57 protein-coding genes, 7 tRNA genes and 1 pseudogene (2 of these 65 cut by a window edge) are annotated in these 57,671 nt (G+C 53.4%); 48 read left to right on the forward strand and 17 right to left on the reverse strand.

What is annotated here, in order from left to right; all coding sequences use genetic code 11:
* From nagC to HU143_RS15755, 10 genes are all read left to right on the forward strand, one after another.
* On the forward strand, positions 1–396 hold the end of the coding sequence (gene nagC / locus HU143_RS15710) for a DNA-binding transcriptional regulator NagC (protein ID WP_000187578.1). It extends 825 nt beyond the left edge of the window; 396 of the gene's 1,221 nt are visible here — the last part of the coding sequence; its start codon lies off the left edge, out of view; its stop codon occupies positions 394–396.
* 46 nt (positions 397–442) lie between these two features.
* Entirely contained in the window at positions 443–1,195 is a 753-nt protein-coding gene (nagD, locus tag HU143_RS15715) for a ribonucleotide monophosphatase NagD (RefSeq protein WP_000153143.1), read from the forward strand.
* 289 nt (positions 1,196–1,484) lie between these two features.
* Complete coding sequence (gene asnB / locus HU143_RS15720; protein WP_000337034.1) at positions 1,485–3,149, forward strand: asparagine synthase B; 1,665 nt, start codon at positions 1,485–1,487, stop codon at positions 3,147–3,149.
* A gap of 221 nt (positions 3,150–3,370) precedes the next feature.
* Positions 3,371–3,447 (forward strand) — tRNA-Met (locus tag HU143_RS15725).
* A gap of 8 nt (positions 3,448–3,455) precedes the next feature.
* A tRNA-Leu gene (locus HU143_RS15730) sits at positions 3,456–3,540 on the forward strand.
* Positions 3,541–3,563: 23 nt separating this feature from the next.
* Positions 3,564–3,638: transfer RNA gene (locus HU143_RS15735), tRNA-Gln, on the forward strand.
* Between the two features lie 35 nt (positions 3,639–3,673).
* Positions 3,674–3,748: transfer RNA gene (locus HU143_RS15740), tRNA-Gln, on the forward strand.
* A gap of 15 nt (positions 3,749–3,763) precedes the next feature.
* A tRNA-Met gene (locus HU143_RS15745) sits at positions 3,764–3,840 on the forward strand.
* A 46-nt stretch (positions 3,841–3,886) separates the two neighbouring features.
* Positions 3,887–3,961, forward strand: a tRNA-Gln gene (locus tag HU143_RS15750).
* Positions 3,962–4,004: 43 nt separating this feature from the next.
* A tRNA-Gln gene (locus HU143_RS15755) sits at positions 4,005–4,079 on the forward strand.
* A 130-nt stretch (positions 4,080–4,209) separates the two neighbouring features.
* Here the strand turns inward: HU143_RS15755 and ubiF are convergent.
* Positions 4,210–5,385 carry a 3-demethoxyubiquinol 3-hydroxylase gene (gene ubiF, locus HU143_RS15760; RefSeq protein ID WP_023227402.1) on the reverse strand — a complete coding sequence of 392 codons (1,176 nt, stop codon included), beginning with the start codon at positions 5,383–5,385 and terminating at the stop codon, positions 4,210–4,212.
* A 143-nt stretch (positions 5,386–5,528) separates the two neighbouring features.
* Here ubiF and miaB point away from each other — a divergent pair, with 143 nt between their 5' ends.
* The 11 genes and pseudogenes from miaB to HU143_RS15815 all read left to right on the forward strand — a co-directional run.
* Positions 5,529–6,953 (forward strand): tRNA (N6-isopentenyl adenosine(37)-C2)-methylthiotransferase MiaB, encoded by a 1,425-nt coding sequence (miaB, locus tag HU143_RS15765; protein ID WP_001519200.1) that lies wholly within the window; start codon positions 5,529–5,531, stop codon positions 6,951–6,953.
* Between the two features lie 204 nt (positions 6,954–7,157).
* Positions 7,158–8,204: a PhoH family protein gene (locus tag HU143_RS15770; RefSeq protein WP_001018045.1), complete on the forward strand. Its 1,047-nt coding sequence runs from the start codon at positions 7,158–7,160 to the stop codon at positions 8,202–8,204.
* Positions 8,201–8,674 carry an rRNA maturation RNase YbeY gene (gene ybeY / locus HU143_RS15775; RefSeq protein ID WP_000084477.1) on the forward strand — a complete coding sequence of 158 codons (474 nt, stop codon included), beginning with the start codon at positions 8,201–8,203 and terminating at the stop codon, positions 8,672–8,674. Before HU143_RS15770 ends, ybeY begins: the two co-directional genes overlap by 4 nt.
* Before the next feature lie 157 nt (positions 8,675–8,831).
* Positions 8,832–9,710 (forward strand): CNNM family magnesium/cobalt transport protein CorC, encoded by an 879-nt coding sequence (gene corC, locus HU143_RS15780; protein WP_001278615.1) that lies wholly within the window; start codon positions 8,832–8,834, stop codon positions 9,708–9,710.
* A 19-nt stretch (positions 9,711–9,729) separates the two neighbouring features.
* Entirely contained in the window at positions 9,730–11,268 is a 1,539-nt protein-coding gene (gene lnt, locus HU143_RS15785; RefSeq protein WP_001623116.1) for an apolipoprotein N-acyltransferase, read from the forward strand.
* A gap of 354 nt (positions 11,269–11,622) precedes the next feature.
* Positions 11,623–12,531, forward strand: coding sequence for an amino acid ABC transporter substrate-binding protein (locus HU143_RS15790; protein WP_001518176.1), 909 nt, complete (start codon positions 11,623–11,625; stop codon positions 12,529–12,531).
* A gap of 159 nt (positions 12,532–12,690) precedes the next feature.
* Positions 12,691–13,431, forward strand: a complete 741-nt coding sequence (gltJ, locus tag HU143_RS15795; protein WP_000020930.1) for a glutamate/aspartate ABC transporter permease GltJ — start codon at positions 12,691–12,693, stop codon at positions 13,429–13,431.
* Positions 13,431–14,105 (forward strand): glutamate/aspartate ABC transporter permease GltK, encoded by a 675-nt coding sequence (gene gltK, locus HU143_RS15800; RefSeq protein ID WP_000272799.1) that lies wholly within the window; start codon positions 13,431–13,433, stop codon positions 14,103–14,105. The genes gltJ and gltK overlap by 1 nt, the downstream gene beginning before the upstream one ends.
* Positions 14,105–14,830 (forward strand): glutamate/aspartate ABC transporter ATP-binding protein GltL, encoded by a 726-nt coding sequence (gltL, locus tag HU143_RS15805; RefSeq protein WP_023227401.1) that lies wholly within the window; start codon positions 14,105–14,107, stop codon positions 14,828–14,830. The genes gltK and gltL overlap by 1 nt, the downstream gene beginning before the upstream one ends.
* Positions 14,831–14,946: 116 nt before the next feature.
* The gene (rihA, locus tag HU143_RS15810) at positions 14,947–15,882 is read left to right on the forward strand and encodes a pyrimidine-specific ribonucleoside hydrolase RihA (protein WP_023227400.1); all 936 of its coding nucleotides are present in this window, start codon (positions 14,947–14,949) and stop codon (positions 15,880–15,882) included.
* Between the two features lie 31 nt (positions 15,883–15,913).
* Positions 15,914–16,276 (forward strand): annotated as a pseudogene (locus tag HU143_RS15815) (hypothetical protein); the annotation flags it as partial.
* A gap of 56 nt (positions 16,277–16,332) precedes the next feature.
* Here HU143_RS15815 and HU143_RS15820 read toward each other — a convergent pair.
* The 5 genes from HU143_RS15820 to HU143_RS15840 form a co-directional block, all read right to left on the reverse strand.
* Positions 16,333–16,806 (reverse strand): zinc ribbon-containing protein, encoded by a 474-nt coding sequence (locus tag HU143_RS15820; RefSeq protein ID WP_001044884.1) that lies wholly within the window; start codon positions 16,804–16,806, stop codon positions 16,333–16,335.
* Positions 16,807–16,898: 92 nt separating this feature from the next.
* Complete coding sequence (locus HU143_RS15825) at positions 16,899–18,827, reverse strand: sigma-54 interaction domain-containing protein (protein WP_023227398.1); 1,929 nt, start codon at positions 18,825–18,827, stop codon at positions 16,899–16,901.
* Between the two features lie 67 nt (positions 18,828–18,894).
* Entirely contained in the window at positions 18,895–19,848 is a 954-nt protein-coding gene (locus HU143_RS15830) for a 2-keto-3-deoxygluconate permease (RefSeq protein WP_000694477.1), read from the reverse strand.
* Between the two features lie 49 nt (positions 19,849–19,897).
* Positions 19,898–21,070, reverse strand: a complete 1,173-nt coding sequence (locus HU143_RS15835; RefSeq protein ID WP_077944223.1) for a UxaA family hydrolase — start codon at positions 21,068–21,070, stop codon at positions 19,898–19,900.
* A 16-nt stretch (positions 21,071–21,086) separates the two neighbouring features.
* A complete protein-coding gene (locus tag HU143_RS15840) occupies positions 21,087–21,428 on the reverse strand; it encodes a UxaA family hydrolase (RefSeq protein WP_001574029.1) in 342 nt (113 codons plus the stop codon).
* 236 nt (positions 21,429–21,664) lie between these two features.
* On the opposite strand from HU143_RS15840, the gene leuS reads away from it, so the two are divergent.
* From leuS to nadD, 4 genes are read left to right on the forward strand one after another with little or no spacing between them, the layout of a single operon-like run.
* The gene (gene leuS / locus HU143_RS15845) at positions 21,665–24,247 is read left to right on the forward strand and encodes a leucine--tRNA ligase (protein ID WP_001157916.1); all 2,583 of its coding nucleotides are present in this window, start codon (positions 21,665–21,667) and stop codon (positions 24,245–24,247) included.
* A 14-nt stretch (positions 24,248–24,261) separates the two neighbouring features.
* Positions 24,262–24,852, forward strand: a complete 591-nt coding sequence (lptE, locus tag HU143_RS15850; protein WP_001269950.1) for an LPS assembly lipoprotein LptE — start codon at positions 24,262–24,264, stop codon at positions 24,850–24,852.
* Positions 24,852–25,883 carry a DNA polymerase III subunit delta gene (gene holA / locus HU143_RS15855; protein WP_000620491.1) on the forward strand — a complete coding sequence of 344 codons (1,032 nt, stop codon included), beginning with the start codon at positions 24,852–24,854 and terminating at the stop codon, positions 25,881–25,883. The genes lptE and holA overlap by 1 nt, the downstream gene beginning before the upstream one ends.
* Position 25,884: 1 nt before the next feature.
* Positions 25,885–26,526, forward strand: coding sequence for a nicotinate-nucleotide adenylyltransferase (gene nadD, locus HU143_RS15860; protein WP_001518902.1), 642 nt, complete (start codon positions 25,885–25,887; stop codon positions 26,524–26,526).
* On the opposite strand, the gene cobD is transcribed toward nadD, so the two are convergent.
* Complete coding sequence (gene cobD, locus HU143_RS15865; protein WP_023227397.1) at positions 26,501–27,595, reverse strand: threonine-phosphate decarboxylase CobD; 1,095 nt, start codon at positions 27,593–27,595, stop codon at positions 26,501–26,503. The two genes, nadD and cobD, sit on opposite strands and share 26 nt — an antisense overlap.
* Positions 27,596–27,691: 96 nt before the next feature.
* On the opposite strand from cobD, the gene HU143_RS15870 reads away from it, so the two are divergent.
* The 11 genes from HU143_RS15870 (at position 27,692) to lipA (ending at position 38,498) form a co-directional block, all read left to right on the forward strand.
* On the forward strand, positions 27,692–28,300 hold the full coding sequence (locus HU143_RS15870; protein WP_001241926.1) for an adenosylcobalamin/alpha-ribazole phosphatase: 609 nt from the start codon (positions 27,692–27,694) through the stop codon (positions 28,298–28,300).
* Between the two features lie 328 nt (positions 28,301–28,628).
* Positions 28,629–28,946, forward strand: coding sequence for a ribosome silencing factor (gene rsfS, locus HU143_RS15875; RefSeq protein ID WP_001161670.1), 318 nt, complete (start codon positions 28,629–28,631; stop codon positions 28,944–28,946).
* A 3-nt stretch (positions 28,947–28,949) separates the two neighbouring features.
* On the forward strand, positions 28,950–29,417 hold the full coding sequence (gene rlmH, locus HU143_RS15880; RefSeq protein WP_000776107.1) for a 23S rRNA (pseudouridine(1915)-N(3))-methyltransferase RlmH: 468 nt from the start codon (positions 28,950–28,952) through the stop codon (positions 29,415–29,417).
* 30 nt (positions 29,418–29,447) lie between these two features.
* Complete coding sequence (mrdA, locus tag HU143_RS15885; protein WP_000828700.1) at positions 29,448–31,349, forward strand: peptidoglycan DD-transpeptidase MrdA; 1,902 nt, start codon at positions 29,448–29,450, stop codon at positions 31,347–31,349.
* Positions 31,350–31,351: 2 nt separating this feature from the next.
* Complete coding sequence (gene mrdB / locus HU143_RS15890) at positions 31,352–32,464, forward strand: peptidoglycan glycosyltransferase MrdB (RefSeq protein WP_000131713.1); 1,113 nt, start codon at positions 31,352–31,354, stop codon at positions 32,462–32,464.
* A gap of 10 nt (positions 32,465–32,474) precedes the next feature.
* Positions 32,475–33,608, forward strand: coding sequence for an endolytic peptidoglycan transglycosylase RlpA (gene rlpA, locus HU143_RS15895; protein WP_023227396.1), 1,134 nt, complete (start codon positions 32,475–32,477; stop codon positions 33,606–33,608).
* Between the two features lie 139 nt (positions 33,609–33,747).
* Complete coding sequence (gene dacA, locus HU143_RS15900; RefSeq protein ID WP_000858711.1) at positions 33,748–34,959, forward strand: D-alanyl-D-alanine carboxypeptidase DacA; 1,212 nt, start codon at positions 33,748–33,750, stop codon at positions 34,957–34,959.
* 108 nt (positions 34,960–35,067) lie between these two features.
* Positions 35,068–35,331, forward strand: a complete 264-nt coding sequence (gene ybeD, locus HU143_RS15905; RefSeq protein ID WP_000850547.1) for a DUF493 family protein YbeD — start codon at positions 35,068–35,070, stop codon at positions 35,329–35,331.
* Between the two features lie 99 nt (positions 35,332–35,430).
* Entirely contained in the window at positions 35,431–36,072 is a 642-nt protein-coding gene (lipB, locus tag HU143_RS15910; RefSeq protein ID WP_000284016.1) for a lipoyl(octanoyl) transferase LipB, read from the forward strand.
* A 301-nt stretch (positions 36,073–36,373) separates the two neighbouring features.
* Positions 36,374–37,327: a YbeF family transcriptional regulator gene (locus HU143_RS15915; protein WP_001282817.1), complete on the forward strand. Its 954-nt coding sequence runs from the start codon at positions 36,374–36,376 to the stop codon at positions 37,325–37,327.
* A 205-nt stretch (positions 37,328–37,532) separates the two neighbouring features.
* Positions 37,533–38,498, forward strand: coding sequence for a lipoyl synthase (gene lipA / locus HU143_RS15920; protein WP_000042640.1), 966 nt, complete (start codon positions 37,533–37,535; stop codon positions 38,496–38,498).
* Positions 38,499–38,583: 85 nt separating this feature from the next.
* Here the strand turns inward: lipA and tatE are convergent, their stop codons facing one another.
* Both tatE and HU143_RS15930 read right to left on the reverse strand, forming a co-directional pair.
* A complete protein-coding gene (gene tatE, locus HU143_RS15925) occupies positions 38,584–38,787 on the reverse strand; it encodes a twin-arginine translocase subunit TatE (RefSeq protein ID WP_000503938.1) in 204 nt (67 codons plus the stop codon).
* A gap of 128 nt (positions 38,788–38,915) precedes the next feature.
* Positions 38,916–39,704 carry a deaminated glutathione amidase gene (locus HU143_RS15930; RefSeq protein ID WP_023227395.1) on the reverse strand — a complete coding sequence of 263 codons (789 nt, stop codon included), beginning with the start codon at positions 39,702–39,704 and terminating at the stop codon, positions 38,916–38,918.
* 90 nt (positions 39,705–39,794) lie between these two features.
* On the opposite strand from HU143_RS15930, the gene crcB reads away from it, so the two are divergent.
* Positions 39,795–40,178, forward strand: a complete 384-nt coding sequence (gene crcB / locus HU143_RS15935) for a fluoride efflux transporter CrcB (protein ID WP_000939753.1) — start codon at positions 39,795–39,797, stop codon at positions 40,176–40,178.
* 57 nt (positions 40,179–40,235) lie between these two features.
* Here crcB and cspE read toward each other — a convergent pair whose 3' ends face one another.
* Positions 40,236–40,445, reverse strand: a complete 210-nt coding sequence (gene cspE, locus HU143_RS15940) for a transcription antiterminator/RNA stability regulator CspE (protein ID WP_000034826.1) — start codon at positions 40,443–40,445, stop codon at positions 40,236–40,238.
* Between the two features lie 187 nt (positions 40,446–40,632).
* Entirely contained in the window at positions 40,633–41,205 is a 573-nt protein-coding gene (gene pagP, locus HU143_RS15945) for a lipid IV(A) palmitoyltransferase PagP (RefSeq protein WP_001623090.1), read from the reverse strand.
* A 378-nt stretch (positions 41,206–41,583) separates the two neighbouring features.
* On the opposite strand from pagP, the gene dcuC reads away from it, so the two are divergent.
* On the forward strand, positions 41,584–42,969 hold the full coding sequence (gene dcuC / locus HU143_RS15950) for an anaerobic C4-dicarboxylate transporter DcuC (protein WP_023227394.1): 1,386 nt from the start codon (positions 41,584–41,586) through the stop codon (positions 42,967–42,969).
* A gap of 53 nt (positions 42,970–43,022) precedes the next feature.
* Here dcuC and dpiA read toward each other — a convergent pair whose 3' ends face one another.
* Positions 43,023–43,703 (reverse strand): two-component response regulator DpiA, encoded by a 681-nt coding sequence (gene dpiA / locus HU143_RS15955; protein WP_000138779.1) that lies wholly within the window; start codon positions 43,701–43,703, stop codon positions 43,023–43,025.
* Entirely contained in the window at positions 43,672–45,333 is a 1,662-nt protein-coding gene (gene dpiB / locus HU143_RS15960; protein WP_023227393.1) for a sensor histidine kinase DpiB, read from the reverse strand. The genes dpiA and dpiB overlap by 32 nt, the downstream gene beginning before the upstream one ends.
* Before the next feature lie 384 nt (positions 45,334–45,717).
* On the opposite strand from dpiB, the gene citC reads away from it, so the two are divergent.
* From citC to rnk, 9 genes are all read left to right on the forward strand, one after another.
* Complete coding sequence (gene citC / locus HU143_RS15965) at positions 45,718–46,794, forward strand: [citrate (pro-3S)-lyase] ligase (protein ID WP_000467872.1); 1,077 nt, start codon at positions 45,718–45,720, stop codon at positions 46,792–46,794.
* Positions 46,791–47,087: a citrate lyase acyl carrier protein gene (citD, locus tag HU143_RS15970; RefSeq protein WP_000700679.1), complete on the forward strand. Its 297-nt coding sequence runs from the start codon at positions 46,791–46,793 to the stop codon at positions 47,085–47,087. The genes citC and citD overlap by 4 nt, the downstream gene beginning before the upstream one ends.
* Positions 47,084–47,992: a citrate (pro-3S)-lyase subunit beta gene (citE, locus tag HU143_RS15975; RefSeq protein WP_000622342.1), complete on the forward strand. Its 909-nt coding sequence runs from the start codon at positions 47,084–47,086 to the stop codon at positions 47,990–47,992. The genes citD and citE overlap by 4 nt, the downstream gene beginning before the upstream one ends.
* A gap of 9 nt (positions 47,993–48,001) precedes the next feature.
* A complete protein-coding gene (citF, locus tag HU143_RS15980) occupies positions 48,002–49,531 on the forward strand; it encodes a citrate lyase subunit alpha (RefSeq protein WP_023227392.1) in 1,530 nt (509 codons plus the stop codon).
* Between the two features lie 3 nt (positions 49,532–49,534).
* A complete protein-coding gene (gene citX / locus HU143_RS15985; RefSeq protein ID WP_001236076.1) occupies positions 49,535–50,086 on the forward strand; it encodes a citrate lyase holo-[acyl-carrier protein] synthase in 552 nt (183 codons plus the stop codon).
* Entirely contained in the window at positions 50,058–50,954 is an 897-nt protein-coding gene (gene citG / locus HU143_RS15990) for a triphosphoribosyl-dephospho-CoA synthase CitG (RefSeq protein WP_051129100.1), read from the forward strand. Before citX ends, citG begins: the two co-directional genes overlap by 29 nt.
* A gap of 37 nt (positions 50,955–50,991) precedes the next feature.
* Entirely contained in the window at positions 50,992–52,455 is a 1,464-nt protein-coding gene (gene citT / locus HU143_RS15995; RefSeq protein WP_000059029.1) for a citrate/succinate antiporter CitT, read from the forward strand.
* 109 nt (positions 52,456–52,564) lie between these two features.
* Complete coding sequence (gene rna / locus HU143_RS16000; protein WP_023227390.1) at positions 52,565–53,371, forward strand: ribonuclease I; 807 nt, start codon at positions 52,565–52,567, stop codon at positions 53,369–53,371.
* Between the two features lie 234 nt (positions 53,372–53,605).
* Positions 53,606–54,016 (forward strand): nucleoside diphosphate kinase regulator, encoded by a 411-nt coding sequence (rnk, locus tag HU143_RS16005; protein WP_000089748.1) that lies wholly within the window; start codon positions 53,606–53,608, stop codon positions 54,014–54,016.
* 80 nt (positions 54,017–54,096) lie between these two features.
* On the opposite strand, the gene HU143_RS16010 is transcribed toward rnk, so the two are convergent.
* On the reverse strand, positions 54,097–55,335 hold the full coding sequence (locus HU143_RS16010) for a zinc-dependent alcohol dehydrogenase (protein WP_023227389.1): 1,239 nt from the start codon (positions 55,333–55,335) through the stop codon (positions 54,097–54,099).
* Positions 55,336–55,557: 222 nt separating this feature from the next.
* Between HU143_RS16010 and uspG the strand changes: the two genes are divergently transcribed.
* Positions 55,558–55,986 carry a universal stress protein UspG gene (gene uspG / locus HU143_RS16015; RefSeq protein WP_000278499.1) on the forward strand — a complete coding sequence of 143 codons (429 nt, stop codon included), beginning with the start codon at positions 55,558–55,560 and terminating at the stop codon, positions 55,984–55,986.
* A 67-nt stretch (positions 55,987–56,053) separates the two neighbouring features.
* Here uspG and HU143_RS16020 read toward each other — a convergent pair whose 3' ends face one another.
* The 3 genes in view from HU143_RS16020 to HU143_RS16030 are tightly spaced (each overlapping or abutting the next) and all read right to left on the reverse strand, a layout consistent with a single transcriptional unit that may run on beyond the window.
* Positions 56,054–56,821 carry a dimethyl sulfoxide reductase anchor subunit family protein gene (locus HU143_RS16020; protein WP_000417096.1) on the reverse strand — a complete coding sequence of 256 codons (768 nt, stop codon included), beginning with the start codon at positions 56,819–56,821 and terminating at the stop codon, positions 56,054–56,056.
* Positions 56,821–57,378: a 4Fe-4S dicluster domain-containing protein gene (locus HU143_RS16025; protein ID WP_001250381.1), complete on the reverse strand. Its 558-nt coding sequence runs from the start codon at positions 57,376–57,378 to the stop codon at positions 56,821–56,823. The genes HU143_RS16020 and HU143_RS16025 overlap by 1 nt, the downstream gene beginning before the upstream one ends.
* Positions 57,375–57,671: the end of a molybdopterin-dependent oxidoreductase gene (locus tag HU143_RS16030; RefSeq protein ID WP_023227388.1), read on the reverse strand. 1,983 nt of this gene lie beyond the right edge of the window; only the last 297 of its 2,280 coding nucleotides appear in the window; the start codon falls outside the window, past its right edge — the gene reads right to left on this strand; the stop codon is at positions 57,375–57,377. The genes HU143_RS16025 and HU143_RS16030 overlap by 4 nt, the downstream gene beginning before the upstream one ends.

Genomic DNA, 57,671 nt, shown 5'->3' on the forward strand with positions numbered 1-57,671 from the left:
CAACGGGTGCTGAATTTGCTTAAACAAGGGTATCAAAGCCGTGTTCCGCTTGACGACTGCACGATTAAAACCATCTGTAAGGCGGCAAACCGGGGCGACAGCCTGGCCTCGGAAGTCATTGAGCATGTTGGCCGCCATTTGGGCAAAACGATCGCCATTGCTATCAACCTGTTTAATCCGCAAAAAATCGTCATTGCCGGCGAGATCATTGAAGCCGATAAAGTCCTGTTGCCCGCTATCGAAAGCTGTATCAATACGCAGGCGTTAAAGGCATTTCGCAAAAATTTGCCGGTGGTACGCTCCACGCTGGATCACCGTTCTGCTATCGGCGCATTTGCCTTAGTTAAACGCGCCATGCTCAACGGAACATTGCTGCAACGTTTGCTGGAAAGTTGATGCGCTCTTATAGTATCGGATTATTCACAAATTCCCTGGGTAGTTCATGACCATCAAGAATGTAATCTGCGATATCGACGGCGTGCTGATGCACGACAACGTAGCCGTACCCGGTGCGGCGGAATTTCTGACGGGGATTCTGGAAAAAGGTCTGCCGCTGGTGCTGCTGACCAATTACCCGTCGCAAACCGGCCAGGATCTGGCGAACCGTTTTGCTACCGCTGGCGTTAACGTGCCGGACAGCGTGTTTTATACGTCAGCAATGGCGACAGCCGATTTTCTGCGCCGTCAGGAAGGTAAGAAAGCGTATGTCGTGGGCGAAGGCGCGCTTATTCACGAGCTCTATAAAGCGGGTTTTACCATTACCGATGTGAACCCTGATTTTGTCATCGTTGGAGAGACCCGCTCCTACAACTGGGACATGATGCATAAAGCGGCATTTTTCGTCGCCAATGGCGCGCGCTTTATCGCCACCAACCCGGATACCCACGGTCGCGGCTTTTATCCGGCCTGCGGCGCGCTGTGCGCAGGCATTGAAAAAATTTCCGGCCGGAAGCCGTTTTATGTCGGCAAACCCAGCCCGTGGATCATCCGCGCGGCGTTAAACAAAATGCAGGCGCACTCGGAAGAGACCGTTATCGTCGGCGACAACCTGCGCACCGACATTCTGGCGGGGTTCCAGGCCGGTCTGGAGACCATTCTGGTGCTTTCAGGCGTATCAACAATCAATGATATTGACAGTATGCCGTTCCGCCCAAGCTGGATTTACCCTTCCGTCGCTGAGATCGACGTTATCTAAACCTGTCCCCTGCCTGATGACGCATAGCTTTCAGGCCTACGGTTCGAACAACATTGTAGGTCTGATAAGCGAAACGCCATCAGGAAAAACATAATTCAATTAATCCACGATAAAACTGAAGATCCATCAATAAATCCGCGCAATATGTAATCATTTTTCACTAATCAACAATGACGATTGCATTTTTCATTTTTCAGACCGTAATCCCCTTGCGCCTTCCACGCCTTTGCGGCATTTTTTAGTCAAGCAAACACAAAAAGTACGACGCAACAGATTAACGGAGAAGGCTATGTGTTCTATTTTCGGCGTATTCGATATCAAAACAGATGCAGCGGAACTGCGTAAAAAAGCCCTTGAGCTGTCACGCCTGATGCGCCATCGCGGCCCGGACTGGTCCGGCATCTATGCTTGCGATAACGCGATTCTCGCACATGAACGCTTGTCGATTGTTGATGTTAACGCCGGCGCCCAGCCCCTGTATAACGCCAGGAAAACCCACGTGCTGGCGGTGAACGGTGAAATTTATAACCATCAGACGTTACGCGCGGAGTATGGCGATCGTTACGCGTTCCAGACAGGCTCCGACTGCGAAGTTATCCTCGCGCTGTATCAGGAAAAAGGGCCGGATTTCCTTGACGATTTACAGGGGATGTTCGCCTTCGCCCTGTATGACAGCGAAAAAGACGCTTATCTGATTGGTCGTGACCATATCGGTATTATTCCGCTCTATATGGGCTATGACGAATTCGGCAACTTCTACGTAGCGTCAGAAATGAAAGCGCTGACCCCGGTCTGCCGCACCATTAAAGAATTTCCGGCGGGCAGCTACCTGTGGAGCAAAGACGGCGAAATTCGTCAGTACTATCAGCGCGACTGGTTCGATTACGATGCGGTAAAAGACAACGTCACCGACAAAAACGCGCTGCGCCAGGCGCTGGAAGAATCCGTGAAAAGCCACCTGATGTCCGACGTGCCCTATGGCGTGCTGCTCTCCGGCGGTCTGGACTCGTCGGTTATTTCGGCAATCACCAAAAAATTCGCCGCCCGTCGCGTCGAAGATCAGGAGCGCTCCGAAGCCTGGTGGCCACAGTTGCACTCTTTTGCGGTCGGTCTGGAAGGTTCGCCTGACCTGAAGGCGGCCCAGGAAGTGGCTAACCACCTCGGCACCGTGCACCATGAAATTCACTTCACCGTGCAGGAAGGCCTTGATGCCATTCGTGATGTTATCTATCACATTGAAACCTATGACGTGACCACTATCCGCGCCTCAACGCCGATGTATCTGATGTCGCGTAAGATCAAAGCGATGGGCATCAAAATGGTGCTCTCCGGCGAAGGTTCCGATGAGGTGTTTGGCGGCTACCTGTACTTCCATAAAGCGCCGAACGCCAAAGAGTTACATGAAGAGACGGTCCGTAAGCTACAGGCGCTGCATATGTATGACTGCGCCCGCGCCAACAAAGCGATGTCCGCCTGGGGCGTGGAAGCGCGCGTACCGTTCCTGGATAAAAAATTCCTCGACGTGGCGATGCGTATCAACCCACAGGATAAAATGTGCGGTAACGGCAAGATGGAAAAACACGTGCTGCGCGAGTGCTTCGAGTCTTATCTGCCAGCAAGCGTCGCGTGGCGTCAGAAAGAGCAATTCTCTGACGGCGTAGGTTACAGCTGGATTGATACGCTGAAAGAGGTGGCGGCGAAACAGATTTCCGATCAACAACTGGAAACCGCCCGCTTCCGCTTTCCATACAACACGCCATCGTCTAAAGAGGCGTACTTGTACCGGGAAATTTTTGAAGAATTGTTCCCGGTGCCGAGCGCGGCGGAATGCGTACCCGGCGGCCCGTCCGTGGCCTGTTCTTCCGCCAAAGCCATTGAGTGGGATGAAGCATTCAAAACGATGGATGACCCGTCAGGCCGCGCGGTCGGCGTGCATCAGTCGGCGTACCAGTAAATTAACGATGACGAAAGAGCCCCTAGGGGCTCTTTTTTTATAGCAACCCACTTTCGGAAAAACGATTAATAACCAATAATTGCCGAATATTGCGCCACGCTGTTCGCAACCTAACCAAACAGACACTTTCCGACGTTTTTCGATGAAAAAGAGGTTGACGCTTCAAGGCTCAATACGCATAATGCGCCCCGCAACGCCGATAAGGTAACGCGAAAAAAGATGGCTACGTAGCTCAGTTGGTTAGAGCACATCACTCATAATGATGGGGTCACAGGTTCGAATCCCGTCGTAGCCACCATCTTTTTTGCGGGAGTGGCGAAATTGGTAGACGCACCAGATTTAGGTTCTGGCGCCGCAAGGTGTGCGAGTTCAAGTCTCGCCTCCCGCACCATTCACCGATAAGCGTTGTACGGATGGGGTATCGCCAAGCGGTAAGGCACCGGTTTTTGATACCGGCATTCCCTGGTTCGAATCCAGGTACCCCAGCCATATTTCTTCGAGTTTGCGGTTCACCGCGACGGTATTGGGGTATCGCCAAGCGGTAAGGCACCGGTTTTTGATACCGGCATTCCCTGGTTCGAATCCAGGTACCCCAGCCATCGAAGAAATCATCTGGCTACGTAGCTCAGTTGGTTAGAGCACATCACTCATAATGATGGGGTCACAGGTTCGAATCCCGTCGTAGCCACCATATTCAGAACACGTCGAGGTATTCGACCGGTTCGAAAATAATTTGTTGGGGTATCGCCAAGCGGTAAGGCACCGGATTCTGATTCCGGCATTCCGAGGTTCGAATCCTCGTACCCCAGCCAGTTTTAAAGACGCTCTGCTAATGAGCGCAAGAAGTACGACAATTGGGGTATCGCCAAGCGGTAAGGCACCGGATTCTGATTCCGGCATTCCGAGGTTCGAATCCTCGTACCCCAGCCACCTTTAAAAAGCTCGCTTCGGCGAGCTTTTTGCTTTTCTGGCAATTCGGACTGCCTGATGGCGCTACGCTTATCAGGCCTACGGGCGAATACAGGCCGGGTAAGGTATCCGCCACCCGGCATAACACAAACTACAACCCCAACGCATACTTCAGCGCCTGACGTTTTAGCACGCCTGCGCGCTGCGCCGCCATCAGCCCCATATTGCGTAAAATACGCAGCGGCGGCAGTTCATTGCTGAACCCGGCATAGAACAGATCCATTCCACTTTGCATCATAAAATTATCTGCCATGCGCCGCGTCTGATAGCGTTTCAACACCGAATGGCTGGCCCAGGACTCGCCATAGCTACGGGCACTCGCCAGCACATCAATCAACGCATCAACATCCCGATACCCCAGGTTGACGCCCTGCCCGGCCAGCGGATGAATGGTATGCGCCGCGTCGCCTACCAGCGCCAGCCCCGGTTGTACATACTGCAACGCGTGACGACGGGTTAGCGGAAACGCGCCCGCCGCGACAGGCATCACCGCCCCCAGACGCGCCGGAAAGTGCTGGTTAATTTCCACCTGCAATTGCGTCATCGATAAACTTTGTAGCTGGCGAATACGTGCCGGAGCGTCATACCACACCAGCGACGCCCAATCGTCGAACAGCGGCAAAAAGGCGCGCGGCCCCGTTGGCGTAAACTGCTGCCAGGTGCTGTCGCCTGGCGCATTTTCACACTTGACGGTGATAAGCATACACGACTGCGCATATTGCCAGGCATGAATGCCAATTCCCGCCATTTGCCGAACCTGCGAATTCGCGCCGTCGGCGCCAATCACTAACTTCGGCGTTACCCATTCGCCGTCGGCCAGTTCCAGCGCATAACCATCGCGGCGGCGGTGCAATGCCGCCAGTGAAGCCGGAACGCGCAGCGTCACGCCGGGGTGCGCTTCCAGCGCCTGCCACAGCGCCTGTTGCAGGACGTTGTTCTCTACCATATAGCCTAACAGCGGCAGCTTGAGTTCAGCGGCGTCGAACACCACATGGGCGTTTTCCCACTCCCAGGTCTCCAGTCGCCGATAAGGATGGCTACGCATCCCCTGCACCGCCTCCCAAACGCCCAGCCCCTTGAGCAGCGCCACGGATGCCGCGCTAATGGCCGAAATCCGCACGTCAGGCTGGCTGTCAGCCACAAACGGCGCAGGCGCGGCATGTTCTATTACCATCACCGTAAACCCTTGCTGCGCCAGACCCAGCGCCAGCGCGCCGCCGACCATTCCCCCGCCGACAATGGCAATTTCCGTTGGTTGATTTGTCATGGTCATTCATCCTGTTACGTTTTAGACAAGTTTACAGGATTTTTTACCCATTAGGGCTGACGTCAGTCATACTGGTCACAACCGCGCCAAAGCATTACACTATGCGCCCTGCTTTTCAGCCACTATTTCGCAAGAGCAAGTCGATGACTAAAAAACTCCATATTAAAACCTGGGGCTGTCAGATGAACGAGTACGATTCATCGAAGATGGCCGATCTGCTGGACGCCACCCACGGCTATCAACTGACCGACGTGGCGGAAGAGGCGGATGTGCTGCTGTTGAATACCTGCTCAATCCGCGAGAAGGCTCAGGAAAAAGTCTTCCATCAATTAGGTCGCTGGAGACTGTTAAAAGAGAAAAATCCCGATCTGATTATCGGCGTCGGCGGCTGCGTGGCTTCCCAGGAAGGCGAGCACATTCGTCAACGCGCCCATTACGTCGACATTATTTTTGGCCCGCAAACCTTACACCGCCTGCCGGAGATGATTAACTCCGTGCGTGGCGACCGCAGCCCGGTGGTCGATATCAGCTTCCCGGAAATCGAGAAGTTCGACCGTTTGCCGGAACCGCGCGCAGAAGGCCCGACCGCGTTTGTTTCTATCATGGAAGGCTGCAATAAATATTGTACTTACTGCGTGGTACCGTATACCCGCGGTGAAGAAGTCAGCCGTCCCTCAGACGATATCCTGTTCGAAATCGCCCAGTTAGCGGCGCAGGGCGTGCGTGAGGTCAACCTGCTGGGCCAGAACGTTAACGCCTGGCGCGGAGAAAACTACGACGGCACCACCGGCACCTTTGCCGATCTGCTGCGTCTGGTTGCCGCCATCGACGGCATTGACCGTATTCGCTTTACCACCAGCCATCCGATTGAGTTCACCGACGATATTATCGAGGTGTACCGCGATACGCCGGAGCTGGTCAGTTTCCTGCATCTGCCGGTACAGAGCGGTTCCGATCGCGTGTTGAATCTGATGGGGCGCACCCACACTGCGCTGGAATATAAAGCAATCATCCGTAAACTGCGCGCGGCGCGGCCGGACATTCAGATAAGCTCTGACTTTATCGTCGGTTTCCCAGGCGAAACTACCGATGATTTCGAAAAAACCATGAAGCTTATCGCTGACGTCAACTTTGATATGAGCTACAGCTTTATCTTCTCTGCGCGTCCGGGAACGCCGGCTGCCGATATGGTTGATGACGTACCGGAAGAAGAGAAAAAGCAGCGTCTGTATATTCTGCAAGAGCGTATCAATCAGCAGGCGATGGCATGGAGCCGCCGTATGCTCGGCACGACACAGCGCATTCTGGTGGAAGGCACGTCACGTAAAAACATTATGGAACTGTCTGGCCGTACCGAAAACAATCGGGTGGTGAACTTTGAAGGCACGCCGGAGATGATTGGTAAGTTTGTCGATGTGGAAATTACTGACGTCTATCCGAACTCCCTGCGCGGAAAAGTGGTGCGTACCGAAGATGAAATGGGGCTGCGCGTCGCCGAAACGCCGGAGTCCGTCATTGCCCGTACCCGCAAAGAAAATGAGCTGGGCGTAGGATTCTACCAGCCTTAATCCTGCAGGAAAGGCAATAATGCCCGATGGTGCTACACCTGTCGGGCTTCCTGGTCATGGCCTGTCGCCCGACGGGCCTTGCAATTTTCTCTCTTCATCCCCATCTTCATTGCAATGCTTGCGCCTTTTCCCTATGGCGTGAATAATTTCCTTAGATGCCGGTAAATGTTCAGCGTCCGGCGATACAGACACAAGAGGAACAGTTTGAATATAGACACTCGCGAAATTACCCTTGAGCCTGCAGACAACGCCCGTCTGTTGAGCCTTTGCGGGCCGTTTGATGACAATATTAAACAGCTCGAACGTCGTCTCGGTATTGAAATCAACCGCCGTGACAATCACTTTAAACTGACCGGTCGTCCGATTTGCGTGACCGCGGCGACAGATATTTTGCGAAGTCTGTATGTCGATACCGCACCGATGCGCGGCCAGACTCAGGATATCGAACCGGAACAAATTCATCTGGCGATCAAAGAAGCGCGGGTGCTGGAACAGAGCGCGGAAAGCGTGCCTGACTATGGCAAAGCGATCAATATCAAAACCAAGCGCGGCGTGATTAAACCGCGTACCCCGAACCAGGCGCAGTACATCGCCAATATTCTCGATCATGATATTACCTTTGGCGTCGGCCCGGCGGGTACCGGTAAAACGTATCTTGCGGTCGCCGCTGCGGTAGACGCCCTGGAGCGCCAGGAGATTCGCCGTATTCTGCTGACCCGTCCGGCGGTGGAAGCGGGCGAAAAACTCGGCTTTCTGCCAGGCGATTTAAGTCAGAAGGTGGACCCGTACCTGCGTCCGCTGTATGACGCGCTGTTCGAAATGCTCGGCTTTGAAAAAGTCGAGAAGCTGATTGAGCGCAATGTGATTGAAGTCGCGCCGCTGGCCTATATGCGCGGACGCACATTAAACGACGCCTTTATCATTCTGGATGAAAGCCAGAACACCACTATCGAACAGATGAAGATGTTCCTGACGCGTATCGGCTTTAACTCGAAAGCGGTGATCACCGGCGACGTGACGCAGATTGACCTGCCACGCAACACCAAATCCGGCTTGCGTCATGCCATTGAAGTGCTGGCGGAAGTCGATGAAATCAGCTTTAACTTCTTCCACAGCGAAGACGTGGTGCGCCATCCGGTCGTTGCCCGCATTGTGAACGCCTATGAAGCCTGGGAAGAGGCAGAACAAAAACGCAAAGCGGCGTTGGCGGCGGAGCGTAAGCGTGAAGCCCAGGAGCAGGAACAGAAATGAGCCAGGTGATCCTCGATTTACAGTTGGCCTGTGAAAACCACGCGGGCCTGCCGGATGAAGCTCAGTTTCAACGCTGGCTGGACGGCGTTATTCCGCAGTTTCAGGAAGAGGCGGAAGTCACAATCCGTCTGGTGGATGAGGCCGAAAGCCACGACCTTAATTTGACGTACCGCGGGAAAGATAAACCCACTAATGTTCTCTCCTTCCCGTTTGAAGCGCCCCCCGGCATTGAAATGCCGCTACTGGGCGATCTGATTATTTGCCGTCAGGTCGTGGAGCAGGAAGCGCAGGAACAGAGCAAGCCGCTGGAGGCGCACTGGGCGCACATGGTCGTGCACGGTAGCCTGCATTTGCTGGGTTACGATCATATCGACGATGACGAAGCGGAAGAGATGGAGTCTCTCGAAACGGAGATTATGCTTGCTATGGGCTATGAGGATCCGTACATTGCCGAGAAGATTGCAGAATAGTAGCTTGCCGGATGGCGGCGCTTGCGCCTTATCCGGCCTACATTCATGCCTTTTGTAGTCCTGATAAGCGTAGCGTCATCAGGCAAAACATGCCGTCACAGCTGAGTATACGCATGACGAGCTTTGTATTAACTAACATGAGAACCCATACGACGCCATGAGCGACGACAATTCACACAGTAGTGACACAGTAAACAGTAAAAAGGGATTTTTTTCCCTGCTACTCAGCCAGCTTTTCCACGGTGAACCTAAAAACCGTGATGAGTTGCTGGCGCTGATCCGTGATTCCGGGCAGAACGAGCTTATCGATGAAGATACGCGCGATATGCTCGAAGGCGTAATGGACATCGCCGACCAGCGCGTTCGCGATATTATGATCCCGCGCTCCCAGATGATTACCCTGAAACGCAACCAGACGCTGGACGAATGTCTCGATGTTATCATCGAGTCCGCCCACTCGCGTTTTCCGGTGATCAGCGAAGATAAAGATCACATTGAAGGGATTCTGATGGCCAAAGATTTGCTGCCGTTTATGCGCAGCGATGCCGAAGCCTTCAGCATGGACAAAGTGTTACGCACCGCGGTTGTCGTACCGGAAAGCAAACGGGTTGACCGTATGCTCAAGGAATTCCGCTCCCAGCGCTACCATATGGCCATCGTTATCGATGAGTTTGGCGGCGTTTCCGGCCTTGTGACTATCGAAGACATCCTCGAACTGATTGTCGGTGAAATTGAAGATGAGTATGACGAAGAAGACGATATCGACTTCCGTCAGCTTAGCCGCCATACCTGGACGATTCGCGCGCTGGCGTCGATTGAAGACTTCAATGACGCTTTCGGCACCCACTTCAGCGATGAAGAGGTCGATACCATCGGCGGGCTGGTGATGCAGGCGTTCGGCCATTTACCGGCCCGCGGCGAAACCATTGACATTGATGGTTACCAGTTCAAAGTGGCGATGGCCGATAGTCGTCGTATTATTCAGGTGCATGTCAGGATCCCGGATGACTCGCCCCAGCCAAAACTGGACGAATAACAGCAATAGTGGACTAAAAATGGCATTTGCCTCGTTAATTGAACGCCAGCGTATTCGCCTGCTGCTGGCGTTATTATTCGGCGCCTGCGGAACACTGGCTTTCTCTCCGTATGACGTCTGGCCCGCAGCGATAGTGTCGCTTATCGGGCTGCAGGCCTTAACGTTTAATCGCCGCCCGCTCCAGTCTGCCGCCATCGGCTATTGCTGGGGACTCGGACTTTTCGGTAGCGGGATTAACTGGGTTTATGTCAGTATCGCGCAGTTTGGCGGCATGCCGGGCCCGGTTAACGTTTTTCTGGTGGTGCTGCTTGCAGCTTATCTCTCGCTGTATACCGGACTGTTTGCCGGGATTTTGTCGCGCCTGTGGCCAAAAACCAACTGGCTGCGCGTCGCTATCGCCGCGCCTGCAATATGGCAAATCACCGAATTTTTACGCGGCTGGGTGCTGACCGGCTTCCCCTGGCTGCAATTTGGCTATAGTCAGGTCGATGGCCCGCTAAAAGGCCTGGCGCCGGTAATGGGCGTCGAAGCGATCAACTTCCTGCTGATGATGGTCAGCGGCCTGTTAGCGCTGGCACTGGCGACGCGGAACTGGCGTCCGCTGGCTGTCGCCGTGATTCTGTTTGCTTTGCCCTTTCCGCTACGTTATATCCAGTGGTTTACGCTGGAACCTACCAAAGCGACCCAGGTATCGCTGGTGCAGGGCGATATTCCGCAGTCGCTGAAGTGGGACGAAAACCAGCTACTGAATACGCTAAAAATTTATCTCAACGAAACTCGCCCAGAGTTAGGCAAATCACAGATTATTATCTGGCCTGAGTCGGCGATTCCGGATCTCGAAATCAATCAGCAGCCTTTCCTTCGTTCGCTGGACGAGATGTTACGCGAAAAAAATAGCACGCTGATCACCGGTATTGTCGATGCGCGTCTCAATAAACAGAATCGATACGACACCTACAATACGATTATTACGTTGGGCAAGGATAATCCATACAGTTATGACTCGCCCAATCGCTACAATAAAAATCACCTTGTGCCCTTTGGCGAGTTCGTTCCGCTGGAGTCTATCCTGCGTCCGCTGGCGCCGTTCTTCGATCTGCCCATGTCCTCCTTTAGCCGCGGCCCTTATATCCAGCCGCAGTTACATGCGCACGACTATAAGCTGACGGCGGCAATCTGTTATGAAATTATTCTTGGCGAGCAGGTGCGAGATAACTTCCGCCCGGACACCGACTACCTGCTGACGATTTCTAACGACGCCTGGTTTGGTAAGTCCATTGGCCCGTGGCAACATTTCCAGATGGCGCGGATGCGTTCGCTGGAGCTGGCGCGTCCGTTACTGCGCAGTACTAATAACGGTATTACGGCGGTGATTGGCCCGCAGGGCGAAATTCAGGCGATGATCCCGCAGTTCACACGCCAGGTACTGACCACCAATGTCACGCCAACCACGGGTTTAACTCCCTATGCCCGTACCGGCAACTGGCCGCTATGGGTACTGACCGCGCTGTTTGCTTTTGGCGCGGTAGTGATGAGTCTGCGACAACGACGGAAATAATCTCTCCCCAGGCCGGATAGCGCTTCATTTATCCGGCCTGAAAATCCTCCTTTTTCCCTCATTCTGGCACGTCTATTGCTTTGTTAAACATGGCAAACCTGTTCTGGCTGCTTGTGCAACCTGGTCGCACCAAAATCGATCATCGGTAGCACCTGAACGGTGCAATGTAGGATTTTTGCCTCTGAACGGTGCGGCGCACTTCGCAAAAATAAACAATATCGCAGCAAAATATTTACAACAAGCCACACTAAATGTTAACAAACACACATAACACTGCACGCGCAAGTTGCAGGCAATAACAACATCACAATAGCTATCAATGCGTCGACGGCGCAGATGATAAAGGAGTTGGATATGCAATTACGTAAGCTAACCACAGCAATGCTGGTCATGGGACTGTCTGCGGGCCTTGCGCACGCAGAAGATGGCGCGCCTGCCGCTGGTAGCACCCTGGACAAGATCGCTAAAAATGGCGTGATCGTCGTCGGGCATCGCGAATCTTCTGTGCCCTTTTCTTATTACGACAACCAGCAGAAAGTGGTCGGCTATTCCCAGGACTACTCCAACGCCATTGTGGAAGCGGTAAAAAAGAAACTTAACAAGCCCGATCTGCAGGTGAAGCTGATCCCGATCACCTCGCAAAACCGTATTCCGCTGTTGCAAAACGGAACCTTCGATTTTGAATGTGGTTCAACGACTAACAACCTTGAGCGCCAGAAACAGGCCGCCTTCTCCGATACGATTTTCGTCGTCGGGACGCGACTGCTGACTAAAAAAGGCGGCGATATTAAAGATTTCCCGGATCTGAAAGGCAAAGCGGTCGTCGTCACCTCCGGGACGACCTCTGAAATTCTGCTGCATAAGCTTAACGAAGAGCAAAAGATGGGGATGCGTATTATTAGCGCGAAAGACCACGGTGACTCGTTCCGCACCCTGGAAAGCGGTCGCGCCGTCGCCTTTATGATGGATGACGCGCTGCTGGCCGGCGAGCGCGCCAAAGCCAAGAAACCGGATAACTGGGAGATTGTCGGTAAACCGCAGTCCCAGGAAGCCTACGGCTGTATGCTGCGTAAAAACGACCCTGAGTTTAAAAAGCTGATGGACGATACCATCGCCCAGGCGCAAACCTCCGGCGAAGCGGAAAAGTGGTTTGATAAGTGGTTTAAAAATCCGATCCCACCGAAAAACCTGAACATGAATTTCGAGTTGTCTGACGAGATGAAAGCCCTGTTCAAAGCACCGAATGATAAAGCGCTTAACTAACTAAAACTAAATGGGACGGGACTCCTGTCCTCTCGATTGTCGCTCAGCACGGACAGACTATAAGCCTGATGGTCGTTCCCCATCGGGCCTGAAACCGCAGATCGCCGGGCAACAATCTTCGAGGGTAGCGCTGCTACCCTTTTTTTTCGGAGTAGATGTATGTCAATAGACTGGAACTGGGGTATTTTTTTACAGGAAGCCCCCTTCGGCAATACCACCTATCTCGGCTGGCTATGGAGTGGTTTTCAGGTCACCGTAGCCCTTTCGATTACCGCCTGGATTATCGCTTTCCTGGTAGGATCTATTTTCGGCATTTTACGTACCGTTCCCAACCGTTTCCTCTCCGGACTGGGCACATTGTACGTAGAACTGTTCCGCAACGTGCCGCTGATCGTGCAATTCTTCACCTGGTACCTGGTGGTGCCTGAACTGTTGCCGGAAGATCTTGGCATGTGGTTTAAGGCGGAACTCGATCCCAATATTCAGTTTTTCCTCTCCTCAATGATCTGTCTGGGACTGTTTACCGCCGCCCGCGTTTGCGAACAGGTGCGCGCCGCGATTCAGTCTCTGCCTCGCGGGCAGAAGAACGCGGCGTTGGCGATGGGGCTAACGCTGCCGCAGGCTTATCGCTATGTCCTGCTGCCGAATGCCTATCGCGTTATCGTGCCGCCAATGACGTCAGAGATGATGAACCTGGTGAAAAACTCGGCTATTGCCTCAACCATCGGCCTGGTGGATATGGCGGCGCAGGCAGGCAAACTGTTGGATTACTCGGCGCACGCCTGGGAATCCTTCACCGCCATTACGCTGGCCTATGTGCTGATTAACGCCGTTATCATGCTGGTCATGAGCCTGGTTGAACGCAAAGTCCGCCTGCCGGGCAACGTGGGGAGCAAATAATGTACGAATTTGACTGGAGTTCGATTATCCCCTCACTGCCTTACCTGCTGGCCGGGTTGGTCATCACGCTGAAGATCACCGTCACCGCCGTTGTCGTGGGGATAGTCTGGGGAACCATTCTGGCCGTCATGCGCCTCTCAAGCTTTGCCCCTATCGCCTGGTTTGCTAAAGCGTATGTTAACGTTTTCCGTTCCATCCCGTTGGTGATGGTGCTGCTGTGGTTCTATCTGATTGTACCCGGCTTTCTGCAAAACGTGCTGGGACTATCGCCGAAAACCGATATCCGCCTGATCTCCGCGATGGTGGCATTCTCCATGTTTGAAGCGGCCTACTATTCCGAGATTATTCGCGCCGGTATTCAAAGTATTTCCCGCGGGCAGTCCAGCGCCGCGCTGGCGTTGGGGATGACCCACTGGCAGTCGATGAAGCTCATTATTCTGCCGCAGGCGTTTCGGGCGATGGTGCCGCTGTTGCTTACGCAGGGCATCGTGCTATTTCAGGACACCTCTTTAGTTTATGTACTCAGCCTGGCGGACTTCTTCCGCACCGCGTCGACTATCGGCGAGCGTGACGGTACTCAGGTCGAAATGATTCTGTTCGCCGGCGCCGTTTATTTTGTTATCAGCCTGAGCGCGTCGTTGCTGGTCAGCTATTTGAAGAAAAGGACAGTTTAATGATTACCCTGAAAAATGTTTCAAAATGGTATGGTCACTTTCAGGTGCTGACCGATTGTTCAACAGAAGTGAAAAAAGGTGAAGTGGTGGTAGTCTGCGGGCCATCGGGTTCCGGTAAATCCACGCTGATTAAGACCGTCAACGGTCTGGAACCGGTGCAAAAAGGCGAAATTACCGTTAACGGCATTATTGTGAACGACAAAAAAACCGATCTGGCGAAACTGCGTTCCCGCGTGGGCATGGTATTCCAGCACTTCGAGCTGTTTCCCCACCTGTCGATCATCGAAAACCTGACGCTGGCGCAGGTGAAAGTGCTGAAACGCGATAAGGCCGCCGCCCGCGATAAAGGCCAGAAGCTGCTGGAGCGCGTTGGCCTGTCTGCGCATGCCAACAAGTTCCCGGCGCAGCTTTCCGGCGGTCAGCAGCAGCGTGTCGCCATCGCCCGTGCGCTGTGCATGGACCCCATTGCCATGTTATTCGATGAACCGACTTCCGCGCTCGATCCGGAAATGATCAACGAGGTACTGGACGTGATGGTCGAGCTGGCGAACGAAGGGATGACCATGATGGTGGTGACGCACGAAATGGGCTTTGCCCGTAAAGTGGCTAACCGGGTGATCTTTATGGATGAAGGTAAAATCGTCGAAGATTCGCCAAAAGAAGAGTTCTTCGCTAACCCCAGTTCCGATCGCGCAAAAGACTTCCTTGCGAAAATCCTGCACTAATCTTCCCAGCGCGCACGTCAGAGTGCGCGCTATCTCACGCTTTACTTCTTCGCTTCTCGAAACGTATCCAGCCGGGCGTTAACCTTGTCACAAAGTACCGCTTACAAGGAGCCACAATGGCACTGCCCATTATTATTGATTGCGATCCGGGTCATGATGACGCGATCGCCCTCGTTCTCGCCCTCGCCTCCCCTGAACTGGAAGTGAAAGCGATCACCTCTTCCGCCGGCAACCAGACGCCGGATAAGACGCTGCGCAACGTGCTGCGGATGCTGACACTGCTCAAACGCCCGGATATTCCGGTGGCGGGCGGCGCGGTGAAACCGCTCATGCGCGAACTGATTATCGCCGATAACGTTCACGGCGAAAGCGGCCTCGACGGCCCGGCGCTGCCCGAGCCGTCATTCGCCCCGCAAAGCGGCACTGCCGTTGAGCTGATGGCAAAAACACTGCGTGAAAGTTCACAGCCAGTCACCATCGTCTCCACTGGCCCACAGACCAACGTGGCGCTGCTGCTGAATAGCCATCCGGAACTGCATACGAAAATCGCCCGCATTGTGATCATGGGCGGCGCGATGGCGCTGGGTAACTGGACGCCCGCTGCGGAATTTAATATTTACGTCGATCCGGAAGCGGCAGAAATTGTCTTCCAGTCAGGCATTCCGGTGGTGATGGCCGGGCTGGACGTCACTCATAAGGCACAGATTCACGCCGCCGATATCGAATGCTTTCGCGCCATCGGTAACCCGATTTCCACCATCGTCGCCGAACTGCTGGACTTCTTTATGGAGTACCACAAAGACGAAAAATGGGGATTTGTCGGCGCGCCGCTGCACGACCCGTGCACCATCGCCTGGCTGCTGAAACCCGAGATTTTCACCACCGTTGAGCGTTGGGTTGGCGTGGAAACCCAGGGGAAATACACCCAGGGGATGACGGTGGTGGATTATTATTTCCTGACGGGGAATAAGCCGAATGCGACGGTGATGGTCGATGTAGACCGCCAGGGATTTGTCGATTTGCTGGCGGAACGGCTGCAATACTACGCATAAAGCGCAAAGTAGAATCCAGGGATGAATAGCGATGTTTTGGCGTAACAATAGACCTGAAATCAGCCTGCTACAGCACGACGTAGCCCATATTACGTTTTCAGTACGTAACGGAAAAGCATTGCTTCGTCCCTGCGTTATCCACGCTCCCGACTCTTACGCCGGTATTCATACGCTCTCCTGGCATGGCTCGCCGCTGATTCGTTTTTACACTGAAGCCTGGTGCCCAACTTGTGCAGAATTTGTTTATGCCGGTTTTAGCAATGATGATGAAGGCGCCGCGCAGTTTTTATCCTCACTTGCCGAGTGGAATCAGCCAGGAGTCGGGTTGAACGAAGCATTTACCGCCCTGACGCCGCTGTTTTCACTCTTTGCCGATGGCTATTACCGGCTGGAAGCCCAACTACACGCTTAACATGGCGGACGGCAACCGTCCGCTCACGATAATGAACCTTACGGCTCAAACGGCCTGCGCTGGAACTGATCGTGGCCACACTTCGGGCAGAGCGGCAACACATCCGGCGTGTAAACCGCCAGATGATAGTGGCATTTCTCGCACACCAGATTCCCCAATCCCACCACTTCGCCACTATGATACACGCCGTGGTGATTCAAATCCTGGAATACCTCGCGCCATTCCAGCTGGGTTTTGTCGGTAATGTCCGCCAGTTCCTGCCAGAGACTCTCTTTAATCACCCGTAAGAAGACGCTATCGTCCTGGCTCTCTTCGTAGCTCATGGCGAACTCTTCCAGATCGCGTCTGACAGCGCGCGTCAGTTCGTCCACCTCGGTTCGCGTTAACTCCCCTGTTTGCATCACGCGCTGGCGCGCCTGCTCCACCAGCGCATCAATGTCGCGCTCGCCATTGCGTAAACGCTCGCTTAATGAGGCCACCAGTTCACGGTAATATTGAGCAACCTTGTTCATCACTTCACCTCTTGGATCGTTAACTGCCTATAATAATAGACGTTATTTGCGTTACGCTTTGCAAGGCTGCCCACAGAGTCTGTAAATTCTTGTCAGGCCGACTCACGTATCCAGCGCGTCAGCGAGGTACGATCGACATTTAACCGTTTCGCCACTAACGATTTATTATCCCTTTCCGCCTCTAATAATTTTCTCAAAATACGCAGGCGAATCGTTTTATAATCGCCAGCCAACATCTGGCAGTCGTGGCAGGTACTTGGCTCGCGTCGGCTCCCCTCTTCCAGATCGTCCAGCAAGAGGCGTCCCTCATCCAGCGTTGCCGGGGAGTGATCAATAGAGAGCACCAGCCGTTCGATAATATTGCTTAACTGCCTGACGTTTCCGGGCCAGGCGAAGCGCTGAAGCTCTTGCCACAGCGCCGGGGTTAACGTTAGTGCCGGGCGTTTATAATGCTGGCTGAAACTAGTAAGCAGCGACAGGCCGATGGCTTTGATATCCTCCGGACGTTTGCGTAGCGGGATGGTGGTCACTTTTAATACGTTAAGCCGATAGTAAAGATCTTCGCGAAATGCCCCATCCGCAATGAGCTTCGTTAACGTCTGATTGGTCGCCGCAATCACGCGAATATCAACAGGTATCATCTGGTCTGAGCCCAGCCGCATAATCTGCCGCTCCTGCAATACCCGTAATAAGCGCGTCTGTAGCGGTTTATCCAGCTCGCTAATCTCATCCAGAAAAATGGTACCGTGGTGCGCTAATTCAAACAGGCCTATTTTGCCTTTCGGCGACGCGCCGGTAAATGCGCCGGCGACATAGCCAAAGAGTTCGCTCTCCAGAATCTGAGGGGCCATCGCGCCGCAGTTAATGGCGACAAACGGGCCGTTGACGCGTTGGCTGGCATTATGAATACTTTGCGCCAGCACCTCTTTTCCCGTCCCGCTTTCGCCATTAATTAAGATAGTCGCGTCCGTATCGGCATAATTTTTAATGATCGCCAGACGACGCAGCATTTCCGGGTTTTCGGTAAGCAGATCGTCGAAATGATAGCGGGCGCTCAAGCCACGGCGAGACAGCTCCTGGCGGCGAACATGATGTTCCGCCCCCTGTAAACTGGAGACGGTTTGCATCGTCAACACTACCCGGCTTAACTGTCTGGCCGCAAATACCGGATACAGATTAACCACCATCGCGCCTTGCGGCGTATCGACGACTTTCGCGCTGACGGTTTTTCCCTCACGTAATGTATGCCGCTCCTGGAGCAATACCTGTTTCAGAAAAGACGCGTCATAAATCTCACCGGAGGCGTTAATTTTAAAAAGTTGGCTCGCATATTTATTGTAATGCAGTAACGCGCCGGTATCATCAAGCGTGATAACAGCTTTATCAAACTGATCGAGAATCAGCTGCAGATGATGACGCTCGAGTAATTGGCTGCGAAAAGCCAGATATAATGAGCGGGCTTCTTCCAGAGCTTCGGTTATTGATGCGGGGCTGGAATCAAGTAAACGGAATTGCGAGCCCAGCGGTGAAAAATAATCCTGACAAACGGTATCGCCAACAATGCAATCTAATGGCGTGGACGCTAATTGCCGCTTCAGGCAAGAAATCGTTTCTTTATCATTTCCCTGTAAGGTAAAAATTTTATAGTTAATATTTAACTGTTCCGCTACGCGCGCGCATCCTTTGATCACACTGGAAAAGCCGACAATACCGACAGTGCCTTTTTGTCCTTTAAAAGGGATAAGCGCATCAAGAATGTCGTAGCCGGACATTTTAATTTCGACTACCGGTAATTTACTGTGCTTTTTTAATATTTCCGCACAGCCGCCACGACTAATCAGTACCTGGTGCCCACGGGACTCTAATAAAGGTAGCTCATCCAGGATACGATTAAGCGTCGTTTGATGAATAGTGACGGCGTAATCCAACTGCGCGACCAGCGCCTCGGCAGCCTTTGCCAGTTGCGGGTAAGGAGAGACAAAACAGAGAGGAGATGCGGCTATATCTTTCGTCTTATTCATCACTCACCATCCTGTTGGTTTATAAACGGGCGAGACCGCCCGTCGTGATTTATTTTCCGCCGAAACGCTAACCGCCTGCGGCGGCTGGGTTCAGTTTACGATCGTAACGTTTTTTTATCCATACGGTCAGGAAGGGGGCGCACAGAGCGGTAATAATCGTCGAGGCCGCCACCTGCGCCGCCGCCGTCGACGCCAGGTCGGTAAAATGCGGATCGAGCAGCGCGATTGCCGCTGGCGTCGCGACGGCGTTGCCAGAGGTGGTGGATACCGCCGCGCCTGCCACGCCGCTGCCTCCCGTCAGACGATCGGCGAAAATATTAAAAAATCCGCCAATCGCCACCGTCATGAGTCCCAGTAAAATGCCTGAAGAGCCTGCCGTGATAAGTCGTGCGAAATCAATACCGTATCCTAACCCAAAGGCAAAAAAGGGAATCGTTACCACGCTGCCCTGTTTAAGAAACTTGCGCATGTCCTCATCCAGATTGCCCAAAATCATGCCAATGATAATGGGAATAATAACCGCCACCAGATTCATAAAGGGTATCGACACCATGCCTGCCGACCCTAACGCCAGCATGGTGAAAAAGGGACCATCGTTCAACGATATTACCGCAATCGCGCCGCCGTCGGTTTCATCGCCGTACTCCCCCACCAACGCGGCATATAACCCACTGTTCGAGTTGGTCATCGCCGAAATAATCGCTAAAGCCGACAGACCTAATAACCCATCCGGGCCGCAAAATTTCCCGACCAGAATGCCAATAATCACGCCGCTGGCAAATTTCGCAAAGGTGATCGCAGCGCCTTTTTTCAACGCTTTCGGCGCGGCTTTAAACTGGATATCCGCGCCCATACAGACTAAAAACATGCCTAAAATCGCCATTGCGCCATGCGAAATAGAAGTGACAAAACCGCCTATTTCCAGCGCCTCCGGCGCAAAGGTTTTAAACAATGCGCCGATGATCAGCGGTACAACCATCATACCACCAGGAAAACGTTCCAGTGTTTTTTTAATTTTCATAGCTTATTCCCAGGAGATAACCGGACAGCTTGTGCTGCCCGATTTGGTATCAGAACGTCGGCGCGATCTTATAAATAGAGAATTCGTTATGACCTAAATCTTCTGATTTAGTCGTTTTCCCATTCGCGACGCGTAAAATTTCCTGATAAATTTCCTCGCCCATTTGCGTAATAGAAGCCTCGCCAGACATAATGACGGACACATCAATATCAATATTGTCCTGCATCATTTCCCACGTTGCTTTATTACCCGTAATTTTTATTACCGGCGCTATTGGGTTACCGGCAGGCGTTCCGCGACCGGTAGTAAAAATAACGATCTGCGCTCCACCCGCCACCATGCCGGAAATAGATTCAATATCCTGCCCCGGGGTATCCATAATCCACAGGCCAGGATGCGTTGGGCTATCGGCATATTCCAGTACGCCCTGTAGCGGCGCATGACCTGCTTTATGCATACAGCCTAACGATTTTTCTTCAATGGTAGTCAGCCCGCCTTTAATATTGCCCGGCGTCGGCTGTCCCCCGCGAATATCCTCGCCCAGCGCTTTTGCTCGCGCCTCGCAGCCGACCACTAAATCAATGAGCTGTTGACCAACCTCCGGCGTCACCGCGCGTTTCGCCATCACATGCTCGGCGCCAATAAATTCCGTCGTTTCAGAAAGAATTGAGCTTCCGCCGCAGCGTATCAGCTTATCCGAGGCGACCCCGCAGGAAGGGTTAGACGCCAGCCCCGATGTCGTATCTGACCCGCCGCACTCCATCGCCAGCAGCAGCTCGCTAACCGGTGCTTGCTGCGGTTTTTGCATGGAGAGTTGTTGCGCATAGTCGCGGGCCAGCGAAATCCCCCTGGCCTGACATTTAAGCGTGCCGCCCTCTTCCTGAATGGTAATGCAGGAGGTCGGTTTGCCAAATGCGGTAATCTCCTCTGCGATGCGTAGCGGCTCCGCGCCTTCACAGCCTAAGCCCACAACCACAATAGCGCCGACGTTGGGATTATTCGCCACATTAATCAATGTCTTTTCCGTCAGACGCGCATCGCCTGCTACCTGGCAGCAGCCAAAATCGTTATTCACCCATGTCGCGCCTTTTACCTGCCGGGCAATATCCCGGGCGACTTTATTCGCACAAACGCTGGTAGGTAAAATCAGTACATAATTACGGATGCCAAAACGGCCGTCAGGGCGGCGGAACCCCAAAAAAGTCTCATTGCTCATAATCATTTTCCCTTGTTTTATATTATTTCCAGTCACCACGTCCGCGTTCACTTTCCACATTGTGGACGTGCACATAGTCGCCACTTTTTATTTCCTGAGTGGCGCGGCCAATGGATTCGCCATATTTATAAACTTCGCCATGAAAAGGCACATCGCAGATGGCGAATTTGTGGCCAAATGGCACATCCTGATGTAACACAACGCTTATCTCGCGTTCGCCAATGAACATTGTGGCGGTTTCGCCGGCCTTGAGCGCCGTAATAGCCGTCGCGACGCAATCCTGAGGGTGAATCACCACTGCATTTTTTTTCACGATTAACTCCTTTGCTTTAGTCCTGTCTTCCCTAATCAAAAGGCGTGCCATTTTTTAACTGCATGGTTTATATGACTTTATTTTTACAGGCCGATCTGGCGATGACAGGAACTGCGGTAATTTGCCTCAGTCGTGTCGCATTTTGCGTCACCTCCTCATGAACGCCTGACACGACAAATGTTCTACCCCCTGTTTTGACGTGCGTGTTTGGGCTATGCTATGCGGATCTAAACACCACCTCTAAAGCTACATTTGTAGCTGTATCGAAAACAGGACTACTGGCTGCCATGCAAGAGCAATACCGCCCGGAAGAGATAGAATCCAAAGTACAGCTTCACTGGGATGAGAAGCGCACATTTGAAGTGACCGAAGACGAGAGCAAAGAGAAGTATTACTGCCTGTCGATGCTTCCCTATCCTTCTGGCCGACTACACATGGGCCACGTACGTAACTACACCATCGGCGACGTGGTTGCCCGCTACCAGCGTATGCTGGGCAAAAACGTGCTGCAGCCAATCGGCTGGGACGCCTTCGGCCTGCCGGCGGAAGGCGCGGCGGTGAAGAACAACACCGCGCCGGCGCCGTGGACGTACGACAACATCGCGTACATGAAAAACCAGCTCAAAACGCTGGGTTTTGGCTATGACTGGAGCCGTGAAATCGCGACCTGCACCCCGGAATACTACCGTTGGGAACAGAAGTTCTTCACCGAGCTGTATAAAAAAGGCCTGGTGTACAAGAAGACTTCTGCCGTTAACTGGTGCCCGAACGATCAGACCGTTCTCGCCAACGAACAGGTGATCGACGGCTGCTGCTGGCGCTGCGACACCAAAGTTGAGCGTAAAGAGATCCCACAGTGGTTTATCAAAATCACCGCTTACGCAGACGAACTGTTGCGCGATCTGGATAAGCTGGACCACTGGCCTGATACCGTGAAAACGATGCAGCGCAACTGGATTGGCCGCTCTGAAGGCGTGGAAATCACCTTCGATGTGAAGGGTTACGATAACACGCTGACCGTCTATACCACCCGTCCGGATACCTTTATGGGCGCCACTTACCTGGCGGTGGCCGCCGGTCATCCGCTGGCGCAAAAAGCGGCGGCGAACAACGCCGAGCTGGCGGCGTTCATCGACGAATGCCGTAACACCAAAGTGGCCGAAGCCGAAATGGCGACCATGGAGAAAAAAGGCGTCGACACCGGCTATAAAGCGATTCATCCGTTAACTGGCGAAGAGATCCCGGTCTGGGCGGCAAACTTTGTCCTGATGGAGTACGGCACTGGCGCGGTGATGGCCGTTCCGGGTCACGATCAGCGCGACTACGAATTTGCCTCCAAATACGGTTTGACCATCAAGCCGGTGATTCTGGCCGCCGACGGTTCCGAGCCGGATCTTTCCGAACAGGCGCTGACCGAAAAAGGCGTGCTGTTTAACTCCGGCGAGTTCGACGGTCTGGCCTTTGAAGCGGCGTTTAACGCCATTGCCGATAAACTGGCGGAAAAAGGCGTCGGCGAACGTAAAGTGAACTATCGTCTGCGTGACTGGGGCGTTTCCCGTCAGCGTTACTGGGGCGCGCCGATCCCGATGGTCACCCTGGAAGACGGCACCGTGCTGCCGACGCCGGAAGATCAACTGCCGGTTATTCTGCCGGAAGATGTCGTCATGGACGGCATCACCAGCCCGATTAAAGCCGATCCTGAGTGGGCGAAAACCACCGTTAACGGTATGCCGGCGCTGCGTGAAACCGACACCTTCGACACCTTTATGGAATCGTCATGGTACTACGCGCGTTACACCTGCCCGCAGTATCAGGAAGGAATGCTGGATTCGAAAGCGGCAAACTACTGGCTGCCGGTCGACATCTACATCGGCGGTATTGAACATGCCATCATGCACCTGCTCTACTTCCGCTTCTTCCATAAGCTGATGCGCGATGCGGGCATGGTCACCTCTGACGAGCCGGCTAAACAGTTGCTGTGCCAGGGCATGGTACTGGCGGATGCGTTCTATTATGTCGGCGAGAACGGCGAGCGTAACTGGGTTTCGCCAGTTGACGCTATCGTCGAGCGCGATGAAAAAGGCCGCATCGTCAAAGCAAAAGACGCAGCGGGTCATGAGCTGGTCTACACTGGCATGAGTAAAATGTCCAAGTCGAAAAATAACGGTATCGACCCGCAGGTAATGGTTGAACGTTATGGCGCGGATACGGTACGCCTGTTTATGATGTTCGCTTCTCCGGCGGATATGACTCTGGAATGGCAGGAGTCCGGCGTAGAAGGCGCAAACCGCTTTATTAAACGCGTCTGGAAGCTGGTTTACGAACACACCGCTAAAGGTCCTGTCGCGGCGCTGAACGTCGATGCGCTGAGCGAAGATCAAAAAGCGCTGCGTCGCGATGTGCATAAAACCATTGCCAAAGTGACCGATGATATCGGCCGCCGTCAGACGTTCAACACCGCCATTGCGGCGATCATGGAGTTGATGAACAAACTGGCGAAAGCCCCGCAGGAAGGCGAACAAGACCGCGCCCTGCTTCAGGAAGCGCTGCAGGCCGTCGTGCGTATGCTTAACCCGTTCACCCCGCACGTCTGCTTTACCTTGTGGCAGGAACTGGGCGGCGAAGGTGATATCGACAACGCGCCGTGGCCGGTTGCCGACGAGCAGGCAATGGTGGAAAACACCACGCTGGTTGTCGTGCAGGTTAACGGTAAAGTTCGCGGTAAGATCACCGTTGCGGTGGATGCCACCGAAGAACAGGTGCGTGAACGTGCAGGCCAGGAACATCTGGTGGCAAAATATCTTGATGGCGTTACCGTGCGTAAAGTGATTTACGTTCCGGGTAAACTCCTCAATCTGGTTGTTGGCTAAGCGCGGGAGGAAGCGTGCGATATCTGGTAACACTGTTGTTATCTCTGGCGGTGCTGGTCACCGCCGGATGCGGCTGGCATCTGCGTAGCACTACGCAGGTTCCGGCTTCAATGAAAACGATGATCCTCGATTCCGGCGATCCGAACGGTCCGCTAAGTCGTGCGGTACGTAATCAGTTACGGCTGAATAACGTAAACCTGCTTGATAAAGACACAACGCGCAAAGACGTTCCGTCTCTGCGGCTTGGAACGGTGACTATTTCGCAGGATACGGCGTCAGTGTTCCAGGATGGCCAGACGGCGGAATATCAGATGGTGATGACCGTCAATGCCTCGGTATTGATTCCGGGCCATGACATCTATCCTATCAGCACGAAAGTGTACCGTTCGTTCTTCGATAACCCGCAGATGGCGTTGGCGAAGGATAACGAGCAGGCCATGATCGTTCAGGAGATGTATGACAAAGCCGCTGAACAGCTGATTCGTAAGCTGACCAGCGTCCGCGCGGCGGATATTCAGGCGACGAAAGAGGAGGCTACCGCCGACAATGAGACGGCGGCGCCCGCCTCTACGCCAGCACGCGTCTCCACTACGCTGAGTAACTAATGATCAGGTTGTATCCTGAACAACTCCGCGCGCAGCTCAACGAAGGGCTGCGTGCGGCATATCTGCTATTGGGCAACGATCCGCTGCTGCTGCAGGAAAGTCAGGACGCTATTCGTCTGGCGGCTGCGTCGCAAGGCTTCGAAGAGCACCACGCTTTTACTCTCGATCCCAGTACCGACTGGGGATCGCTTTTCTCACTCTGCCAGGCGATGAGCCTGTTCGCCAGCCGTCAAACGCTGGTGCTGCAACTGCCGGAAAACGGGCCTAACGCGGCAATGAATGAGCAACTCGCCACCCTGAGCGAGCTGCTGCATGACGACCTGTTATTAATAGTACGCGGAAACAAGCTCACCAAAGCGCAGGAAAACGCCGCCTGGTATACCGCGCTGGCAGACCGTAGCGTTCAGGTCAGTTGTCAGACGCCGGAGCAGGCGCAGCTTCCCCGCTGGGTGGCCGCCAGAGCGAAAGCACAGAATTTGCAACTGGATGACGCCGCGAACCAACTGCTGTGCTATTGCTATGAGGGCAATCTGTTGGCGCTGGCGCAGGCGCTGGAACGGCTGTCGCTGCTTTGGCCTGACGGTAAGTTAACGCTTCCTCGCGTAGAGCAGGCCGTCAATGACGCCGCCCACTTTACCCCTTTCCACTGGGTGGATGCGTTACTGATGGGGAAAAGCAAACGCGCGCTGCATATTCTGCAACAGCTACGCCTTGAAGGCAGCGAACCGGTTATTCTGCTGCGCACCCTCCAGCGAGAGCTGCTGCTACTGGTAAATCTCAAACGTCAGTCCGCGCATACGCCGTTACGCGCGCTGTTTGATAAACACCGGGTCTGGCAAAACCGTCGCCCCATGATCGGCGACGCGTTGCAGCGTCTCCATCCTGCGCAGCTTCGCCAGGCCGTGCAGTTACTGACGCGTACAGAAATTACGCTCAAACAGGATTATGGTCAGTCGGTATGGGCAGATCTTGAAGGGCTGTCGCTCCTGCTCTGCCATAAGGCGCTGGCAGACGTATTTATTGATGGGTGATATGAAATCGTTACAGGCTTTATTCGGCGGCACCTTTGATCCGGTGCATTATGGACATCTTAAACCTGTTGAAACGCTGGCGAATCTGATCGGCTTATCGCGGGTGATTATTATGCCTAACAATGTGCCGCCGCATCGCCCCCAGCCGGAAGCCTCCAGCGCGCAGCGTAAATATATGCTGGAGCTGGCTATCGCCGATAAGCCGCTTTTTACGCTGGATGAACGCGAGCTACAGCGAAACGCGCCCTCTTACACTGCGCAAACGCTGAAAGCATGGCGCGAAGAACAGGGTCCCGAAGCGCCGCTGGCGTTTATTATCGGCCAGGACTCTCTGCTTAACTTCCCCACCTGGCATGATTACGACACCATCCTTGATAACACTCACCTGATCGTTTGTCGTCGTCCGGGCTATCCCCTTGAAATGACGCAGGCGCAACACCAGCAGTGGCTGGAACAGCATCTGACCCATACGCCGGACGATCTGCACCAGTTGCCAGCCGGTAAAATTTACCTGGCGGAAACGCCCTGGCTTAATATCTCCGCAACCCTCATCCGCGAACGGCTGGAAAAAGGCGAATCCTGCGACGATCTGTTGCCGGAAAACGTGCTGAACTACATCAATCAGCAGGGGCTATACCGGTAAGCACATTGCGCAGCGCCGCCAGCAGACGCTCGTTTTGCGCAGCGCTGCGTATCGCCACACGATAATAGCGGCTGTCCAGCCCCGGGTAGTTAGCGCAGCTACGGATTAAAATCCGCTGCGTCAGCAACCGTCGCTGCAGATCAATATCCTCTCGCTCACAGCGTAACAACAGATAGTTTGCCCGCCCGGGATAAACCGTCAGCAGGGGGAGCTGACAAAGCGCCTGATAAAACCGGGCGCCCTCCTCCCGTAACCAATGCCAGGTCGCCTGTTGCCAGGCACTATCCTGTAACGCTACCTCACCGGCCAGCGCCGCCAGCGCGTTAACCGACCACGGCATTTGTTGGCGACGCATCCGCGCCACCGCCGCGTCATCGCTATTGACGAGATATCCCAACCGCAGGCCGGGAATGGCATAAAATTTGGTCAGCGAACGCAGCACCCAGATATGCGGATTATCTTTAAGAGCAGGAATAAAGCCCGTCTCATGCGGAATAAAATCGATAAACGCCTCATCCAGGATCAGGTTAATGCTCAGCGATTTGCAGCGATCGGCAATGGCCTGTAATAACTGCCGCTCCGGCAGCAGGCCGGTTGGATTATTGGGCGTACACAGAAACAGGCAGTCCAGATCGGGCGTCAACGCCTCAAGAATGGCATCGGTAAGCTGCCAGCCATCCGCTTCGCGTAGAGACCAGCGACGAATTTCACAGCCAATTTGCGCCAGCGCCCGGCCATACTCCGCGAAACCTGGCGTGACAATCATTGCACGACGCGGTTTAAGACCGCTCGCCACGGTAAAGATTGACTCCGTCTCGCCATTTCCCGCCAGTATCCACGATGCCGGCACCTGGTGATGACGCGCCAGCGCCTGGTGCAAATGAAAATAATCGGCGTCCGGGTAGCGCTCAATGCAGTCCAGATTGTCGATAAGCGCGCGTTTCACGCTGACAGGCATACCCAGCGGATTAATGTTTGCGCTAAAATCCAGTAACTGGTCAGGCGAGATGCCCAACACCGTCGCGGCTTCCCGAATATTACCGCCATGCGCGCTGTTGAATAACGCCATTATGCCTCCGGCCAAAAAACGCTATTTTAGTGAAAAAAACGTTGCGCAATCAGGGGCATTATCATGTTTTGCGCATTTAACCTCATGAGGAATACCATGCGATTGTGGCTGGTGCGTCATGGCGAAACCGAGGCCAATGTCGCCGGGTTGTATAGCGGACATGCTCCCACGCCGTTAACGGAAAATGGGATTGGCCAGGCGAAAACGCTACATACTTTATTGCGCCACGCGCCATTTGACCGGGTGTTATGCAGCGAGCTGGAACGCGCGCGCCATACCGCCCGGCTCGTACTGGAGGGCCGGGATACGCCGCAACACATCTTACCTGAGCTTAATGAGATGTACTTCGGCGACTGGGAAATGCGCCATCACCGCGACCTCGCCCATGAAGATGCCGAAAGCTATGCCGCCTGGTGTACGGACTGGCAGAATGCGGTTCCGACCAATGGCGAGGGTTTTCAGGCTTTTACCCGGCGCGTAGAGCGCTTTATCTCGCGACTCGACGCGTTCAGCGATTGCCAGAACCTGCTGATCGTCAGCCATCAGGGCGTACTCAGCCTGTTGATTGCCCGTCTTCTCGCAATGCCCGCCGCCTCGCTATGGCATTTCCGGGTAGAACAGGGATGCTGGAGCGCAATCGACATATGCGAAGGGTTCGCCACCCTGAAAGTATTAAATAGTCGTGCCGTCTGGCGGCCTGAGTGATGAATTTTCCGTTTTTTCTCGCCGCAGCGGTTTCGCCCATTGACAGCCCCCGACAGGCTGTTATTCTCCGCAGCCAGGCTTTTTTCACCTTGCAGAGCTTTGCAGAAATTGTTTTACAAAAATGGCGATGCTTTCTGTGACGTGGGATGGGATGATAATCTGGTTTTAAACGCCGATCCGGCGACATAAGTCCCGGTATCGCCGCTGATTCAGGTATACTACATGGCGTCCCGCCGGAAGGTTAGCGTTAACTCGCAACGCCTTACCGGTCCAGCCTGTTGGCCTTTTTTCTATCGTTATAACGCAATTATTCACCCAGGGGGAAAACTTGCAGGGTAAAGCACTCCAGGATTTTGTTATCGACAAAATTGATGACCTGAAAGGTCAGGACATCATCGCCTTAGATGTTCAGGGTAAATCCAGTATCACCGACTGTATGATTATTTGTACCGGCACCTCCAGCCGTCACGTTATGTCTATTGCCGACCACGTGGTGCAGTCGTCGCGCGCGGCCGGTATGCTGCCATTGGGCGTCGAAGGCGAAAATGCGGCTGACTGGATTGTCGTCGATCTGGGCGATGTGATTGTGCATGTCATGCAGGAAGAAAGTCGCCGCCTGTATGAACTGGAAAAACTCTGGAGTTAATGCGTGAAGCTGCAACTTGTCGCTGTCGGCACGAAGATGCCCGACTGGGTTCAAACGGGATTTACGGAATATCTGCGTCGTTTTCCGAAAGATATGCCCTTTGAGCTGATCGAAATCCCTGCGGGCAAACGCGGCAAGAACGCGGATATCAAACGCATTCTCGACAAAGAGGGCGAGCAGATGCTGGCCGCCGCCGGTAAGAATCGCATTGTTACCCTGGATATTCCAGGCAAGCCGTGGGATACGCCGCAGTTAGCCAATGAGCTGGAGCGCTGGAAACAGGACGGGCGCGACGTCAGTTTGCTGATTGGCGGCCCGGAAGGATTATCTCCCGCCTGCAAAGCGGCAGCGGAACAGAGCTGGTCGCTCTCGGCGTTAACGCTCCCTCACCCGCTGGTTCGGGTTCTGGTTGCGGAGAGTTTGTACCGGGCGTGGAGCATCACAACCAACCACCCTTATCACCGTGAGTGATCGTGAAGTCTTGAGAAGATTAAGCAGCGGATGAAACGACAAAATTCTTTTCGTGACTATACGGCTGAGTCCGCACTGTTTGTGCGTCGGGCGCTGGTCGCCTTTTTGGGTATTTTGCTGCTGACCGGCGTACTGATCGCCAATTTGTATAATCTGCAAATCCTTCGTTTTACCGATTACCAGACCCGCTCGAACGAAAACCGTATCAAGCTGGTGCCAATTGCGCCAAGCCGCGGGATAATCTACGACCGTAACGGCATTCCCCTTGCGCTGAACCGCACTATCTATCAGATTGAAATGATGCCGGAAAAGGTGGATAACGTTCAGCAAACGCTGGATGCGCTACGCAGTGTGGTCGATTTAAACGACGACGATATCGCCGCCTTTAAAAAAGAGCGCGCCCGATCCCATCGCTTTACTTCTATTCCGGTGAAAACAAACCTGACGGAAGTTCAGGTCGCGCGCTTTGCTGTCAACCAGTACCGTTTTCCGGGCGTCGAAGTCAAAGGCTATAAACGCCGCTATTATCCATACGGATCGGCGCTGACCCACGTTATCGGCTACGTATCGAAAATCAATGATAAAGACGTCGAGCGTCTCGACAGAGAAAACAAACTGGCGAACTACGCCGCCACCCATGACATCGGCAAGCTGGGCATTGAGCGCTACTATGAAGATATTCTGCATGGGCAAACCGGTTATGAAGAGGTTGAAGTCAACAACCGCGGCCGCGTTATTCGCCAGCTTAAAGAGGTGCCGCCGCAGGCCGGACACGATATCTACCTGACGCTGGATCTCAAGCTCCAGCAGTATATTGAAACGCTGCTGGCAGGCAGTCGCGCGGCGGTGATTGTCACCGATCCGCGTACCGGCGGCGTGCTATCGCTGGTCTCCATGCCAAGTTACGACCCTAACCTTTTCGTGGACGGCATCTCCAGCAAAGATTACTCCGGGCTGCTTAACGACCCGAACACGCCATTAGTGAACCGCGCGACTCAGGGTGTCTACCCACCCGCTTCTACCGTTAAGCCTTACGTCGCCGTATCGGCGTTAAGCGCTGGCGTCATCACCCGTAACACCAGTCTTTTCGACCCTGGCTGGTGGCAGTTGCCAGGGTCTGAGAAACGCTACCGAGACTGGAAAAAATGGGGCCACGGGCATCTGAATATCACCAAATCCCTTGAAGAGTCGGCGGATACCTTCTTCTATCAGGTGGCCTATGATATGGGGATCGATCGCCTGTCAGAATGGATGGGTAAGTTCGGCTATGGTCACTATACCGGAATTGATCTCGCAGAAGAGCGCTCTGGTAATATGCCGACCCGCGAGTGGAAACAGAAACGCTTTAAAAAACCGTGGTATCAGGGCGATACGATTCCGGTGGGCATCGGCCAGGGCTACTGGACGGCAACGCCGATTCAGATGAGTAAGGCGCTGATGATCCTTATTAACGACGGTGTAGTTAAAGTCCCGCACCTGTTAATGAGCACCGCGGAAAACGGTAAACAGGTGCCGTGGGTACAGCCGCATGAGCCGCCGGTGGGCGATATTCACTCCGGCTACTGGGAAATTGCGAAAGATGGCATGTATGGCGTCGCCAACCGCCCTAACGGCACGGCGCATAAATATTTTGCCAGCGCGCCCTATAAAATCGCGGCGAAGTCGGGCACCGCGCAGGTCTTTGGCCTGAAGGCCAACGAAACGTACAATGCGCATAAAATCGCCGAGCGCCTGCGCGACCATAAATTAATGACCGCCTTTGCGCCGTATAACAATCCCCAGGTCGCCGTCGCGATCATCCTTGAAAACGGCGGCGCAGGCCCGGCAGTAGGCACGATCATGCGCCAAATCCTTGATCACATCATGCTGGGCGACAACAACACCCATTTGCCTGCGGAAAACCCGGTGGTTGCAGCGGCGGAGGACCAATAATCATGACGGATAATCCGAACAAAAAAACCTTCTGGGACAAAATTCATATCGATCCCACGATGCTACTCATTCTGCTGGCGTTACTGGTTTACAGCGCGTTGGTCATCTGGAGCGCCAGCGGCCAGGACATCGGCATGATGGAGCGTAAAATCGGTCAGATTGCGATGGGGCTGGTGGTCATGGTGGTGATGGCGCAGATCCCGCCGCGCGTGTATGAAGGCTGGGCGCCCTATCTCTATATCATTTGTATCATTTTGCTGGTCGCCGTTGATGCCTTTGGCGCAATATCCAAAGGCGCGCAGCGCTGGCTCGATCTGGGAATCGTTCGCTTTCAGCCTTCGGAAATAGCCAAAATCGCCGTGCCGCTGATGGTCGCCCGCTTTATTAACCGCGACGTCTGCCCGCCCTCGCTGAAAAATACCGCCATCGCCCTGGTATTAATCTTTATGCCTACCCTGCTGGTCGCCGCCCAGCCGGACCTGGGGACGTCTATTCTGGTCGCCCTTTCCGGTCTCTTTGTCCTATTTTTGTCTGGCCTGAGCTGGCGCTTAATTGGGGTCGCCATTGTATTGATCGCTGCGTTTATTCCTATTTTGTGGTTTTTCCTGATGCACGATTACCAACGCCAGCGCGTCATGATGCTCCTTGATCCGGAGACCGATCCGCTGGGCGCGGGCTATCATATTATTCAGTCTAAAATCGCCATTGGCTCAGGCGGCCTGCGCGGTAAAGGCTGGCTCCACGGCACCCAGTCGCAGCTGGAGTTTTTACCCGAACGCCATACCGACTTTATCTTCGCGGTACTGGCGGAAGAGCTCGGTCTGGTGGGCATCCTGATTCTGCTCGCGCTCTATATTTTGCTAATAATGCGCGGTCTGTGGATTGCCGCCAGAGCGCAAACTACATTTGGTCGCGTGATGGCTGGCGGATTAATGTTAATATTATTCGTTTATGTCTTCGTAAATATTGGTATGGTGAGCGGTATTCTGCCTGTGGTTGGAGTACCTTTACCCCTGGTCAGCTACGGGGGCTCCGCACTGATTGTGCTGATGGCCGGGTTCGGGATTGTGATGTCGATCCACACCCACAGAAAAATGTTGTCGAAAAGCGTATAAGGGGTGCGCAATGCGTAAGCAGTTGCCTGTAATCTGCGTCGCGGCAGGGATAGTACTACTCGCGGCATGTACTAATGACGGCGGTCAGCAGCAAACCACCGTCGCGCCGCAACCTGCGGTATGTAATGGTCCGACTGTGGAAATCAGCGGAGCGGAACCGCGTTATGAACCTCTGAATCCGACCGCAAACCAGGATTATCAGCGTGACGGTAAAAGTTATAAAATCGTTCAGGACCCGTCCCGCTTTAGCCAGGCTGGCCTGGCCGCTATTTATGATGCGGAACCCGGCAGTAATTTAACCGCCTCCGGGGAGATGTTCGATCCGATGCAGCTTACCGCCGCCCATCCGACACTGCCTATCCCCAGCTATGCGCGAATCACCAACCTAGCCAACGGTCGCATGATCGTCGTGCGTATTAACGATCGCGGCCCCTATGGCACCGATCGGGTCATCTCCCTGTCCCGCGCGGCGGCGGATCGTCTGAATACCTCGAATAATACTAAAGTACGGATTGACCCTATTATCGTGGCGCCGGATGGTTCGCTCTCCGGCCCGGGGATGGCCTGTACGACGGTGGCGAAACAGACCTACGCTCTGCCCCCGCGCCCTGATTTAAGCGGCGGAATGGGAAGCGCCTCTTCAGCGCCTGCGCAACCGCAAGGCGACGTTCTTCCGGTCAGTAATTCCACGTTGAAAAGTGACGATACCACCGGCGCGCCGGTGAGCAGCAGCGGCTTCCTCGGCGCGCCGACCACGCTGGCGCCTGGCGTGCTGGAGGGTAATGAACCGACGCCGGCGCCACAGCCAGCGCCGGTTTCCGCGCCGGTGGCGGCTCCAGCGACGGCTCCAGCGACTGCGACGCCGGTAAGCGCGCCTGCCGCCGCTGCCCCGGTGAGTGCGCCAGCCACCGCGGCGAGCGGTCGTTTCGTCGTCCAGGTCGGCGCCGTCAGCGATCAAACGCGTGCGCAGCAGTACCAACAGCGTTTAAGCCAGCAGTTCAGCGTACCAGGGCGCGTAATACAAAACGGCGCGGTCTGGCGTATTCAACTGGGGCCTTTTGCCAGTAAAGCCGAAGCCAGCGCGTTACAGCAACGTTTGCAAACAGAAGCACAATTACAGTCCTTTATCGCCAGCGCGCAGTAACCGATCGCAGGTATCTGTACTGTCAATTTCTGTAAATGACATTAACAAAGTCACGCGGAAAGTCAGATGCCTGCCAGTTATGCTTTTGCTATAGTAGGGCTCTTTTTTTAATTTCATCACGGACGTCGTAGTTCAGACCATGAAGACCACTTTTTCCGCTCGTTTTATGCAGCGCATGGCGCTCACCACGGCGCTTTGTGCCGCGTTTATCTCAACCGCACATGCCGATGACCTGAATATCAAAACTATGATCCCGGGCGTTCCGCAGATCGATGCGGAATCCTACATCCTGATCGACTACAACTCCGGCAAAGTTCTGGCGGAACAAAACGCCGACGAACGTCGCGACCCGGCTAGTCTGACAAAGATGATGACCAGTTACGTCATCGGACAGGCAATGAAAGCGGGTAAATTTAAAGAAACCGACCTGGTTACCGTCGGTAATGACGCCTGGGCCACCGGCAATCCGGTATTTAAAGGCTCCTCGCTGATGTTCCTCAAGCCGGGAATGCAGGTACCGGTCTCTCAGTTGATACGCGGCATCAATCTGCAATCCGGCAATGACGCCTGTGTGGCGATGGCTGATTTCGCCGCCGGTAGCCAGGATGCTTTCGTCGGGCTGATGAACAGCTATGTGAACGCGTTGGGGCTGAAAAATACCCACTTCCAGACCGTACACGGCCTGGACGCCGACGGACAATACAGTTCAGCTCGCGATATGGCGCTGATTGGTCAGGCGTTAATTCGCGATGTGCCTAACGAATATGCCGTTTATAAAGAAAAAGAGTTCACCTTTAACGGCATTCGCCAGTTAAACCGTAACGGTCTGCTGTGGGATAACAGCCTGAATGTGGACGGCATCAAAACCGGCCATACCAGCAAAGCGGGCTATAATCTGGTCGCTTCCGCAACCGAAGGCCAGATGCGATTGATTTCCGCCGTGATGGGCGGACGGACCTATAAAGGCCGTGAAACAGAAAGCAAAAAACTGCTGACGTGGGGCTTCCGTTTCTTTGAAACCGTTAATCCGCTGAAGGCTGGTAAAGAGTTCGCCTCTGAACCCGCCTGGTTTGGTAATACCGATCGCGCCTCGCTGGGCGTCGATAAAGACGTTTACCTGACGATCCCTCGCGGTCGCATGAAAGATTTGAAAGCGAGCTATGTACTGAATACCGCAGAACTGCACGCGCCGCTGCAGAAAAACCAGGTAGTCGGCACCATCAACTTCCAGCTGGACGGTAAAACCATCGAGCAGCGTCCGCTGGTCGTACTGCAAGAGATCCCGGAAGGGAACTTCTTCGGTAAAATCATTGATTACATTAAATTAATGTTCCATCACTGGTTTGGATAAAAATTGAACGCTTGAAAGTGTGATTTTCGTCCCCATATACTATGCATCAGTAAAACTCCCGCCCTGTGGCGGGAGTTGTTATTTTTTTTACGTAATGCCGGAGCTGACATGAAAACCAAACTTAACGAACTGCTTGAATTCCCTACGCCATTTACTTACAAAGTAATGGGGCAGGCGTTACCTGAGCTGGTTGATCAGGTGGTTGAAGTGGTACAGCGCCATGCGCCTGGTGATTACTCTCCGACGGTAAAACCGAGCAGCAAAGGCAACTACCACTCGGTCTCTATCACCATTAATGCCACCCATATTGAACAGGTTGAAACGCTGTACGAAGAACTGGGCAATATTGATATCGTGCGAATGGTATTGTAATACATCCAGACGGTTACCCGGTCTTATCCGGGTAACTCCCCGCCTCCCCCGCTGTGATATACTTTCCTCTCTTTTTTCATTCTCTACGGAGATGCCGTTTTGTATCAGGATAAAATCCTTGTCCGCCAGCTCGGCCTTCAGCCCTATGAAGCTATCTCTCAGGCCATGCATAACTTTACCGATATGCGCGATGAAAACAGCCATGATGAAATCTGGTTGGTTGAGCATTACCCGGTGTTTACCCAGGGCCAGGCCGGTAAAGCGGAACATATATTGATGCCTGGCGATATTCCCGTTGTGCAGAGCGATCGTGGAGGACAGGTGACCTATCATGGTCCGGGCCAACAGGTAATGTACGTTTTACTTAACCTGAAACGACGTAAACTGGGCGTGCGTGATTTAGTCACCCTACTTGAACAGACCGTGGTAAATACGCTGGCTGAAATGGGTATTGAGGCGCATCCGCGCGCCGATGCGCCGGGCGTCTACGTGGGTGAAAAGAAAATCTGCTCGCTGGGTTTACGTATCCGTCGCGGCTGCTCATTCCACGGTTTAGCGCTAAACGTTAACATGGATCTTTCTCCTTTCCTGCGTATCAACCCGTGTGGTTATGCCGGCATGGAAATGGCTAAAATAACGCAGTGGAAGGAAGACGCTACCACGGATAATATTGCGCCCCGCTTGCTGGCGAATATTTTAGCTCTGCTAAATAATCCACCGTATGAATATATTGCTGCTTAATGCGTAAAATATAATGGCCCAAGAAATTTATGGGTCATTAATCATATATGATTTGAATGCTTTACTTCTCCCCCCGCTTTCTATATTTTCGTTATATCCCTGCTGTAGCCGCCAGGCGGCATGGCCTCTTCAGTCCTCATGATGAGGAATTTTCCGTGAACAAAATCCCGGCCTTGCTGTTACTTATCTTATTGAAATGACTAAAAATACATTCATAAGAGTAATTTTAAAACCAACTCATAAATGCAAAATATACTATTTCATCTATTATTCATAATACGAATGAATTCGGAGCCAGAGCGTGAGTGATAATAATCAGGCAGAAAGACAACCGGCCGATCAACACCTACAAGACAAACCGCAAATTTTCAGAACACTGAGAAATATTGACCTCAATCTGTTGACGATTTTCGAGGCCGTATATGTCCATAAAGGGATCGTCAATGCAGCGAAAATTCTTAACCTGACGCCGTCAGCCATTAGCCAGTCCATTCAAAAATTAAGGACTATATTTCCCGATCCGCTGTTTATTCGCAAAGGCCAGGGCGTAACGCCCACGACGTATGCTACGCATCTGCACGAATACATCAGCCAGGGGCTGGAATCTATTCTTGGCGCCCTGGATCTTACGGGCAGCTATGATAAGCAACGCACCATTACAATTGGCACGACGCCTTCGGTCGGCGCGCTAGTGATGCCGATTATTTACCAGGCCATCAGGCCGCGTTATCCTCAGCTTTTGCTGCGCAACATTCCGGTAGACGATGCCGAAAGCCAGCTTAGTCAGTTTCAGACCGATCTCATTATCAATACCCATAGCTATAACAACCGGAGCATTCAGCATCACGTCCTGTTTAGCGATACGCTTGAGATTGTCTGCCGCCAGCATCACCCGTGTCTGGCGAACGCCATTACTGAAGAGAGACTGAACAGCGCGGATCACACCTTTCTGATGCTGGAGGGACAACATCTTTCCCTGCTGCGCCAGCGACTGCAGGAGACATTTCCCGATCAGCAAATCAGTTTTAGCAGCTACAATATTTTTACCATTGCCTCGCTGATCGCCAGCAGCGATCTGCTGGGACTGATGCCCACCCGCTTCTACGACTTATTTAGCCGTTGCTGGCCGCTTGAACGCCTTCCCTACGCGCCGGTGAATAGTGAACAGGTCGAGTTCTCGCTGCATTACAATAAACTGAGTCTGCGCGATCCGGTGCTGGAGAACGTCATTGATATCATCCGTGAGGCGTTCTGACAAAAATGTTGCATTCAGGTCACGGAAGATATGGGCAAACAGCACAAAACAACAACTATTTTACATTTTGCCGGGCTGTCAGGCTGCTTTATGGCCCTTATCAATGATATACTGCGTGTCACAAATTCAAAAATAGTTGATAAATACAACTTTCCCTTGAATTGAAACGCTTTCCTTCGTTATTCGCAACTGGAACACGCACGCTATGAGTAAACCCATTGTGATGGAACGCGGTGTAAAATACCGCGATGCCGATAAGATGGCTCTTATCCCGGTTAAAAATGTGGTCACAGAGCGCGACGCTCTACTACGTAAACCGGAATGGATGAAAATAAAACTTCCGGCGGATTCTACCCGTATCCAGGGCATCAAAGCCGCAATGCGCAAAAATGGCCTGCATTCTGTCTGCGAGGAAGCGTCTTGCCCAAACCTGGCTGAATGTTTCAACCACGGTACCGCTACGTTTATGATCCTTGGCGCCATTTGCACTCGCCGCTGTCCGTTCTGTGATGTCGCCCATGGCCGCCCCGTTGCGCCGGATGCGGAAGAGCCGCAGAAACTGGCGCAAACGATCGCCGACATGGCGCTACGCTATGTGGTCATCACCTCTGTCGACCGTGACGATCTGCGTGACGGCGGTGCCCAGCATTTTGCTGACTGCATCACTGCCATCCGCGCCAAAAGCCCGGAGATAAAAATAGAGACCCTGGTGCCAGACTTCCGTGGACGTATGGATCGCGCGCTGGATATCCTTAACGCGACGCCGCCGGATGTGTTTAACCACAACCTGGAAAACGTGCCGCGTATTTACCGCCAGGTTCGTCCGGGCGCCGATTACAACTGGTCGCTGAAATTACTGGAACGCTTCAAAGAAGCGCACCCGGAAATTCCGACAAAATCGGGTCTGATGGTGGGCTTAGGCGAAACCAATGCGGAAATCATTGAGGTTATGCGCGACTTACGCCGTCACGGCGTTACCATGCTGACGCTTGGTCAGTATCTACAGCCAAGCCGCCATCACCTGCCGGTACAGCGTTATGTCAGCCCGGAAGAGTTTGACGAGATGAAAGCGGAAGCCCTGGCGATGGGCTTTACCCATGCCGCCTGTGGCCCCTTTGTACGTTCTTCGTACCATGCTGATCTCCAGGCCAAAGGCATGGAAGTGAAATGATCGTGTAATAGACGCTTACATTTCAGGCAAAAAAAACCGGCAACTCGCCGGTTTTTTTACTCTGCGGAGCAAGCGCATCGCGCAATTACTCTTTGTGCGAGAGTTTTTCAGCCTGAACGCTACCGTCGACGTCTTTCTTAACGCCCGCGTCTTCATCGTTCATTGCTTTCTTGAATCCTTTAATCGCCGTGCCCAGGTCTCCGCCCAGCGTACGTAACTTCTTGGTACCAAACAGCAGAACAACCAGTGCGGCAACCACCAGCAGTTTGGTAATACTAATCTCACCCATAGATACCTTCTTCACTAAAAACAGGCTGCGTAACGCGCCGGATTAACCTGAGAATATTAACGGTCTTTCGACGCGCGCACACAATAGCAATCTGTAACAAGGTGAATCAAGCTTTGCGTAAAAAAACATCATAATAATTGCGGTGGCGCAAATCGTCGTTGCTGCAAAAGAGGAAGTTGCTCCCGCACCTGGTCTATTCGTTCTCTGAATATTTCCGCGACGATCAGCGCCGGACGATCGGCTGCCGCGGCTATCGTTACCCCCAACGGATCGATAATACGACTTTGACCAATATTACGATTACCACACTCCCCGGCCGCAATCATATAGCAGGTGGTATCCAGCGCTCTCGCCGCCAGCAGCGTCGACCACTGCTGCTCTTTCAACGGGCCGCGAACCCAGCCCGTCGGCAGCGCCAATACGTCAGCCCCCTGTAAAGCCAGCGCTAACGCCATGTCCGGAAAGCGCAGGTCATAACAGGTCATAAGCCCCACCTTAACCCCCTCCACGTCCAGCACAGGCGCGATAACGGTTCCGGCATCAATACTTTGGGATTCTTGCATCGAAAACGCATCATAGAGATGCAGCTTCGCGTAACGCGCGACAATGTGACCCGCCCGTAGCGCCACCAGCATATTAACCGCCCGTCCAGGCGTTGACGGGACAAGGATAGTGAATATCGTCGTCATATTATTATGAGCGCTTTCTTCCTGAAGCCGCGTCATAAACGCGCCATCCAGCGGCTGCGCGGCGCGAATCGGCAGGTCAAGGTCGATGTCATCTCGCGCTAATATCCCCTCAGGCAGCACCAGAAGCGATACGCCGCGGCCCGCCGCCTGAGCCATTAACGAAACGCAAACTTGCGCATTCTTTTCCCATACAGAACTCACCACAAACTGCCCGGCTGCAACGAACATATCCCCTCCCACACCTCTGTCAGGACTCGCCAATTATGCGTGTTCGGCGTTACACTCCTCCTGTATAGCAACTAAATAAAGGATTCGGCAGTGTTACAGCTTCTTTTAGCAGTTTTTATCGGCGGTGGAACGGGGAGCGTAGCCCGGTGGATGCTCAGTATGCGTTTTAATCCGCTTCATCAGGCGATTCCCATCGGTACGCTAACAGCAAATTTGCTTGGCGCGTTTATTATCGGCATGGGGTTCGCCTGGTTTAACCGCATGACACATATCGATCCGATGTGGAAAGTGCTCATTACGACTGGCTTTTGCGGCGGCCTGACGACCTTTTCTACTTTTTCTGCCGAAGTGGTATTCTTGCTGCAAGAGGGGCGCTTTGGCTGGGCGCTGCTGAATGTGCTGATTAACCTGTTGGGTTCGTTTGCCATGACGGCGCTGGCATTCTGGCTATTTTCCGCCGCAGCGGCGCGTTAAGCGCAAAAAAAACCCGCCGAAAGGGCGGGTTTTGAAATCTTGCTGTCGGACGTATGCTTACAGAGCAGTTACGTTTGCAGCGGAAGGGCCTTTGGCACCGTTAGTGATTTCGAACTCTACGCGCTGACCTTCAGCCAGAGTTTTAAAACCATTGGTCTGGATTGCAGAGAAGTGTACGAACACGTCTTTGCTGCCATCTTCCGGAGTAATGAAACCGAATCCTTTGGATTCATTAAACCACTTAACGTTACCTTTAATCTTAGACATCAAAATTACCTTTACATGAAAAATAGACACAAATGCTGTGTCGGATACCAGTACAACAATTGTGATGCATTTTGTCCAGTCGAACTTTGCGAAAAAGTGATAAATATCGCGTTAATTTTTAGCAAACCCTATCTACTTATTGTTTTTTAAGGCTTTTTAATTCACAACAGAACAATGCCCTTCCCCGTCAAAACTGGAAACGCATCCAGGCGAAATAGACGTTTCCGTTGTTATACGAACCCGGAATGTAGGTCATCTGAAAGGTAGCGGGACCATAGCCTATCGACGCTAAAGGCAACAGCACAGGGATGGGAATATAATTCCAGTTGTCGCGCGCGGTAACGCCTGCGGTAAAGCCCAGTCCCAGACGAAAATTATCGTCTTCCAGCGGTCGCCAGGTTTTTTCCCAGCCATAACCGCCTATGGGTTCCCATTTGTTAAATGAATCTTTAAAGGCCATCATATAGAGGCCATGCCAGTTGCCTTTGTCGTCCCAGCGCGACTGACCAAAACCAACGCCCCACGGCCGCTCGTTATAGCGATCCGTTTTCTCTTTATCGTAGGCAAAGCGCGCATGCCAGGTAATGGCGGGGACATACAAATCATAATGCTCAGGCTGTCGCCACGTTTCTGCGACGTTATCGGTAAACGTGTTAAACCACCCTTTATCCGCCGCAGAGACTGAAGGAATAGCCAGCCATGGCATAACAAGGAGAGCAATAATAAGAAAATACTTTCTGATAATCATCACAACAGCCATACCGTTCAAAAATTCGACTGTGATAATAACAACATTAACCTGAATAAAATCTTAACAAACTATAAACAGAGAATAATCTGAGAGAGTATCGGGTTAACGGCGTTTGATTTAGCACTCAGAACCGTCGCGCGCTCCTTAATAAGCTTTCACAAAAAACACAAAACAAAGCACAACAAATAAAACAATAAAATAACAATAAATTAATACTTATAGCGCTACAGAAAATTCGTTTAAGCATATTTCATCTTTAGCGATGACATGAAAAAATAACCGCGCCGTGATTTTAATCAGTAAGGCGCCATCCTTTATTCGGTACATTTTTATACCACTTTTGTGGTTCTTATTTTTACTCTGGGTGTCGATAAGACAGGGGAAACAATGCTAACAGTTATAGAGCTCCTTATCGGAGTCGTCGTTATTGTGGGTGTAGCGCGCTACATCATTAAGGGATATTCCGCCACTGGCGTTTTATTTGTCGGCGGTCTGGTTCTGCTTATTATCAGCGCGCTGATGGGGCATAAGGTATTACCTGCCAGCGAAACCAGTACCGGCTATACCGCAACAGATATTGTTGAATACATCAAAATTTTGCTTATGAGTCGCGGCGGCGATCTTGGCATGATGATCATGATGCTGTGCGGCTTTGCCGCCTATATGACGCATATCGGCGCGAATGATATGGTCGTGAAGCTAGCGTCGAAACCTTTACAGTACATAAACTCGCCCTACCTGTTGATGATTGCCGCCTATTTTGTCGCCTGCCTGATGTCGCTGGCCGTCTCTTCCGCGACGGGGCTTGGCGTACTGCTCATGGCTACTCTCTTCCCGGTGATGGTCAACGTCGGCATTAGCCGCGGCGCGGCGGCGGCTATTTGCGCTTCGCCGGCCGCCATCATCCTCTCGCCAACGTCTGGCGATGTGGTTTTAGCCGCAAAAGCGGCGGAGATGCCGTTAATCGATTTTGCGTTCAAAACCACGCTGCCGATTTCCATCGCCGCCATTATCGGTATGGCGATTGCGCATTTTTTCTGGCAACGCTATCTGGATAAAAAAGAGAACATTTCACATGAGATGCTGGACGTGGCGGAGATTACCACCACGGCCCCGGCGTTTTATGCCCTTTTGCCGTTCACGCCCATTATCGGCGTACTGATTTTTGACGGTAAATGGGGGCCGCAGTTGCACATTATTACCATTCTGGTGATCTGTATGCTGCTGGCCGCCGTGCTGGAATTCGTGCGCGGCTTCAACACGCAAAATGTGTTTTCCGGCCTGGAAGTGGCTTATCGCGGCATGGCGGATGCGTTTGCCGGCGTTGTGATGCTGCTGGTCGCGGCGGGCGTTTTCGCCCAGGGGCTGAGCACCATTGGCTTTATCCAAAGTCTGATCTCGATTGCCACTTCTTTTGGTTCCGCCAGCATTATTCTGATGCTGGTATTAGTGATTTTAACCATGCTGGCCGCGATGACCACCGGTTCAGGCAATGCGCCTTTTTACGCCTTTGTTGAGATGATCCCTAAACTGGCGCACTCCTCCGGTATCAACCCAGCCTATTTATCCATCCCAATGCTGCAAGCCTCAAACCTGGGGCGCACGATTTCGCCGGTCTCCGGCGTCGTGGTCGCTGTCGCCGGGATGGCTAAAATATCACCGTTTGAAGTGGTGAAGCGCACGTCCGTTCCGGTCATCGTCGGTCTGTTGATCGTCATTATCGCCACGGAAATTATGGTGCCAGGCGCCTCTTCCAGCGTTACTGGCAGCTGATAGCCGGTAAGCCGGGGCGAGGGAAAACATCGCCCCGGCATCTTAAACCAGGCTTAGCCGCCGTGGTAAATACGCTGCGGCCTGCCCACTTTGCCATGAATAATCTCTGCGACAATCAGGTGCCGACTCGCGCAATATTCCAGGTAGCGTCGGGATGTGGTGCGGCTTATCGTTAAGGCCTGCGCGACCGTTTCAGCCGTATGGCGTACGGTTGGATCGGCAAACAGCTTCATCACCGCATTAAGGGTTAAGGCATCAATACCGGTCGGCAAATCCCCTTTCGGTTCGCCGCGCGCATAGGCGTTGAACATTTCATCTATCTGCTTCTGGCTTGCGCTATCCGCGCTCGCCAGCATACGTCTGCGCTGTTGATAGCGGGTCAGCGTCTGCCCCAAACGCTCATAAGCAATAGGTTTGACCAGATAATCAAACGCGCCGCTACGTACCGCTTCCGCTACCGTCTCCATGTCACTGGCGGCGGTCGTAAACACAACGCCGCCGGGATAGCGCGACTGCATTAATTCATGCAGCAGCGTAATCCCCTTCCCATCCGGCAGATAATTATCCAACAGAATTAATCCAGGTTTGAACCGGTCAATCATCATTCTCGCCTGCGCCAGATTGCCCGCCAGCCATATCTGCTTAAAGCCAGGAATATGGCGGATATATTCTGCGTGCATCTCCGCCAGCAGCGTTTCATCCTCAACGATCAATAGGGTTAATGGTTCTGTCATCGTTTTTTTTCACTTTCGGAAGGAATAAAGAAAATAAGGTGCCACAAGGATCATTGTCTTCCAGCGTAATGACCCCGCCACAGCGCCCCACATAACTTGCAATCAGATATAACCCGATACCATGCTCACCGGGTTCGTCGGTGCGGGTACTTACGCCCTGTTCAAAAATTTTTTCCCGCAGCGCTTCAGGAACGCCGCAGCCCTGGTCAGCGACCTCTATCACCACCTCGTCGCCCTCGTCGCTCAGGAAAAGTTCGATGGTATTGTCGCCTTCCTGTGTACGCAAACTCGCCTCAAACGCGTTATCCAGCAGATTCCCGACGATGGCGGCGAACTCCGTGCTATCCAGCCCCTCCGGCAGTTGATGTAGCTGGCTGCCGGGAACAATCACCATCTTGAGCCCCAGTTCACGCGCGCGCTGAACTTTGCCAAACAGCAAACCGGCCACCTGACGATCGGCGAAGGCGCCGCGTAAACTATCAATAAGTTGCTGCTGCGCCTGCGATTCGCCCTGCACCATCTCTCTGACCCGATCATACTCTTTCATTTGCAGCAGGCCGTTCAGAGTCGACATCCAGTTCAGGTGCTCATGGCGTAGCGTGCGCAGGCTCTCAACATACTGTTTAATCTGGGTTAGCTGCGCGTTCAACGTCGCGATTTCATCTTTGCTGCGAAAACTAATAATAGCGCCCAGCAGCTCCTCGCCGGAACGGATAGCCTCACGATTGGCGATGACGCTCAGGCCATTGAAGTTGGCCATCACGTCCTGGCGTCTTTCCGCGATCTGGCAGGTAAAAAAGTCTGCCGGATTGACGACTTCCGCTATCAGCTTGCCCAGCCACTGACGCCCCGGCGACGGCAGCCCCAACATTTTTCTCGCACTGCGGTTAATCGCGGTAATATGTCCCTCCGGATCAACGGCGATCAGCCCTTCATAAACCGAGCTAAATAACGCCTCCTGCTGGCGTACCACGCGCGCAATCTGTTTCGGCTCCATGCCCAGCATTTGTCGGCGGATATGCGCGGCGAAAAACCAGGAAAGCAGCATTAATACCACCAGCAACAGGACAAAAACCCCCGCCATCGGTAATAAGAAGTCCAGCCGCCAGGAGTCGATTTTACTGACCAGATAGCCAATTGAAACAACGCCGATCACGTTGCCTTTGTTGTCAAAGATAGGCGTTTTGGCGCGCATCGCCATCCCTATTGAGCCCTTACCGGTAATGAAATAACTTTCTCCTCTTTCCAGCGCGCCGGGTTTCGTAAACTGCATGGGATAGCCGATTTTTTCCGGATTCGGATGGTAAAGCCGGATCGAGTGGCGATCGCCTATCACCACATAGTCAAAATCCGTCCCGCGCTGCAGTTTATTCGCAATTATCGCCAGGCGTTTATAGTCCCGGCTTTTTACGGCAGCGATAATGCTGTCGTTAGAAGCAATAATTTTTGCCTGATTCATCGCCATATCACGAACATGGGACGCCAGATAATCTTCGAAACTGGCAGACAAATATTGTGCTAACGCTGCCACGATGAAAACAGAAACCACCAGAATGAGCAGAAAAATACGTAACGGAAACGCGAGTTGCCGAAAAAAAGGAAACAGCTTTTTATTTTTCTGATAGGACATTAAGGTTCCTTATGGGCATTTCTCTTCAGATTTATCGCAAATGTAATAAAAATGTTTTGAGTATCTTGAAGCATATAAAAACCAATCGTTACAGATTCCCCACATTAAATCAATTAAACAACTAAAACCCACCGCCGGAATGGCGATTAAATTAATTAAAAAACTTAAAACCATAAAACACTTAAAAACCATCTAACGCTTTGTGAAATAAATCAAAATTTACCACCAAAATACTCCTTACGATGTATACGTCAGAGAGAAAAATAAATAACTCGTCATAAAAATACTCCCACTCTGACTGAAAAGAAAAAGTTATCAAGTTGCAACACAGCGCAACATATACAGAAAAGTGGCAACAAGCATATCACCAGGATATTTCTTACTATATTTGGCAATAATGTATTCACTCGGGTAAAACGCTCTGAAAATAAAAAAATGGCGGAGATCGCTCACTTTCTCAAAGAGAATGATTTAAGCGTCGATACCACTGTAGAAGTGTTTATTACCGTCAGCCGTGATGACCGTCTTATTGCCTGCGGCGGTATTGCCGGAAATATCATTAAATGCGTGGCCATTAGCGAATCAGTACGCGGCGAAGGCTTAGCGTTAACGCTGGCGACGGAATTGATTAATCTCGCCTGGGAACGGCACTGCACCCATCTTTTTATTTATACCAAAACGGAATACGAAGCGCTGTTTAAACAGTGCAGCTTTTCGACGATAGCCAGCGTCCCTGGCGTGATGGTCTTAATGGAAAATAGCGCGACCCGGTTGAAACGGTATGCGGAATCGCTGGCGACATTGCGTCATGAGGGAAAGAAAATTGGCTGTATTGTGATGAACGCCAATCCTTTCACGCACGGCCATCGCTATCTGATCCAACAGGCGGCGGCACAGTGCGACTGGCTGCATCTGTTCCTGGTCAAAGAAGATACGTCACGCTTTCCCTATGAAGACCGACTCGATCTGGTCCTTAAAGGGACTACCGATATCCCGCGCTTAACCGTTCACCGCGGCTCCGAATACATTATTTCTCGTGCGACGTTCCCCTGCTATTTCATTAAAGAGCAGAGCGTCATTAATCACTGTTATACCGAAATCGACCTGAAGATTTTCCGCCAGTATCTGGCGCCCGCGCTTGGCATCACACACCGCTTTGTCGGTACGGAGCCGTTTTGCACCGTTACCGCCCAGTACAACCTTGATATGCGTTTCTGGCTGGAGACGCCAACGCTTCCCGCCCCACCCATTACGCTGGTGGAAATAGAGCGGCTTTGCTTCCAGGAGACGCCGATATCCGCCTCCTGGGTACGCAAGCTGCTGGTTAAACACGATCTCACGGCTATCGCGCCGCTGGTTCCCGACGCCACCCTGCGCTATTTGCAGGGCATGGTCGAACGCCATCCGGGCAGCGCGGCAGCCCGTCAAAAGTCCCCCGTATTAGCAACAGGTGAAAAATGAAAATAAACCAGCTAGCCGTCGCAGGCACGCTTGAGTCCGGCGATGTGATGATACGCATTGCGCCGCTCGATACGCAGGATATTGACCTGCAAATCAACAGTAGCGTTGAAAAACAGTTTGGCGAGGCCATTCGCGCCACCATCCTGGAGGTGCTTTCTCGCTACGACGTGCGCGGCGTACAACTGAACGTCGATGATAAAGGCGCTCTGGACTGCATTTTGCGCGCCCGACTGGAAACGCTACTGGCGCGCGCCAGCGGTATTGCCGCTCTGCCCTGGGAGGATCGCCAATGATTTCCGCCTCTCTGCAACAACGTAAAACCCGCACCCGCCGCAGTATGTTATTCGTACCGGGCGCCAACGCGGCGATGGTGAGCAATTCGTTTATCTACCCGGCCGACGCGCTGATGTTCGACCTGGAAGACTCCGTTGCATTACGCGAAAAAGACGCGGCGCGCCGTCTGGTATATCACGCGCTGCAACACCCGCTTTACCGTGACGTCGAAACCATTGTCCGCGTGAATGCGCTGGATTCCGAATGGGGCGTCAACGATCTGGAAGCGGTCGTGCGCGGCGGCGCGGACGTGGTGCGTTTACCGAAAACCGACACCGCGCAGGACGTCATTGATATCGAAAACGAAATTCTGCGCATTGAAAACGCCTGCGGTCGCGAACCGGGCAGTACCGGCCTGTTAGCCGCCGTGGAATCGCCGCTGGGTATTACCCGCGCGGTAGAAATCGCCCACGCCTCTGAACGGTTGATCGGGATTGCGCTGGGCGCGGAAGACTATGTTCGCAACCTGCGCACCGAACGCTCTCCGGAAGGCACCGAACTGCTGTTCGCCCGCTGCGCCATTTTGCAGGCCGCGCGTTCCGCCGGCATTCAGGCCTTCGATACCGTCTATTCCGACGCCAACAACGAAGCCGGTTTCCTGCAAGAAGCCGCCCACATTAAACAGTTGGGCTTTGACGGTAAGTCACTGATCAACCCCCGCCAGATAGAACTGCTGCACAACCTTTATGCGCCGACGCGTAAAGAGGTCGCCCATGCGCGTCTGGTCGTTGAGGCCGCAGAAGCCGCCGCCCGCGAAGGTCTCGGCGTCGTTTCCCTTAACGGCAAGATGGTCGACAGCCCGGTGATTGAACGCGCCCGTCTGGTGCTCTCCCGTGCAGAACTTTCCGGTATTCGCGAAGAATAAGGCAAAAAAATGACGCAGAAAAATGAATCTCAACGCCAGGATCGCGTAGCCGCCTGGAGCCGTCACGCTGAAAGCGAACTGAGCGCTTACCACAGTGCGGCAAAATTGGATCTACAAGCGCAAAAACCGCGCGACCACAAACTGTGCGCCAGCCTGGAAGAGGCCATCCGCCGTTCCGGTTTACGCGACGGCATGACGGTCTCCTTTCACCACGCTTTTCGCGGCGGCGATCTGACGATTAACCTGGTGATGGAAACCATCGCGAAGATGGGCTTCAAAAATCTGACCCTGGCCTCCAGCTCGCTGAGCGACTGCCATGCGCCGCTGGTTGAACACATTCGTAACGGGGTGGTCAGCCGCATCTACACGTCAGGCCTGCGCGGCCCGCTGGCGGAAGAAATTTCTCGCGGCCTGCTGGCTGAGCCGGTTCAGATTCACTCCCACGGCGGTCGTGTGCATCTGGTACAAAGCGGCGAACTCAATATTGATGTTGCGTTTCTTGGCGTGCCCTCCTGCGATGAATTCGGTAATGCTAACGGTTATACCGGCAAGGCCTGTTGCGGTTCACTGGGCTACGCGATGGTGGATGCCGACAGCGCGAAGCAGGTCGTGATGCTGACGGAGCAACTGCTGCCGTACCCGCATAACCCGGCAAGCATCGCCCAGGATCAGGTTGATCTGATTGTGCAAATCGAAGAAGTCGGTGATGCAAACAAAATCGGCGCTGGCGCGACCCGCATGACCACTAATCCGCGTGAACTGCTGATCGCCCGCAGCGCGGCGGAAGTCATTGATCACTCCGGCTACTTCAACGAAGGTTTCTCCCTGCAAACCGGCACCGGCGGCGCATCGCTGGCGGTCACCCGTTTCCTGGAAGACAAAATGCGTAGCCGCAACATTGTGGCTAATTTCGCGCTGGGCGGTATCACCGCCACCATGGTCGACCTGCATGAAAAGGGCTTAATCCGCAAACTGCTTGACGTGCAGAGCTTCGATCGTAACGCTGCGCAATCTTTGGCCCGCAACCCGAACCATATCGAAATCAGCGCTAACCAGTACGCCAACTGGGGCTCTAAAGGCGCTTCCGTCGACCGTCTGGACGTGGTGGTACTGAGCGCGCTGGAAGTAGACACCCACTTCAATGTTAACGTGCTGACCGGCTCCGACGGCGTTCTACGCGGCGCGTCCGGCGGTCACTGCGATACCGCCGTCGCGGCGGCGCTGTCCATCATCGTCGCGCCGCTGGTGCGCGGTCGCATCCCAACGCTGGTTGATAACGTCACCACCTGCGTCACACCAGGCTCCAGCGTCGACATTCTGGTCACCGATCACGGTATCGCCGTCAACCCGGCGCGTCCGGAGCTGGCTGAACGACTGCAAGCAGCGGGAATGAAAGTGGTATCGATTGAGTGGCTGCGCGAACGCGCGCAACTGCTTACCGGTCAGCCCCGCCCTATCGAATTCACCGACCGCGTGATTGCTGTCGTGCGTTATCGCGACGGTTCAGTGATCGATGTGGTGCATCAGGTGAAGGAATAAGCCATGCGCCTGTTTCCTGAACTCGCCACCTGTCACGACGTTTCTATTCCTGAGCTGCTCGCCAGCCGGGATGAGAGACAAGCAAGACAGCGCGCCTGGCTAACGCGTCACGCTACTCCGCTGGTCTCCTTTACCGTGGTGGCGCCAGGCCCGATGAAAGACAGCGCGTTAACCCGCCGGATCTTTAATCACGGCGTGACAGCCCTGCACACGCTGGCAGAAGAGTATGGCTGGACCATCCGGGAGCAGGCTGCACTGGTTTCCGCCAGCGGGCCGGAAGGGCTGCTGGCGATTGACGCGCCCGCTCAGGCGCTCAAACAGGCGACCATCACGCTTGAACAGCGTTATCCACTGGGGCGCCTGTGGGATATCGACGTCCTGACGGCGAAAGGCGAAATACTCTCCCGCCGCCATTTCGCGCTTCCCGCTCGCCGCTGTCTGCTGTGCGGGCAAAGCGCGGCTGAATGCGCGCGGGGTAAAACCCACGCGCTGACTGATTTACTGATTCATATGGAGGCGCTGCTGCATGATGCCGATTCCCGCCAACCCGACTAACGCCTCCATTCAGCCGCGGTCGCTGTACGACGCCTGGGCCGATTTGGCCTGGCGCGCCATGCTGACCGAGGTAAATTTATCGCCAAAACCCGGTCTGGTAGACCGACTAAACTGCGGCGCGCACAAAGATATGGCGCTGGCGGATTTTCACCGCAGCGCGGAGGCGATTCGACACTGGCTGCCGCGCTTTATGGAATATGGCGCCAGCTGCACGCGCCTGCCGCCAGAGTCGGTTCTGGCGGGCCTGCGTCCATTGGGGATGGCCTGTGAAGCAGCGATGTTTCGCGCAACGGCGGGCGTCAATACCCATAAAGGCAGCATTTTCTCGCTGGGGTTACTGTGCGCCGCCATTGGCCGCCTGTATCAGCTACGCCAGCCGATCGCCGCAGAAACCCTCTGCGCTACCGCCGCCAATTTTTGCCGCGGCCTGACTACGCGCGAACTGCGCCAGAACAACCTACAGCTCACCGCAGGTCAGCGGCTGTATCAGCAACTGGGATTAACCGGCGCGCGCGGTGAAGCGGAAGCGGGCTATCCGCTGGTCATCCGCCACGCGTTGCCGCACTACCGCGCATTACTGGCGCAGGGGCGCGATCCGGAACTGGCGCTGCTTGATACCTTACTGCTGCTGATGTCGCTTAACGGCGATACCAACGTCGCGTCGCGCGGCGGCGCGGACGGTCTGCGCTGGCTACAGCAGCACGCGGCGTTCTTATTACATCAGGGCGGCATACGGACGCCTGACGATCTCGTTTATCTCCACCGGTTCGATCAGCAATGCATTGAACGCAATCTCAGCCCAGGCGGTAGCGCCGACCTGCTGATCGTGACCTGGTTTTTAGCGCAAATTTCGCAAGTTAATCATTAACACAATTATAGAAAATATCCTTTCCGGAGAGTCATTTATGTCTTTATCCAAAGATAATATATGGAAGTTGTTGGCCCCATTAGTGGTGATGGGCGTCATGTTGCTAATTCCTGTTCCAGATGGTATGCCGCCGCAGGCCTGGCACTATTTTGCGGTTTTCGTCGCGATGATTGTCGGTATGATCCTGGAGCCGATCCCGGCGACAGCGATCAGTTTTATCGCCGTAACCATTTGCGTTATCGGCAGCAATTACCTGCTATTTGACGCTTCAGAACTGGCCGATCCGGCGTTTAAAGCCAGTAAACAGGCGCTGAAATGGGGGCTTGCCGGTTTCTCCAGCACCACGGTCTGGCTGGTTTTCGGCGCGTTTATTTTCGCGCTGGGCTACGAAGTGACCGGACTGGGGCGCCGCATTGCGCTGTTTCTGGTAAAATTCATGGGTAAACGCACGCTGACGCTCGGCTATGCGATTGTCATTATCGATATTTTGCTGGCGCCGTTTACTCCCTCCAATACGGCTCGTACCGGCGGGACTGTCTTCCCGGTTATCAAGAACCTGCCGCCGCTGTTTAAATCGTTTCCAAACGATCCTTCCGCACGCCGCATCGGTGGTTATTTGATGTGGATGATGGTGATCAGTACCAGCCTGAGCTCTTCGATGTTTGTCACTGGTGCGGCGCCAAACGTGTTAGGTCTGGAGTTCGTCAGCAAGATCGCCGGCGTCCAGATTAGCTGGCTGCAGTGGTTTCTCAGCTTTCTGCCGGTAGGGATTATTTTACTGATCGTTGCGCCGTGGCTCTCCTATGTGCTTTATAAACCTGAAGTGACCCACAGTGCGGAAGTCGCAGCCTGGGCTGGCGGCGAGTTAAAAAACATGGGGCGTCTGTCCCGCAAAGAGTGGACGCTGATTGGCCTGGTGCTGCTTAGCTTAGGATTGTGGGTTTTTGGTGGAAAAATCATCAACGCCACTGCCGTGGGTCTGCTGGCCGTTTCGCTGATGCTGGCGCTGCATGTTGTGCCGTGGAAAGACATTACGCGCTACAACAGCGCCTGGAACACCCTGGTGAACCTCGCTACGCTGGTGGTCATGGCCAATGGCTTAACCCGCTCCGGCTTTATTGACTGGTTCGCCAATACCATGAGTACGCATCTGGAAGGTTTCTCGCCGGATGCAACCGTCATTGTACTGGTACTGGTATTCTATTTCGCGCACTATTTGTTCGCCAGTCTTTCCGCTCACACCGCGACCATGCTGCCGGTCATTCTGGCGGTGGGTAAAGGCATTCCGGGCGTTCCGATGGAACAATTGTGTATTCTGCTGGTGCTGTCTATCGGTATCATGGGCTGTCTGACGCCGTATGCCACCGGCCCTGGTGTGATTATCTACGGCTGCGGTTACGTGAAATCCAGAGACTACTGGCGGCTTGGCGCAATCTTTGGCGTTATCTATATCGCGATGCTGTTGCTGGTGGGCTGGCCGATTCTGGCAATGTGGAATTAAACATTACGCCAACGTAGGTTAAAAATGATGCCGTTCAGGTTCACCTGAGCGGCATTTTTTATGATTAAATGGGTAACATTCATAATGTGTATAAATTATCGAATTCATCATGAACACAATATGGCATTACAGCCCGCTGCTGGCTGTCCTCTTAACCCCAATTTTTGCCGCCAACGCCGACGAACTTCAGGCGCAACAGTACGGTGATTTCACTGACTATGTGCTGGCGCTTTCCTGGCAAACCGGTTTTTGTCAAAGCCAGCATGAACGCCGCCATCGGGAACCCGATGAGTGCCGTCTGCAAAAAGAGCCAGCCAACAAAGCAGACTTTCTGACCGTCCACGGCCTGTGGCCTGGATTACCCAAATCTATCGCCGCACGCGGTGTTGACCAGCGACGCTGGCAGCGCTTTGGTTGTGCGACGCGGCCAATCCCGAATCTGCCTGAAGTCAAGGCCAGCCGGAAATGCTCCGCCCCCGCCCCCGGACTTTCGCCTGACATCGCGACAGCGCTTAAGGAAGTGATGCCCGGCGCGGGGGGGAATTCCTGTCTGGAGCGCTACGAATATGCCAAACATGGCGCCTGTTTCGGGTTTGATCCCAATGCCTATTTCGGCACCATGATACGGCTGGATAAGGCGATAAAAGACAGCGCGCTGGGGCAGTTTCTGGCGGATAATTACGGCAAGACCGTTAGCCGCGCTGAGTTTGATAGCGTCGTCGCACAAATGTGGGGCCAGGATAATGTCAAAGCCGTTAAAGTAAACTGCCATGGCAATCCCGCCTATTTAACAGAGATTCAGTTTTCATTAAAGGCGTCGATGATTAACGCCCCGCTCTCCTCTGCCTCATTCCTGCCGCAGCCGCATCCCGGCAACTGCGGGAAACAGTTTATTATCGATAAAGCCGGTTATTGACGAAGCAGAGGTTTAAAACCGTAGCCACATTTGAGAACACGCCCAAATGTAGACTAAAATTCACTCAGGGCTATGACGTTTGAGGATTTACCCGAATGTGAACTAAATCACTTCAAAGACGGGGTAAGTCTCAGTATCATCATGAGAGTTAAACCCTCGCCGCCAGACGGTGAGGGTTTTCTTTTGGGACCATTTACCTGCACTACTCGCAGTATCGATGACATGGAGTAAGAAATGTCCAGACCCACTATTATCATTAACGACCTTGACGCCGAACGTATTGATCGTCTTCTGGAACAGCCTGCGTATGCGGATCTGCCGATTGCCGACGCGCTCAACGCCGAACTGGATCGCGCGCAAATGTGTTCGCCACAAGAGATGCCGAACGATGTCGTCACCATGAACAGCCGCGTTAAATTCCGCAATTTGAGCGATGGTGAAACACGCGTGCGGACGCTGGTGTACCCCGCCAATATGACGGACAGCAGTACCCAGCTTTCGGTAATGGCGCCCGTCGGCGCGGCGTTGCTGGGACTGCGCGTCGGCGACACCATTCACTGGGAACTGCCGGGCGGCGCCTCCACCCATCTCGAAGTGCTGGAACTCGAATATCAGCCTGAAGCCGCGGGCGACTTCCTGCGTTAAACCATCTGCATAAGCGTTAATGCGTTTACACAGAGGATGCCTGCGCATCCTCTTTCCGTTAGCCCTTTCATTTGCCTGTTTCAGACAACGCCGCCTGGCATCGGGTTGATTACTCCCGTCGCCTGTTTCTGCGCCGCTTGTGCCGACGTCGCTCCCGGCACCAGGATAACCTTCCGGCACTCTTCTTCGCGTTTTTCGAAAATTTCGTAGCCGCGCGCCGCCTCTTCAAACGGCATATAGTGCGTGACAATCTCCTCCGGCTTCAGCAACCCTTTTTCAATAAGCGGTAATAATTCCCCCAGCCACGCGTGAACATGGGTTTGGCCCATTTTAAAAGTTAGCCCCTTATCAAAGGCGTCGCCGAATAAAAAGCCGTGAATAAAACCGGCATACACGCCGGGCACGCTGACCACGCCGCCGCGTCTGACCGCCGCGATACATTGTCGCAGCGCTTTGCCGCTGCTGCCTTCCAGTTTAAGGTTCGTCAGCACCGTCTCCGTCATGCTGCCTTTCGCTTCAAAGCCTACGGCATCAATTACCGCGTCCACGCCGCGGTGTCCTGCCGTCTGCTCGATGATTTTTTCCGCCGGATCGTTCTCATCATCGAAGTTGATCGGTATCGCGCCGTAACGTTCTTCGGCGAAACGCAGGCGCCAGGCGTGGTGATCAACGACGAAGATCTGCTCCGCGCCCAGCAGTCGCGCACAGGCGATAGTCAGTAATCCTACCGGCCCTGCGCCAAAAACCGCCACGCTGGAACCTTGCTGAATCTGGGCATTTTTTGCCGCCTGCCAGGCGGTAGGCAAAATATCAGAAAGAAACAGCGCTTTATCGTCAGATAACAGCGGCGGCACCTTAAATGGACCGACATTACCTTTTGGCACGCGAACATATTCGGCCTGTCCGCCGGGAACGCCGCCATACAGATGGCTATAACCAAACAGCGCCGCCGGTGGCGGGATCTGTTTTTTATTCATCGCCGCGCCGTGTCCGTCGTTAGTGTTTTCACACGCTGAATATTGCTGTAGCCGACAGAAAAAGCAGTCACCACAGGCAATGACAAACGGGATAACGACCCGCTCCCCTTTCTGAATATTCTTTACATCATGTCCGGTTTCCACCACTTCGCCCATAAATTCATGGCCGAAAATATCGCCATGTTTTACCTGTGGGATCTTGCCGCGATAAAGATGCAAATCAGATCCGCAAATTGCGGTGGCGGTAACACGCAAAATGATATCGTCAGGCTGCTCAATGCCGGGATCGGGTACGTTTTCAACCTTTACGTGATGTGGACCGTGATACGTCAATGCTTTCATGCAGCCTCCGGGGTAACGGTGAATGTTGCGTTCGACTATAAAAGGGTAGCTATCCCGGAGAGACTGCCGGCAAAACAGGTGGCTTTAGGATTTTTCCTGGAAAATACACGACTTTTTTAACATCAGGTTGCCGTAATATTTAAAATTGCCAGACAAATAGCAGAAAGAAACATTATTATATGCTTGAATAAATTCAGTATTGATTAACAGGGAGTAACGGGTATGTATAAGACAATCATTATGCCGGTTGATGTTTTTGAAATGGAACTTAGCGATAAAGCCATTCGCCACGCTGAGTTTCTGGCGCAACAGGATGGCGTCATTCATCTGTTGCATGTACTGCCTGGGTCCGCGAGCATGAGTCTGCACCGCTTTGCCGCCGACGTGCGTCGCTTTGAAGAACATTTACAGCATGAGGCGGAAACGCGTCTGCAAACGATGGTGGGACACTTCAGTATCGATCCTTCACGAATTAAAACGCATGTTCGCTTTGGTAGCGTGCGCGATGTCGTTAATGAGATGGGCGAAGAACTGGATGCGGATGTCGTGGTAATCGGTTCGCGTAATCCGTCCATCACGACACACCTGTTGGGGTCTAACGCCTCAAGCGTGGTGCGCCATGCAACGCTGCCGGTATTGGTTGTGCGTTAACTCTGGCGGCTAAAAACTGACACGCCCTGCCAGGTCACGCCTGGCAGGGCTTTTTACTGCATCATCGTTAGTACAAATGCCCGATATTCACAATAGTACTCACCGTGTCGCCAAAAAAGACCAGCCGACTCAGAAATACGCCGACGAATAACAAGACGAACAGGAGTTTCGGGCGCGAATCACCGTGACGGCTGGCGACAAAAGCGAGCGCAAGGCAGACCAGGCTTGCCAGATAAAACGGTGAAGCCAGCCATGAACGCGCCGTCATCTGCATGACCGTTCCCCCGCTTAACCACACCAGCGGCGCCGCGATAAGTACCGCGATACACACCACAATTCCCTGGCGTAACGCAGGAACGGCAGGCCTGAGTTTTAACAGCGGAATCGCCGCGCAACCCATGACCCATACCGTAATAAAAAATAACAGCATGGTAAATCCATTAGCGATAGCCACCATCGCTGGCGCGGCGTAGGTCATTCCCTGCACCGCCACCAGTAACACGCCGAACACGGAGGCGATAAGAGCCATCGCTTTATGTCCCTTTGCCAGGAACGTTACGCCGACCGCTGCGCCAAACAACGTGGCGCCAAGGATTTCCCGACTTAACCAGGCATGTCGCAGGTTAATTAGCGCATCATAAGCGCGATCGGGATGCGCCAGATGCAGAATCGCGGCAATAGACGCCAGTGCCAGCACCAGCCCGGTGGCCAACCAATAGAAACGCTGGCCTTCCACTTCACCACGCAGCGTACGCCATGTCAGTACCAAAGCCATCCCGACAGACATCTGGCTTAATACCGTAAAAAACACCAGCGGCAGTTCATATTTTTCCATTACTTGTCCTCCGGCTGCTTAGGCTGGCGCGCCAGAATAAAGCGCGTTCCTGGATTAAGCTGTGGCATATGCGGGAACCCTGGCGGATACTGCACCGCATTATCGGGCACAGGATCGGCATCCAAATCGATAATCGACAAGGCGCCCACCGGACAGGCGTTTACGCACGCCGGATTCATACCGATATCAAGACGCTCGTAGCACATACTGCATTTTTCCGCTTTACGCGTCTCTTCATTAAAACGCGGCGCGCCATAAGGACAGTTGCGAATACAGTTTTTACAGCCGATGCAGCGCTCAGGGTTATGCACCACCACGCCATCTTCACGTTTGGTATAGGCTTCGACCGGACAGGCGGCGACGCAGGCCGGATGTTCGCAGTGGTTACAGGCCAGCGAGTAAAACGCCCGCTCTTCATGTGGATAGATGTCTTTATCCAACGGATAAACGTAGCGCCAGAAGCGATCCGGCTCCAGTTGGTTAAAGCTTTTACACGCCATAGCACAGCCGCGGCAGCCGATGCACTTATCGCTATTCACTAAAAACGCACGTCTCATGCTACGGATTCCCCTTTACCGATCAATACAACGTCAGCAAACTGACTGTGGATAGCGGCGCCCGGCGCGCCAGTTTTCATCAGCCCCATATCAGCAGGCGTATCGGCCACGACGTTTTGCACGTTGTACTGCCGTTTCGGGAACCACGCTTCATACATCACCAGAAAATCTTCCGGTACGTTGGTGGTGACTTTTGCCCGCAGCTCAACTTCACCGGTGCCATTGAAAACTTTGACCAGATCGTTCTCGCTGATGCCCTTTTTCTTCGCGGAAGAAGGATGGATATAAACGAA

Source organism: Salmonella sp. SJTUF14076, from assembly GCF_015534835.1.
Taxonomy (GTDB): domain Bacteria; phylum Pseudomonadota; class Gammaproteobacteria; order Enterobacterales; family Enterobacteriaceae; genus Salmonella; species Salmonella enterica.

Bases quoted from the DNA above. Each gene is read 5' to 3' on its own strand.
- nagD (WP_000153143.1), top strand. From the start codon at position 443: ATGACCATCAAGAATGTAATCTGCGATATCGACGGCGTGCTGATGCAC.
- asnB (WP_000337034.1), top strand. From the start codon at position 1,485: ATGTGTTCTATTTTCGGCGTATTCGATATCAAAACAGATGCAGCGGAA.
- ubiF (WP_023227402.1), bottom strand. From the start codon at position 5,385: ATGACAAATCAACCAACGGAAATTGCCATTGTCGGCGGGGGAATGGTC.
- miaB (WP_001519200.1), top strand. From the start codon at position 5,529: ATGACTAAAAAACTCCATATTAAAACCTGGGGCTGTCAGATGAACGAG.
- ybeY (WP_000084477.1), top strand. From the start codon at position 8,201: ATGAGCCAGGTGATCCTCGATTTACAGTTGGCCTGTGAAAACCACGCG.
- corC (WP_001278615.1), top strand. From the start codon at position 8,832: ATGAGCGACGACAATTCACACAGTAGTGACACAGTAAACAGTAAAAAG.
- lnt (WP_001623116.1), top strand. From the start codon at position 9,730: ATGGCATTTGCCTCGTTAATTGAACGCCAGCGTATTCGCCTGCTGCTG.
- HU143_RS15790 (WP_001518176.1), top strand. From the start codon at position 11,623: ATGCAATTACGTAAGCTAACCACAGCAATGCTGGTCATGGGACTGTCT.
- gltJ (WP_000020930.1), top strand. From the start codon at position 12,691: ATGTCAATAGACTGGAACTGGGGTATTTTTTTACAGGAAGCCCCCTTC.
- gltK (WP_000272799.1), top strand. From the start codon at position 13,431: ATGTACGAATTTGACTGGAGTTCGATTATCCCCTCACTGCCTTACCTG.
- gltL (WP_023227401.1), top strand. From the start codon at position 14,105: ATGATTACCCTGAAAAATGTTTCAAAATGGTATGGTCACTTTCAGGTG.
- rihA (WP_023227400.1), top strand. From the start codon at position 14,947: ATGGCACTGCCCATTATTATTGATTGCGATCCGGGTCATGATGACGCG.
- HU143_RS15820 (WP_001044884.1), bottom strand. From the start codon at position 16,806: ATGAACAAGGTTGCTCAATATTACCGTGAACTGGTGGCCTCATTAAGC.
- HU143_RS15825 (WP_023227398.1), bottom strand. From the start codon at position 18,827: ATGAATAAGACGAAAGATATAGCCGCATCTCCTCTCTGTTTTGTCTCT.
- HU143_RS15830 (WP_000694477.1), bottom strand. From the start codon at position 19,848: ATGAAAATTAAAAAAACACTGGAACGTTTTCCTGGTGGTATGATGGTT.
- HU143_RS15835 (WP_077944223.1), bottom strand. From the start codon at position 21,070: ATGATTATGAGCAATGAGACTTTTTTGGGGTTCCGCCGCCCTGACGGC.
- HU143_RS15840 (WP_001574029.1), bottom strand. From the start codon at position 21,428: ATGGCACGCCTTTTGATTAGGGAAGACAGGACTAAAGCAAAGGAGTTA.
- leuS (WP_001157916.1), top strand. From the start codon at position 21,665: ATGCAAGAGCAATACCGCCCGGAAGAGATAGAATCCAAAGTACAGCTT.
- holA (WP_000620491.1), top strand. From the start codon at position 24,852: ATGATCAGGTTGTATCCTGAACAACTCCGCGCGCAGCTCAACGAAGGG.
- nadD (WP_001518902.1), top strand. From the start codon at position 25,885: ATGAAATCGTTACAGGCTTTATTCGGCGGCACCTTTGATCCGGTGCAT.
- cobD (WP_023227397.1), bottom strand. From the start codon at position 27,595: ATGGCGTTATTCAACAGCGCGCATGGCGGTAATATTCGGGAAGCCGCG.
- HU143_RS15870 (WP_001241926.1), top strand. From the start codon at position 27,692: ATGCGATTGTGGCTGGTGCGTCATGGCGAAACCGAGGCCAATGTCGCC.
- mrdA (WP_000828700.1), top strand. From the start codon at position 29,448: ATGAAACGACAAAATTCTTTTCGTGACTATACGGCTGAGTCCGCACTG.
- mrdB (WP_000131713.1), top strand. From the start codon at position 31,352: ATGACGGATAATCCGAACAAAAAAACCTTCTGGGACAAAATTCATATC.
- rlpA (WP_023227396.1), top strand. From the start codon at position 32,475: ATGCGTAAGCAGTTGCCTGTAATCTGCGTCGCGGCAGGGATAGTACTA.
- dacA (WP_000858711.1), top strand. From the start codon at position 33,748: ATGAAGACCACTTTTTCCGCTCGTTTTATGCAGCGCATGGCGCTCACC.
- ybeD (WP_000850547.1), top strand. From the start codon at position 35,068: ATGAAAACCAAACTTAACGAACTGCTTGAATTCCCTACGCCATTTACT.
- lipA (WP_000042640.1), top strand. From the start codon at position 37,533: ATGAGTAAACCCATTGTGATGGAACGCGGTGTAAAATACCGCGATGCC.
- tatE (WP_000503938.1), bottom strand. From the start codon at position 38,787: ATGGGTGAGATTAGTATTACCAAACTGCTGGTGGTTGCCGCACTGGTT.
- HU143_RS15930 (WP_023227395.1), bottom strand. From the start codon at position 39,704: ATGTTCGTTGCAGCCGGGCAGTTTGTGGTGAGTTCTGTATGGGAAAAG.
- cspE (WP_000034826.1), bottom strand. From the start codon at position 40,445: ATGTCTAAGATTAAAGGTAACGTTAAGTGGTTTAATGAATCCAAAGGA.
- pagP (WP_001623090.1), bottom strand. From the start codon at position 41,205: ATGGCTGTTGTGATGATTATCAGAAAGTATTTTCTTATTATTGCTCTC.
- dcuC (WP_023227394.1), top strand. From the start codon at position 41,584: ATGCTAACAGTTATAGAGCTCCTTATCGGAGTCGTCGTTATTGTGGGT.
- dpiA (WP_000138779.1), bottom strand. From the start codon at position 43,703: ATGACAGAACCATTAACCCTATTGATCGTTGAGGATGAAACGCTGCTG.
- dpiB (WP_023227393.1), bottom strand. From the start codon at position 45,333: ATGTCCTATCAGAAAAATAAAAAGCTGTTTCCTTTTTTTCGGCAACTC.
- citD (WP_000700679.1), top strand. From the start codon at position 46,791: ATGAAAATAAACCAGCTAGCCGTCGCAGGCACGCTTGAGTCCGGCGAT.
- citE (WP_000622342.1), top strand. From the start codon at position 47,084: ATGATTTCCGCCTCTCTGCAACAACGTAAAACCCGCACCCGCCGCAGT.
- citF (WP_023227392.1), top strand. From the start codon at position 48,002: ATGACGCAGAAAAATGAATCTCAACGCCAGGATCGCGTAGCCGCCTGG.
- citX (WP_001236076.1), top strand. From the start codon at position 49,535: ATGCGCCTGTTTCCTGAACTCGCCACCTGTCACGACGTTTCTATTCCT.
- citG (WP_051129100.1), top strand. From the start codon at position 50,058: ATGATGCCGATTCCCGCCAACCCGACTAACGCCTCCATTCAGCCGCGG.
- citT (WP_000059029.1), top strand. From the start codon at position 50,992: ATGTCTTTATCCAAAGATAATATATGGAAGTTGTTGGCCCCATTAGTG.
- rna (WP_023227390.1), top strand. From the start codon at position 52,565: ATGAACACAATATGGCATTACAGCCCGCTGCTGGCTGTCCTCTTAACC.
- rnk (WP_000089748.1), top strand. From the start codon at position 53,606: ATGTCCAGACCCACTATTATCATTAACGACCTTGACGCCGAACGTATT.
- HU143_RS16010 (WP_023227389.1), bottom strand. From the start codon at position 55,335: ATGAAAGCATTGACGTATCACGGTCCACATCACGTAAAGGTTGAAAAC.
- uspG (WP_000278499.1), top strand. From the start codon at position 55,558: ATGTATAAGACAATCATTATGCCGGTTGATGTTTTTGAAATGGAACTT.
- HU143_RS16020 (WP_000417096.1), bottom strand. From the start codon at position 56,821: ATGGAAAAATATGAACTGCCGCTGGTGTTTTTTACGGTATTAAGCCAG.
- HU143_RS16025 (WP_001250381.1), bottom strand. From the start codon at position 57,378: ATGAGACGTGCGTTTTTAGTGAATAGCGATAAGTGCATCGGCTGCCGC.